The organism is Acinetobacter sp. ANC 3813 (genome assembly GCF_002135435.1).
Taxonomy (GTDB): Bacteria; Pseudomonadota; Gammaproteobacteria; order Pseudomonadales; family Moraxellaceae; genus Acinetobacter.
Window position 1 is genome coordinate 1 of the sequence record NZ_NEGK01000016.1, and the last position, 57,671, is coordinate 57,671.

Annotated in this window: 54 protein-coding genes and 1 rRNA gene (1 of these 55 running past the window's edge); 29 read left to right on the top strand and 26 right to left on the bottom strand. The window is 42.9% G+C overall.

Going from position 1 to position 57,671, the window contains the following annotated elements; all coding sequences use genetic code 11:
• Window positions 1–91: ribosomal RNA gene (locus B9T34_RS18960) — 16S ribosomal RNA — on the bottom strand; the annotation flags it as partial.
• A gap of 421 nt (window positions 92–512) precedes the next feature.
• Complete coding sequence (locus tag B9T34_RS17575) at window positions 513–1,088, bottom strand: peptidylprolyl isomerase (protein WP_086214425.1); 576 nt, start codon at window positions 1,086–1,088, stop codon at window positions 513–515.
• A gap of 102 nt (window positions 1,089–1,190) precedes the next feature.
• On the opposite strand from B9T34_RS17575, the gene B9T34_RS17580 reads away from it, so the two are divergent.
• Window positions 1,191–1,871 (top strand): acetoacetate decarboxylase family protein, encoded by a 681-nt coding sequence (locus B9T34_RS17580; RefSeq protein ID WP_086214426.1) that lies wholly within the window; start codon window positions 1,191–1,193, stop codon window positions 1,869–1,871.
• A 32-nt stretch (window positions 1,872–1,903) separates the two neighbouring features.
• Here B9T34_RS17580 and B9T34_RS17585 read toward each other — a convergent pair whose 3' ends face one another.
• Window positions 1,904–2,977, bottom strand: coding sequence for an alpha/beta hydrolase (locus tag B9T34_RS17585; protein WP_086214427.1), 1,074 nt, complete (start codon window positions 2,975–2,977; stop codon window positions 1,904–1,906).
• Window positions 2,978–3,173: 196 nt separating this feature from the next.
• Between B9T34_RS17585 and B9T34_RS17590 the strand changes: the two genes are divergently transcribed.
• Complete coding sequence (locus tag B9T34_RS17590; RefSeq protein ID WP_086214428.1) at window positions 3,174–3,725, top strand: hypothetical protein; 552 nt, start codon at window positions 3,174–3,176, stop codon at window positions 3,723–3,725.
• Window positions 3,726–4,310: 585 nt separating this feature from the next.
• Here B9T34_RS17590 and B9T34_RS17595 read toward each other — a convergent pair.
• Window positions 4,311–4,547, bottom strand: coding sequence for a hypothetical protein (locus B9T34_RS17595; RefSeq protein WP_228147480.1), 237 nt, complete (start codon window positions 4,545–4,547; stop codon window positions 4,311–4,313).
• Between the two features lie 968 nt (window positions 4,548–5,515).
• Between B9T34_RS17595 and grpE the strand changes: the two genes are divergently transcribed.
• From grpE to B9T34_RS17620, 4 genes are all read left to right on the top strand, one after another.
• Window positions 5,516–6,055 carry a nucleotide exchange factor GrpE gene (gene grpE / locus B9T34_RS17605; RefSeq protein ID WP_086214431.1) on the top strand — a complete coding sequence of 180 codons (540 nt, stop codon included), beginning with the start codon at window positions 5,516–5,518 and terminating at the stop codon, window positions 6,053–6,055.
• Between the two features lie 122 nt (window positions 6,056–6,177).
• Complete coding sequence (dnaK, locus tag B9T34_RS17610; RefSeq protein ID WP_086214432.1) at window positions 6,178–8,118, top strand: molecular chaperone DnaK; 1,941 nt, start codon at window positions 6,178–6,180, stop codon at window positions 8,116–8,118.
• Between the two features lie 117 nt (window positions 8,119–8,235).
• Entirely contained in the window at window positions 8,236–9,147 is a 912-nt protein-coding gene (locus B9T34_RS17615; RefSeq protein ID WP_086214433.1) for a matrixin family metalloprotease, read from the top strand.
• A gap of 109 nt (window positions 9,148–9,256) precedes the next feature.
• A complete protein-coding gene (locus B9T34_RS17620) occupies window positions 9,257–9,640 on the top strand; it encodes a hypothetical protein (RefSeq protein WP_171265240.1) in 384 nt (127 codons plus the stop codon).
• A gap of 75 nt (window positions 9,641–9,715) precedes the next feature.
• Here B9T34_RS17620 and erpA read toward each other — a convergent pair whose 3' ends face one another.
• The 4 genes from erpA to B9T34_RS17645 form a co-directional block, all read right to left on the bottom strand.
• Entirely contained in the window at window positions 9,716–10,051 is a 336-nt protein-coding gene (gene erpA / locus B9T34_RS17625; RefSeq protein WP_086214435.1) for an iron-sulfur cluster insertion protein ErpA, read from the bottom strand.
• Between the two features lie 111 nt (window positions 10,052–10,162).
• Complete coding sequence (locus B9T34_RS17630) at window positions 10,163–11,179, bottom strand: putative solute-binding protein (RefSeq protein ID WP_086214436.1); 1,017 nt, start codon at window positions 11,177–11,179, stop codon at window positions 10,163–10,165.
• Window positions 11,180–11,407: 228 nt separating this feature from the next.
• A complete protein-coding gene (locus B9T34_RS17640; RefSeq protein ID WP_086214438.1) occupies window positions 11,408–12,418 on the bottom strand; it encodes a putative solute-binding protein in 1,011 nt (336 codons plus the stop codon).
• A gap of 247 nt (window positions 12,419–12,665) precedes the next feature.
• Window positions 12,666–13,673 carry a putative solute-binding protein gene (locus B9T34_RS17645; RefSeq protein ID WP_086214439.1) on the bottom strand — a complete coding sequence of 336 codons (1,008 nt, stop codon included), beginning with the start codon at window positions 13,671–13,673 and terminating at the stop codon, window positions 12,666–12,668.
• Between the two features lie 229 nt (window positions 13,674–13,902).
• On the opposite strand from B9T34_RS17645, the gene B9T34_RS17650 reads away from it, so the two are divergent.
• Window positions 13,903–15,837, top strand: a complete 1,935-nt coding sequence (locus B9T34_RS17650; RefSeq protein WP_086214440.1) for an ATP-binding cassette domain-containing protein — start codon at window positions 13,903–13,905, stop codon at window positions 15,835–15,837.
• Between the two features lie 677 nt (window positions 15,838–16,514).
• Here the strand turns inward: B9T34_RS17650 and B9T34_RS17655 are convergent.
• The 5 genes from B9T34_RS17655 to dnaA all read right to left on the bottom strand — a co-directional run bounded on the left by B9T34_RS17655 (window position 16,515) and on the right by dnaA (window position 23,313).
• Window positions 16,515–16,880, bottom strand: coding sequence for a hypothetical protein (locus tag B9T34_RS17655; RefSeq protein WP_086214441.1), 366 nt, complete (start codon window positions 16,878–16,880; stop codon window positions 16,515–16,517).
• Between the two features lie 168 nt (window positions 16,881–17,048).
• On the bottom strand, window positions 17,049–19,520 hold the full coding sequence (gyrB, locus tag B9T34_RS17660) for a DNA topoisomerase (ATP-hydrolyzing) subunit B (protein WP_086214442.1): 2,472 nt from the start codon (window positions 19,518–19,520) through the stop codon (window positions 17,049–17,051).
• A 52-nt stretch (window positions 19,521–19,572) separates the two neighbouring features.
• Entirely contained in the window at window positions 19,573–20,655 is a 1,083-nt protein-coding gene (gene recF / locus B9T34_RS17665; RefSeq protein WP_086214443.1) for a DNA replication/repair protein RecF, read from the bottom strand.
• A 16-nt stretch (window positions 20,656–20,671) separates the two neighbouring features.
• Window positions 20,672–21,820 (bottom strand): DNA polymerase III subunit beta, encoded by a 1,149-nt coding sequence (gene dnaN, locus B9T34_RS17670; protein ID WP_086214444.1) that lies wholly within the window; start codon window positions 21,818–21,820, stop codon window positions 20,672–20,674.
• A 110-nt stretch (window positions 21,821–21,930) separates the two neighbouring features.
• Window positions 21,931–23,313, bottom strand: a complete 1,383-nt coding sequence (gene dnaA, locus B9T34_RS17675) for a chromosomal replication initiator protein DnaA (protein ID WP_086214445.1) — start codon at window positions 23,311–23,313, stop codon at window positions 21,931–21,933.
• Window positions 23,314–23,975: 662 nt separating this feature from the next.
• On the opposite strand from dnaA, the gene rpmH reads away from it, so the two are divergent.
• The 9 genes from rpmH to B9T34_RS17720 all read left to right on the top strand — a co-directional run bounded on the left by rpmH (window position 23,976) and on the right by B9T34_RS17720 (window position 33,151).
• Window positions 23,976–24,110, top strand: a complete 135-nt coding sequence (rpmH, locus tag B9T34_RS17680) for a 50S ribosomal protein L34 (RefSeq protein ID WP_000831329.1) — start codon at window positions 23,976–23,978, stop codon at window positions 24,108–24,110.
• 32 nt (window positions 24,111–24,142) lie between these two features.
• Window positions 24,143–24,535 (top strand): ribonuclease P protein component, encoded by a 393-nt coding sequence (gene rnpA, locus B9T34_RS17685; RefSeq protein WP_086214446.1) that lies wholly within the window; start codon window positions 24,143–24,145, stop codon window positions 24,533–24,535.
• A gap of 9 nt (window positions 24,536–24,544) precedes the next feature.
• Complete coding sequence (gene yidD, locus B9T34_RS17690; RefSeq protein ID WP_086214447.1) at window positions 24,545–24,865, top strand: membrane protein insertion efficiency factor YidD; 321 nt, start codon at window positions 24,545–24,547, stop codon at window positions 24,863–24,865.
• 5 nt (window positions 24,866–24,870) lie between these two features.
• On the top strand, window positions 24,871–26,631 hold the full coding sequence (yidC, locus tag B9T34_RS17695) for a membrane protein insertase YidC (RefSeq protein ID WP_086214448.1): 1,761 nt from the start codon (window positions 24,871–24,873) through the stop codon (window positions 26,629–26,631).
• A gap of 103 nt (window positions 26,632–26,734) precedes the next feature.
• Window positions 26,735–28,090 (top strand): tRNA uridine-5-carboxymethylaminomethyl(34) synthesis GTPase MnmE, encoded by a 1,356-nt coding sequence (gene mnmE / locus B9T34_RS17700; RefSeq protein WP_086214449.1) that lies wholly within the window; start codon window positions 26,735–26,737, stop codon window positions 28,088–28,090.
• A 204-nt stretch (window positions 28,091–28,294) separates the two neighbouring features.
• Window positions 28,295–29,530, top strand: coding sequence for a tyrosine-type recombinase/integrase (locus tag B9T34_RS17705; protein ID WP_171265237.1), 1,236 nt, complete (start codon window positions 28,295–28,297; stop codon window positions 29,528–29,530).
• Window positions 29,531–30,038: 508 nt separating this feature from the next.
• Window positions 30,039–30,281, top strand: a complete 243-nt coding sequence (locus tag B9T34_RS17710) for a helix-turn-helix transcriptional regulator (RefSeq protein ID WP_086214451.1) — start codon at window positions 30,039–30,041, stop codon at window positions 30,279–30,281.
• On the top strand, window positions 30,278–30,487 hold the full coding sequence (locus tag B9T34_RS17715) for a helix-turn-helix domain-containing protein (RefSeq protein ID WP_086214452.1): 210 nt from the start codon (window positions 30,278–30,280) through the stop codon (window positions 30,485–30,487). The genes B9T34_RS17710 and B9T34_RS17715 overlap by 4 nt, the downstream gene beginning before the upstream one ends.
• Before the next feature lie 210 nt (window positions 30,488–30,697).
• The gene (locus B9T34_RS17720; protein WP_171265238.1) at window positions 30,698–33,151 is read left to right on the top strand and encodes a DUF927 domain-containing protein; all 2,454 of its coding nucleotides are present in this window, start codon (window positions 30,698–30,700) and stop codon (window positions 33,149–33,151) included.
• Between the two features lie 576 nt (window positions 33,152–33,727).
• Here the strand turns inward: B9T34_RS17720 and B9T34_RS17725 are convergent.
• Window positions 33,728–33,949, bottom strand: a complete 222-nt coding sequence (locus B9T34_RS17725; protein WP_086214453.1) for a TA system antitoxin ParD family protein — start codon at window positions 33,947–33,949, stop codon at window positions 33,728–33,730.
• 853 nt (window positions 33,950–34,802) lie between these two features.
• Window positions 34,803–35,003, bottom strand: coding sequence for a hypothetical protein (locus B9T34_RS17730; RefSeq protein ID WP_086214454.1), 201 nt, complete (start codon window positions 35,001–35,003; stop codon window positions 34,803–34,805).
• A gap of 836 nt (window positions 35,004–35,839) precedes the next feature.
• Here B9T34_RS17730 and B9T34_RS17735 point away from each other — a divergent pair.
• The 3 genes from B9T34_RS17735 to B9T34_RS17745 all read left to right on the top strand — a co-directional run bounded on the left by B9T34_RS17735 (window position 35,840) and on the right by B9T34_RS17745 (window position 39,186).
• Complete coding sequence (locus tag B9T34_RS17735; protein ID WP_086214455.1) at window positions 35,840–37,000, top strand: Fic family protein; 1,161 nt, start codon at window positions 35,840–35,842, stop codon at window positions 36,998–37,000.
• A gap of 114 nt (window positions 37,001–37,114) precedes the next feature.
• Window positions 37,115–37,783 (top strand): hypothetical protein, encoded by a 669-nt coding sequence (locus B9T34_RS19080; RefSeq protein ID WP_228147482.1) that lies wholly within the window; start codon window positions 37,115–37,117, stop codon window positions 37,781–37,783.
• A gap of 467 nt (window positions 37,784–38,250) precedes the next feature.
• On the top strand, window positions 38,251–39,186 hold the full coding sequence (locus B9T34_RS17745; RefSeq protein WP_086214456.1) for an FRG domain-containing protein: 936 nt from the start codon (window positions 38,251–38,253) through the stop codon (window positions 39,184–39,186).
• A 146-nt stretch (window positions 39,187–39,332) separates the two neighbouring features.
• Here B9T34_RS17745 and B9T34_RS17750 read toward each other — a convergent pair whose 3' ends face one another.
• Both B9T34_RS17750 and B9T34_RS17755 read right to left on the bottom strand, forming a co-directional pair.
• A complete protein-coding gene (locus B9T34_RS17750; protein WP_086214457.1) occupies window positions 39,333–40,517 on the bottom strand; it encodes an MFS transporter in 1,185 nt (394 codons plus the stop codon).
• A 121-nt stretch (window positions 40,518–40,638) separates the two neighbouring features.
• Window positions 40,639–40,905, bottom strand: a complete 267-nt coding sequence (locus B9T34_RS17755) for a metal/formaldehyde-sensitive transcriptional repressor (protein ID WP_086214458.1) — start codon at window positions 40,903–40,905, stop codon at window positions 40,639–40,641.
• Between the two features lie 54 nt (window positions 40,906–40,959).
• On the opposite strand from B9T34_RS17755, the gene dmeF reads away from it, so the two are divergent.
• A complete protein-coding gene (gene dmeF, locus B9T34_RS17760; RefSeq protein ID WP_086214459.1) occupies window positions 40,960–41,934 on the top strand; it encodes a CDF family Co(II)/Ni(II) efflux transporter DmeF in 975 nt (324 codons plus the stop codon).
• A 104-nt stretch (window positions 41,935–42,038) separates the two neighbouring features.
• Window positions 42,039–42,743 carry a DsbC family protein gene (locus tag B9T34_RS17765; RefSeq protein WP_416202724.1) on the top strand — a complete coding sequence of 235 codons (705 nt, stop codon included), beginning with the start codon at window positions 42,039–42,041 and terminating at the stop codon, window positions 42,741–42,743.
• A 62-nt stretch (window positions 42,744–42,805) separates the two neighbouring features.
• Here B9T34_RS17765 and B9T34_RS17770 read toward each other — a convergent pair whose 3' ends face one another.
• The 4 genes from B9T34_RS17770 to guaD form a co-directional block, all read right to left on the bottom strand.
• Window positions 42,806–43,063 (bottom strand): GlsB/YeaQ/YmgE family stress response membrane protein, encoded by a 258-nt coding sequence (locus B9T34_RS17770; RefSeq protein WP_086214460.1) that lies wholly within the window; start codon window positions 43,061–43,063, stop codon window positions 42,806–42,808.
• A 177-nt stretch (window positions 43,064–43,240) separates the two neighbouring features.
• A complete protein-coding gene (hpt, locus tag B9T34_RS17775) occupies window positions 43,241–43,768 on the bottom strand; it encodes a hypoxanthine phosphoribosyltransferase (RefSeq protein WP_086214461.1) in 528 nt (175 codons plus the stop codon).
• Window positions 43,769–43,863: 95 nt separating this feature from the next.
• Complete coding sequence (locus B9T34_RS18910) at window positions 43,864–44,001, bottom strand: hypothetical protein (protein ID WP_171265239.1); 138 nt, start codon at window positions 43,999–44,001, stop codon at window positions 43,864–43,866.
• Window positions 43,979–45,304, bottom strand: a complete 1,326-nt coding sequence (guaD, locus tag B9T34_RS17780) for a guanine deaminase (RefSeq protein WP_086214462.1) — start codon at window positions 45,302–45,304, stop codon at window positions 43,979–43,981. Before guaD ends, B9T34_RS18910 begins: the two co-directional genes overlap by 23 nt.
• Window positions 45,305–45,416: 112 nt before the next feature.
• Here guaD and B9T34_RS17785 point away from each other — a divergent pair, with 112 nt between their 5' ends.
• Window positions 45,417–46,010 carry a nucleotidyltransferase family protein gene (locus tag B9T34_RS17785; RefSeq protein WP_086214463.1) on the top strand — a complete coding sequence of 198 codons (594 nt, stop codon included), beginning with the start codon at window positions 45,417–45,419 and terminating at the stop codon, window positions 46,008–46,010.
• Window positions 46,011–46,077: 67 nt separating this feature from the next.
• Here B9T34_RS17785 and B9T34_RS17790 read toward each other — a convergent pair whose 3' ends face one another.
• On the bottom strand, window positions 46,078–47,046 hold the full coding sequence (locus B9T34_RS17790; RefSeq protein ID WP_086214464.1) for a TerC family protein: 969 nt from the start codon (window positions 47,044–47,046) through the stop codon (window positions 46,078–46,080).
• Between the two features lie 307 nt (window positions 47,047–47,353).
• A complete protein-coding gene (locus B9T34_RS17795) occupies window positions 47,354–48,547 on the bottom strand; it encodes a sugar transporter (RefSeq protein WP_416202725.1) in 1,194 nt (397 codons plus the stop codon).
• 134 nt (window positions 48,548–48,681) lie between these two features.
• Here B9T34_RS17795 and B9T34_RS17800 point away from each other — a divergent pair, with 134 nt between their 5' ends.
• Window positions 48,682–48,963, top strand: coding sequence for a GNAT family N-acetyltransferase (locus tag B9T34_RS17800; protein WP_086214466.1), 282 nt, complete (start codon window positions 48,682–48,684; stop codon window positions 48,961–48,963).
• Window positions 48,964–49,294: 331 nt separating this feature from the next.
• The gene (locus tag B9T34_RS17805; RefSeq protein ID WP_416202726.1) at window positions 49,295–49,591 is read left to right on the top strand and encodes a GNAT family N-acetyltransferase; all 297 of its coding nucleotides are present in this window, start codon (window positions 49,295–49,297) and stop codon (window positions 49,589–49,591) included.
• 83 nt (window positions 49,592–49,674) lie between these two features.
• Here B9T34_RS17805 and mpl read toward each other — a convergent pair whose 3' ends face one another.
• Both mpl and B9T34_RS17815 read right to left on the bottom strand, forming a co-directional pair.
• Window positions 49,675–51,039, bottom strand: coding sequence for a UDP-N-acetylmuramate:L-alanyl-gamma-D-glutamyl-meso-diaminopimelate ligase (gene mpl, locus B9T34_RS17810; protein WP_086214468.1), 1,365 nt, complete (start codon window positions 51,037–51,039; stop codon window positions 49,675–49,677).
• A 143-nt stretch (window positions 51,040–51,182) separates the two neighbouring features.
• Window positions 51,183–51,689, bottom strand: coding sequence for a hypothetical protein (locus tag B9T34_RS17815; RefSeq protein ID WP_086214469.1), 507 nt, complete (start codon window positions 51,687–51,689; stop codon window positions 51,183–51,185).
• A 135-nt stretch (window positions 51,690–51,824) separates the two neighbouring features.
• Here B9T34_RS17815 and B9T34_RS17820 point away from each other — a divergent pair, with 135 nt between their 5' ends.
• The 4 genes from B9T34_RS17820 to B9T34_RS17835 all read left to right on the top strand — a co-directional run bounded on the left by B9T34_RS17820 (window position 51,825) and on the right by B9T34_RS17835 (window position 56,012).
• Window positions 51,825–52,172 (top strand): DMT family protein, encoded by a 348-nt coding sequence (locus B9T34_RS17820; RefSeq protein WP_086214470.1) that lies wholly within the window; start codon window positions 51,825–51,827, stop codon window positions 52,170–52,172.
• Window positions 52,173–52,418: 246 nt separating this feature from the next.
• Window positions 52,419–52,931 (top strand): 5-(carboxyamino)imidazole ribonucleotide mutase, encoded by a 513-nt coding sequence (gene purE, locus B9T34_RS17825; protein WP_086214477.1) that lies wholly within the window; start codon window positions 52,419–52,421, stop codon window positions 52,929–52,931.
• Window positions 52,932–52,946: 15 nt separating this feature from the next.
• On the top strand, window positions 52,947–54,068 hold the full coding sequence (locus tag B9T34_RS17830) for a 5-(carboxyamino)imidazole ribonucleotide synthase (protein WP_086214471.1): 1,122 nt from the start codon (window positions 52,947–52,949) through the stop codon (window positions 54,066–54,068).
• Between the two features lie 651 nt (window positions 54,069–54,719).
• A complete protein-coding gene (locus B9T34_RS17835) occupies window positions 54,720–56,012 on the top strand; it encodes a lytic murein transglycosylase (RefSeq protein ID WP_086214478.1) in 1,293 nt (430 codons plus the stop codon).
• Between the two features lie 72 nt (window positions 56,013–56,084).
• On the opposite strand, the gene B9T34_RS17840 is transcribed toward B9T34_RS17835, so the two are convergent.
• Window positions 56,085–57,212 carry an anhydro-N-acetylmuramic acid kinase gene (locus tag B9T34_RS17840; RefSeq protein WP_086214472.1) on the bottom strand — a complete coding sequence of 376 codons (1,128 nt, stop codon included), beginning with the start codon at window positions 57,210–57,212 and terminating at the stop codon, window positions 56,085–56,087.
• Between the two features lie 63 nt (window positions 57,213–57,275).
• Between B9T34_RS17840 and tyrS the strand changes: the two genes are divergently transcribed.
• On the top strand, window positions 57,276–57,671 hold the start of the coding sequence (gene tyrS / locus B9T34_RS17845) for a tyrosine--tRNA ligase (protein ID WP_086214473.1). The gene runs 837 nt beyond the window's last position; only the first 396 of its 1,233 coding nucleotides appear in the window; its start codon is at window positions 57,276–57,278; its stop codon lies off the right edge, out of view.

Consider the following 57,671-nt stretch of genomic DNA (forward strand, 5'->3'; position numbering starts at 1 on the left):
TAATGTAGCAAGCTACATCACCCCGCTCGACTTGCATGTGTTAAGCCTGCCGCCAGCGTTCAATCTGAGCCATGATCAAACTCTTCAGTTTAAAATCAGTAGTACCTTTAAAGGGCACCAATCTTGGCTCATCAATTTTCTGACAAATATTTCTCAAATAAACTTCGAGTAATTTCTACCATCAATCAATGAAAATAATTTCGATCGATCAACCAGTAAAAATCCACACAAGTTGTTCTTCATAATCTCTTAATGATCTTCTTAATACCTCGTCAGTATTAAGGGCTGGACTTCGATATACTCAACAACTCAGCGCTTCGCGCTTCGTTCGTTTCCGTCTATCTCGTCGGTATGGGGTGCATTCTAGACCATTTCTATATCTTTGCAAGGGCTTTTAACAGCCTGTTTTATCGTGTGTTTCTTTTTTATGCGCCATTTTGGCGCATAAAAAAGCATTTTCAACAATAAGGCATTGTTTTATAAATTAAAAATTAAATTATAAACAATTTTCTTTATTTCTCACTTTTCTGTGCTGCCGGTGCTTTTATCTTCACACTTTGAATGAGTATGGGGCTTTGCGGTACATCCTGATGCATACCGCGATTAGAAGTTGGCACTTTTTCAATCTTATCGACCACATCCATGCCTTTAATGACTTTACCGAATACGGAGTATCCAGCATTCATTGCGCTTTTATTTAAAAAGTCATTATCAACGGTATTAATGAAGAACTGGCTTTTGGCTGAATTCGGATCGTTGGTACGCGCCATTGCTAAAGTGCCGCGTGAATTTTTCAAACCGTTAGAAGATTCGTTCTTAATTGGTGCAAGCGTATCCTTCTCTGTCATTTGCGCATCCATTCCGCCGCCTTGAATCATAAAGCCAGGAATAACGCGGTGGAAGACCGTACCTTTATAGAAATCAGCTTTAACGTAATTTTCAAAGTTCTTGGCAGAAATTGGCGCTTTATCATTAAAGAGCTCGATTTCGATTGTACCTTGGCTGGTTTTCATTTCCACAATGGTGTTATCTGCCCAAACATTGAAGCTAACCGCCGCAGCTGCTGCCAAAAGAACTTGTTTTAACATATGTATATCCGTCGTTTTAAAATTGCATTTGATGCTGACTATATTTTAGTCTTGTATAAGAAATAAAGCAGTTTTTTTGATTGCTGCTGAATGAGAAAAACAATGAATGAAAATAATGCTGCCCTTAAAGCTATACAGCATCCACCTCCATGGATATTGCAAGGTGATGCTTTTTTGCTCAACTATTGGCTTTCTTCAGCTTTTATAGAACAAAGCACACCATTTAAGCTAAGCGCTTCTCGTTTTGGCAGAATGATCCAAGTCATGCTGGTTCGCTATCGGCATAGTCCTATCGGGGCTTATGATGAATTGCTGCTTTTAGACCATCCCCTTTTTACAGACAGCAAACTTCATACCATTCCTAAAATATACGTTTCGACGCAAATTTCTGTGAATCATGGACAGCAGTACTGGGGCATTCCAAAAGAACTTGCCTGTTTTGAATGGCGGGAACATGGCAATGAAGTGCAATGCACTATTCGCCTGCCCCATGATCTTCATAACTCTATGGTGATCCAATTAAATAAAGCTCCAAACCCACGCTTATGGCCAGCGTCCAGCAAATTATTGCCCGCCTCATTTTTAAAAATTCAGCAAATCTATAATCATCAGCTATTTCAGTTTTCACCTTCTTTTAAAGGCACACTATCAAAACTGCAGTCTGTAACATGGATGAATACCAGCGGTTTATTTCCTGAATTTTCACAAGCCCGCTATTTTCCTAGCTTCTATGCGCCAAATTTTGAATTGGTGTTTCCTGAAGCAGACATTTATGCATTATAAAAAAGGTGTTTCACGTGAAACACCTTTTAAATTTAACAGCCCTTTTTATCCCAGAATTTTCGGAAATTTTTACTAATTTCGATGAGATATTTTTTTGAGCGTGAGGACACTGGCGTTAAATTGATAAAACCATGGGTTTGATCTGTATATTCTTGATAATGCACTGTCACCCCATGCTGACGCAATTTGTGTGAATAAATTTCAGCTTCATCATGCAAAACATCAAAGCCAGCCGTAACAATATAAGCAGGCGCTAATTTCTCCAGTTTGCCGTAAGTCGGTGAAATAAGCGGATCATCGAGTGCAACATTATGCTGAGCAGAATAATATTCAGTAACATGGTCGATATCATTGCCTGTTAGCACAAGCCCGTCCTTATAAGCATAAAAAGACGGATGACGGCTCTTAAAGTCCACTACGGGGTATAACAGCAACTGTGCATGCGGCGCATAGGCTTTGTTTGCAGTACGCTGTGCAACAGCCGTCGCAATATTGCCGCCTGCACTGTCGCCGGCCACCGCAATACGGCCTTTCAAAATTTTTAATTGGCGGCTGTTTTGAAATACCCAAGCCAGCGCATCTTCACAGCATTGAACTAACTGCTTAGGGCTCGCCTCAGGCGCAAGCGGATAATCTATACTAAGCACCTGCGCTTTAGCATGCACTGCCAGTAAACGGCACGCTTCGTCATGTGTATCTAAGTTGCCGACGACAAAGCCGCCGCCATGATAGAACACAATCATCGGTAATTTTTTGGTAGGTGCAGGATGATAATGGCGTGCAAATACCGTTCCGCTCTGCAAAGGCAGACGTAGATCTTCAACCTGCTTGACTGCCGTAGGCTTCGCTATAATCGATTGCATCTGCAAATCAAAGGCTTTGCGGGAACGCTGCACATCTGCACCGATAAAACCCGTTTTTCCTTGCTTGATCTGCGCCGCCATCATGCATTTAATCAGCGGATCCAGTTCTGGGAAAACATAGGGATAGCCTAACGCTTTTGCTAAGCGCTCTTGTACAAAACTCGGCAGCTTATCCAGCGCACGTCCAGCAGCGCCCTGCCCTTTTTCCATCAATCCTTGCATTTTTTGATTAAACGCAGTCATCTCATGTCCTTTTTATCCATTCTTCATATTTTCTACATGATCCGCCTTTGCGTGACCATATTCTTATACAAGTCCAAACAAGCAAATACACAGCTGCAAATTACATAAGCTAAGCTTCTTTTAAATACATGTCATTGACAATTTTCAATCAATTGATGGAGTTTTTTGCTGCTCCTTCAGACAAAGGATACAGACTATGGCTAAAAAAGTAATCTTGCTGTCGATAGCAACTGCATTTATGGCTGTTGGCTGCGTTGCTTTCCCTGATGATGGCTATCATGATGGGCGTTATGACAGCGGCCGGAATTATGGCTATGGCTATAACCGCGGCGCTGATGAGCGATATGATCGTGAGCGTGACCGCCAGCGCTGGGAATACCAGCAGCAGCGCAACAGGCTGGAACAGGAACGGCGCAGACAAGAAATTGAACGGCGGAATTGGGATCAGAACCGTAAAAACCAGCAGGACTGGGAACGGCGCAAGAATGACGCTGAGCGGCAGCGTTTGGATCAGCAGCGCCAAAAAATGCAGCAGGACCGTCAGCGCTTGGATCAGCAGCGGCAAAAAGCACAAAATGACCGAACTAAACGTGCCGAGTACGAACAGAAAAAACGAGAGCAAAATCGTAATCAGGCAAACAGAAATGCTGAACAGCGTAAACAGTGGGATAACCGCCGCCAGGAAAACAATAAAAGGATGAATGAAAACCGCCGTGACCAAAATCAGCGTGAACAGCGTAAAGATTAAAACAATTTGCGCCTTTCATTGCTGCTGTACTCTTTAAGCCATTCAACCCTAAAGCTGATCAGTTAAGAAGTTTCAAAGACTCTTCTTAACTTTTTCGCGGTTCACCGCAGAAACTGCTTTTTTGAACGTACGGACATCTATTTATAGTTTTCCCAATGTGAAGTTCTGTTCCACGTGGACAATCTTACTCATTGCTCGAATCTGTTCAACCGCTTTAATTAGACGATTTAAAAAACCCTCCGCTTTATATGCTGTCAAATGAAGGAGCGCGTTGCTATAAAGCTAAAGTCTAAAATCAAAATAAACAGCCATTCAATTCATTGACTGATAGGCCAGCATGATCTGCAAAAGCATGTTTGCATATTTCAGCTTGTGCAGTTTTATGCATATCTAAAATTTAGCCTGCCTAGGTTCTTCTGCACCATCTGTTTATTTCCGCTATCTTTTAATTCAGCTTTACATTTTTTTCATCAGATCAATAGGCGATTAAAAGTGTTTGAATGCATAAAAATGGCATCTACTTTTATGCATTCAAATATGATTACTTTAGGCCAATTGTCCTGAAGTAATCTGCTGTTAAAGCCATTATTGCTGTACCGCCGGCTCTTGTAGCGCTGGCGCGCTTTGAACCTCGACCGATCCCTGAGCTGCTGCTTCAGGCTGTGCAATCGCGCCGGTCTGATCTGCTGATGCATTTACATCTGCCCCAGCCGTCACTTGCGCTGTTTCAGTTGGCTGTGTGGTTTCACTTGAAGTACAGCCCACTGCTGCCGCGCCAAAACCAGTTAAAGCTAAAAATAATAAAGCTGTTTTTTTCATCATCACTCATTCCTATGTGGAGTTAATTCACTGCAAAGTCACGCTTTGCGGAAGCCATCATGAAAAAAATTGCTGTGCACTGCGCGCATTCTAAGTAGCAGTTTTACTTTGCATAGGTAAGCTTTTTAAAGCTTTTGTTTAATTCAGTCCTATTGATGTATCTCAAAACTGGCTTTGGGCGAGCCGCAGCCTTTTGGCTGGAATACCGTGCCATGCCTATCAAACGCTGGGGATTGGCCCGCGTTATAAACGGAGTCATCAGCGGCTGGCTGACATTAAACTGGCCGCAGAATATTACATTTCGCATTGAAAACCCTACGTTTCCATGCAGAGCACATACAGTCATAAAATTTAAGGCAAAAAAAATGCCTATCCAGTAGATGGATAGGCCATGAAAAACACAAACTCAAAATAAGAAGAATCTACAGCGATAGAATCTGGAAACAATCATACGAATTTGATCACTTTTTGTGAAATATTTAATTGCGCTGACAATAAGAGCTTTTTTGTCTAATTATTAAACAGATTATTTAAGCAAAAAAAAAACTGAGCCATGGCGGCTCAGTATAAAAACAGCGACTTCAAATTAGGCGGCAGTCACCATATCCCTCTCTCCAAAGATATGGTCACTTCCTGTTCCTGCATTATGCAAAAGATACAGGGCATTGTGAAACAGATAAAAATCATCACATAAATCTAATTTAACGATTAAAAAATCAATATTTATCCAAAACAATAATTTATGTTTTAATAAACTGAGTGTTCAGTGCTGTACATCACTCTATTTTCATCTGAATTTTAAATAAAAAGCTGCAATTAATAAGCCAGTTCGCTTGAATTTTTGCATCCAGCCCCGATTTCTCTATTAATCATGACATTTAGCAAATCATGGCAGTTCAGAATTAACGCAGTTAGACCTGACGCCAAAAGGACTGTACATGTTTAAGAACCCATTTAAACGGAGTAAATCTATGGCAGCTGAGCAGAACCAAGACGCTCAAGATCTAGAGCAGGCAGAACAAGAAGTGCAAACTCAAGCTGAAAATGAGCAAACTGAAGTTTCAGTTGAAGATTTACAGGCGCAAATCAGTGGCTTAGAAGACAGCTTGAAACTTGAAAAAGCGCGTACAGCAAATGCGGTTTATGAAGCGCAAAAAAGCGTGGAGCGCATTCAGCGTGAAGCTGAAAAGCATAAAGATACTGTGCTGGAAAAATTCGCTAAACAATTGCTGGATTCTGTCGACAATCTTGAACGCGCAATCGCTGCTGGCGGTGAAGAAGAAACACCTGTGCTTGAAGGTGTAAAGCTGACGTTGAAATCACTGCTGTCTACCTTGGAAAAATTTGGCGTAGTCGAAGCTGATACGGCGAATGGCTTCAATGCGGACTTGCATCAGGCGGTAGGCATCGACCCAAATGCAAAAGCAAACGAAATTGGCACAGTGCTGCAAAAAGGCTACACCCTAAATGGCCGCCTGCTTCGCCCTGCCATGGTTATGGTTGGCGCATAAGCCTTTAAATTCGGGAGTTTGTGAAAAATATTTCAGATTAAAGCTTGAAAAATTTTGAACGGCTCTCATATCGGATAACAAGCAAAAACATTGCAAAAAAGAATTTTTGAGGAAATCATCTAATGGCTAAAATCATTGGTATTGACTTAGGTACTACGAACTCTTGCGTAGCAGTACTTGAAGGCGACAAAGTTAAAGTAATCGAGAACGCTGAAGGCGCTCGCACAACTCCATCTATTATCGCGTATAAAGATGGCGAAATTCTGGTTGGCCAATCTGCTAAGCGTCAAGCGGTAACCAACCCGAAAAATACATTATTCGCAATCAAGCGTTTAATCGGTCGTAAGTATCAAGACCAAGCGGTTCAAAAAGACATTGGCCTTGTACCGTACAAAATCATCAAAGCAGACAATGGCGATGCTTGGGTTGAAGTAAACGATAAAAAACTTGCGCCACAGCAAATTTCTGCTGAAATCTTGAAAAAGATGAAAAAAACAGCTGAAGATTACCTAGGCGAAACAGTAACTGAAGCAGTTATTACAGTTCCTGCTTACTTCAACGATGCACAGCGTCAAGCAACGAAAGATGCAGGTAAAATTGCCGGTCTAGAAGTAAAACGCATCATCAACGAACCAACTGCTGCTGCACTTGCGTTCGGTATGGACAAAAAAGAAGGCGACCGTAAAATCGCGGTATATGACTTGGGCGGCGGTACTTTCGACGTTTCAATCATTGAAATTGCTGACCTTGACGGCGACCAGCAAATTGAAGTGTTATCTACAAACGGTGATACATTCCTAGGCGGTGAAGACTTCGATAACGCAATCATCGAATTCTTGGTTGAAGAGTTCAAGAAAGAGCAAAGCGTTAACTTGAAACAAGATCCGCTTGCGTTGCAGCGTTTAAAAGAAGCTGCAGAAAAAGCGAAAATCGAGCTTTCTTCTTCTAATGCAACTGAAATTAACCTTCCATACATCACTGCTGATGCGACTGGTCCTAAACACTTAGTGATCAACGTAACACGTGCAAAATTAGAAGGTCTTGTTGCTGACTTAGTTGCCCGTACAATTGAGCCTTGCCGTATTGCGCTTAAAGATGCCGGTCTTTCAACTTCTGACATCTCTGACGTAATTTTGGTTGGCGGTCAATCACGCATGCCAATGGTTCAGCAGCAAGTTCAAGACTTCTTCGGCAAAGAACCGCGTAAAGACGTGAACCCAGACGAAGCAGTTGCAATTGGCGCAGCGATTCAAGGCGCGGTACTTTCAGGTGACAAAACTGACGTACTTCTTCTTGACGTGACTCCGCTGACTCTTGGTATTGAAACCATGGGCGGCGTGTTAACAGCGATCATCGAGAAAAACACCACGATTCCTGCGAAGAAATCTCAAGTGTTCTCAACTGCTGCTGACAACCAGCCTGCTGTAGACATTTCTGTGTTCCAAGGTGAACGTAAAATGGCGCAGCAAAACAAATTGTTGGGTAACTTCCAATTGGGCGATATCCCGCCTGCTCCACGCGGTGTGCCGCAAATTGAAGTATCTTTCGACATCAACGCTGATGGTATCTTGAAAGTATCTGCAAAAGACAAGAGCACTGGTAAAGAGCAATCAATTCAAATTAAAGCAAACTCTGGTTTGAGCGATGCTGAAATTGAAGCGATGATCAAAGATGCTGAAGCGAATGCTGAAGAAGACCGTAAATTTGAAGAGCTTGCAAAAGCGCGTAACGAAGCTGATGCTTTAGTTTCATCTTCACAAAAAGCGGTGAAAGATCTTGGCGAACAAGTATCTGCTGACGAAAAAACTGCGGTTGAAACTGCTGTAGCTGAATTAGAAGCTGCAACAAAAGAAAACGACGTAGAAGACATCAAAGCAAAAACTGAAGCGCTTCAAAACATTATTATGCCTATTACTCAAAAGGCATATGAAGCTGCTCAAGGTCAAGGCGGCGCTCAAGGCTTTGATCCAAACGCTTTCCAAGGCGCTGAAGGTCAACAGCAAAAAGCGGACGATGGCGTTGTAGATGCTGAGTTCACTGAAGTGAAAGATGACAAAAAATAATTTGTCAGCTTAACTGAAAAAGACCGCGCGAAAGCGCGGTTTTTTTATGCTCAAATGTATTTTAAAAGCGATTATTTTCAGTTAAATTAATTTAAATACTAAAATTTATAATGACTTATGCGCATTGCTTTAATTGCTTTCTTGACATTGATCGCGCTGTTTTTCTATATGCAGACGAAAAATAATATCCAGCTGCGTTACAACTCATGGTCAGACCGCCTGATGCACCCGCTGGATACCCGCCTGCGCTACCGTATTGCCGATGTTGATTCGCGCTTTGGCTTAAGCCAGGATCAAGTCATTCAATTGAGCAAAGAAGCGATTCAAATATGGCACGACGGTATGCAAAAACAGCTATTCGTATACGATGAGCATGCCAAACTGCAAATTAAACTCATTTATGATGCACGGCAGGACGATTACAATGCCTTCAAAAAGACCCAGCAAAATTTAGATACAGAAAAAAATAATAATCAGCGCGCTTCTGATAATTTAAATGTGTCAAAAAGCAGCTTGGAACAAATGCAGCGCTCTTTGCGTCAGGAACAAATCCAGCTGCAGGCAGATGCTGAAATCCTCAACCGCCAGCGTATGAGCTGGAGCCGTATTGAAGATGCTCAAGGCGAGAACCGCCAGCGCATAGAAACACAGTATCAAGCTTTGAAGGATAGATCACGGCGCTTAGAAAATAATATTGCCTATTACAATCAAATGAATTCTCAATACAATCACCAGATTAATCAGCACAACAACAATATTGACCGCTATAACCATAATGTGATGCAGGCGCAAAACCGATTTCCCCCGCGCGAATTCCATAAGGGCGTCTTTATGGGTGACCAAATTCAGATTTACCAATTTGATGCCGCGGATGATCTGCGCCTCACCATTGCCCATGAGCTAGGGCATGCACTGGGCATCAAGCACAATGCTGACCCTCAAGCCCTAATGTATCCTGTACTGGGTGATCAGGATTTAGAACATTTCAAATTAAAGCCTGCAGATCAAAGTTTGCTGTATACCCGCTGAGCAATATGATTAATTCCTTATTTTTAATAAGGCTTTATCACGGAATTCAGCAACAAAGTGCAAAATTCATGCTATTGTGAACAGCTGAACCCAATCTGAATAACTTTGACTGGAGAGCAATGTGAGTTACTACCATATCTTGATTGAAGTGAATGACCACATCAGCACAATTGAGCAAACCCGTGATATCGAAATCTTTGATATTATTGAGATTCAGCCTTATCTCCATGCAATTTTGCTCCCCTATTTCAATGAGCAGCTGATTGAGCTGGAAGATGAAAATCTGGATTTTAAAGATATTTTGCATCTGCAAGTCAAGCAAACGCTGCTGCCCATTCACGATCTAATCGTAGAAGAACAAAAACTGCTGCCAAGCGATACAGATGTGACCATCAGCGCTTATGAAATCTTTAATAACCGCGATTTAAGCCAAGATGTGACCACAATTATTTTTGACCTGCTGGAAGCCATTAAACTGGCGCCTGAGGACTGAATACCTACGCTAAAAAAACAGTGCAATAAAAAAAGCCCTCATCGGAGGGCTTTTTTGATGAACCGCTGCAACATCTTAAATAGAAAAAGATGATCCGCAGCCACAGGTTGTGGTCGCATTCGGGTTTTGCACCACAAAACGCGAACCTTCTAAACCTTCTAAATAATCCACTACTGAGCCGACCAAATATTGGTAGCTGAGCGAATCCACCAGCATTTTTACATCGCCATTGGCAAATTCTGCATCGTCTTCATTTTGGCTTTCTGCAAAGTTAAAGCCATAAGAAAAACCTGAACAGCCACCACCCGTCACATATACGCGCAACATTAGGTCTTGGTTACCTTCACTGTCACGCAGTTGGCGTACTTTATTAGCAGCATTGTCGCTGAGCTCAAGCGCTTGGGCATTCATGATCGGTTCCTCTGTTCGGTTCACATCTTTCAAAAAAGACTATTTATCGAGTATAGCATACTCGATATAGGGCCAATCTTGCAGATTAAAAGTCAAATCAGAGTAATTTTATCAAGATTGTTTGTAGTTCTCATCCTGCAATGCGCACTCAAAGTTTTTCGGGTCTTGCTTGCAGCGGAACTGCCACAGCAGCTTCATCATGCGTTTGTCATATACACCGCGCTTGGTTAAATCAATCCGCGCTTCCCGCATCATTTTTTGATATCCAGGCTTATCTGCTGCCGGCACATCCATCCAATATTTGCTTGGAATGTCCGATTTCATTTTGCCGATGATATTAAATGCGCGCGGTAATTGGCCCTTTACCCAATCACGCGACTTTTGACCATAACCTGCAGGAAATTTATCCGGACGGATAATAATATTGCCTGTCACTTGCAGAATTGGATAATTCACTATCGCGCCCTTCGCACCCAAACCTTTATGCAGCTCTAGAGGTTTAAATACTGCAGCGGGCGCACCGATAATATCAACTTGGCCATTATTGAATTTCGCGCCAAAGTTGGTGACATCTGCACTCACCGCCTGTGCGCCCACTTGCTGCACCATAATTTTTTGCGCTTCGTCATAATCCAGAACTGCAATTTTTTTACCTGCCGCTTTCGCCACGGTATTAATACTTCGGTCATTCACCAGCAAATAAGCATCACCGACAGGAATAACTCCAGCAACCTCATACTTGCCATGCACCATATTCTTTGCAAAAGTCGGATTAGCGAGACCTTGCATCACTTTAACAGCCAGCTTTAAATCTGGAATCGCGCCAATGGCATCCAAAGTACCGGTAAATTCATTGAATTGACGACCGCGCATGCCAGTCACACTGATGCCATCACATTTTCCCGCTTTAAAATCTTCAGCAATCACTGCTTCATTTTGACCGACGCGCAATTCAATATCCGCGCCCCAGTTTTTAGCCGCCAATTGATAATCTTTCATTAAGGTAAATACGTCTCCATTTTTACCCACCAAGTCAAATACACATACCACTTGTTTAGCCTGAACTGCACCTGCAGCTGCCATTAAGCCTGCGCTTAAAAGAGAGGCCTTGATCCATTGCTTCGCCATGTTTTCTTTCCTTTGGGATACGACTATTTTTGCTTTTATTGTTGGGATTATTATTTTGCCCAATATTGCTTTAGATCTTCCATGCCTAGACCAGTTTTGCATTTCAGCTAAAAAATCCGCTGCGCTTACATCATTGCGCGCTTCAATCTTAAGCTCAATGGCGGAACTGACAAATCAGCATGTAAAAAAAAGCCTAGAATATTCTAGGCTTTTTTCTTAAAAATCAAATTACTCACCGCCAAGTGAACATTCAAAGTTTGCTTTATCGACAGAACAGCGCGCTTTTTTCAGCACAGACATCATGCCTGCATCATAAATGCCGCGCTTCGTCATATCCATACGGCCGTCACGCAGCAGTTTTTGATATTTGGTTTTTTCTTCAGCAGATAAGTTCATTTTGAATTTTGCTGGAATGCCCGCTTCCAAACGGTTGATCATGGCAAAGCTCTTCGGCAGATTCTTCACAAACCAATCACGGGATTTCTGACCAAAATCTGCCGGGAACTGGTCTGGACGAATCACCAAGTCTACAGTCACTTGCAATACAGGGAAATTAAACATTGCACCGTTGCTGCCCAAACCTTTATAGATTTCCAGCGGCTTGTAGGCATAAGCAGGCGCACCCACCATATCAACCTGACCATTGTTGAACTTAGCGACAAAATTGGAAACATCAGAAATCACTGCTTGCGCGCCGACACGCTGCACCATAATTTTCTGCGCATCGTCATAGCCTAACACCGCAAATTTTTTGCCTGCAGCTTTTTCAATAGAATCGATTTTTTTATCACGCACGAAAATAAAAGCTGAACCTAAAGGCGCAATACCGGCAACTTCATATTTTTTGCCGCCTAAGTTGCTGGTCATTTTGCTTTCATTACGCTTATCGAGTGCAAAAGTAATCGCGCGTTTAGCAATCTCATTGCTTGGCGCCCCGCCCAAAGCATCGATAGAGCCTGCAAATTTATTGTATTGGCGCGCGCGCATAGCAGTCATCATAACGGCATCACATTTGCCCGCTTTAAAATCATTATCCGCTACAGCTTCATCCTGACGCGGGATTAAATTGATTTCAGCACCCCAGCCTTTAGCTGCCAATGCCCATTCTTGCGCCATCTGGAAAGATTCGCCAGATTTACCCAGCAAATCAAATACGCAGACATCAACTTTTGCTGCTTGTGCAGTGCCTGCAAATCCAATTGCTGAAACTGCCGCCAATGAGAGGAGTGTTTTTTTCATTGTATTTATCCTTTTGGAATCTTTTTTGTTTCGAGGGTGTCCCTACACATTGCAAATATTAAGCAAGTTATTTTTAAAAAAATAGAGCATTTACTCCATTTATTTTTGTCAGTTTTGCCTATTCAAACCCATTTTCTACAGTTAATTTTCACTATTCTAATATTTATTCAATACTTATCATTTATTTAATAAAACGTGAAAAAATACATTTTTCGCTGTTTTTTTACAAAGTTATAAAAAATATTCATTACTCTCCGCCCAAAGAGCATTCAAAGTTCGTCCTTTCTACGGTGCAGCGCGCCTTTTTCAGCACCGTCATCATGGTTGAGTCATAAATGCCTTGGTCTGTTAAATCCATGCGCCCTTCACGCAGCAATTTCTGGTAATCGGTCTTTTCTTCTTTGCTCAGCGGAATTCTGTATTTAGATGGAATCTCCGCCTCCATGCGCTTTACCATCGCAAAGCTTTTGGGAAGCTGCTTCACAAACCAGGAGCGTGATTTGGCTGCGTAGCCTGCTGGAAATTGGTCCTGACGCAGCACCAAATCCGCCGTGACATTCACGACTGGGAAATCAATCATTCCGCCTTTTGCGCCTAGTCCCTTATAAATTTCCAGCGGTTTAAAGGCATAGGCTGGCGCAGCCACGATATCCACTTCATTGCTATTGAATTTACGGATAAAGTTGGAAATATCCGCCATGACAGGTATTGCGCCAATCCGCTCCACCATCTGCTTTTGCGCGCGGTCATAATGCAATATGGCAAATTTTTTGCCTTTGACTTTTTCCACAGTATTCACACTGCGGTCTTTCACAAAAATATAGGCCGAACCAATTTGCCCAATCCCCGCCACCTCATATGTTTCACTGGCCACTTTAGTGATTAAGCGTTTATTGTTCCTGCTGTCCAATACATAGGCTATCGCTTTTTGCGCAATTGCATTGCTGGGCACACCGCCTAAGGCATCAATCGATCCGGCAAATTTATTGTAAGCGCGGGCGCGCATAGACGTCATATAAAAGGCGTCACAGACACCCTCTTTGAAATCTTTTTCAACTTTGGCTTCATCTTGATACGGCAATAAGTTAACGTCTGCGCCCCACGTTTTACTCATCAGGGCCCACTCTTCCATCATTTTGAAAGACTCACCTGCCTTGCCCAGCAAATCAAATACACAGACATTCACTTTGGCCTGTGCTGGCATTGCCCACGCAAAACCGCCCAGTACAGATAAAATTAAAATTCCTTTTTTCATTTTTTCCGACCCTTGCACTGTTTATCATTTTTGATTTTATTCTTTGAATATATGCAGATTTATTTACAACGCATAGCATATATATCACATTTCCGATAAATGAGATTTCAATCACATTCATTTTTCATTGTTTAAACAAGCCGCACGAAAATAAAACAGCTGCTTTTGCCTTTTTTAAGCCAGCTTCCTTTAGAATGAGCGCATCTTTTCGGTGTGTTTTGACAGTTTCATGATTCAGTTAGATCAACTTTCTATACGTCGCGGTGGGCGTGTTTTATTTCAAAAAGCGTCCATGCAGCTGCATCCAGGCTGGAAAATTGGCTTAACTGGCGTAAACGGTGCAGGCAAGTCCACCCTGTTTTCAGCGCTATTGGGCGGCATGGAGTCAGACAGCGGCTCACTGACCCGGCCCGCCGTATGGACAGTTGCGCATATGGCGCAGGAAATCAAAGCTCTCGATATGAAAGCGATTGATTTTGTATTATCAGGCGATGAAGAGTTCTGGGAAATCCAGCATAAATTGGATCATCCCGACAATTTAAGCGATGAAGAACTTGCGCACCTGTATGGCCGCTTTGATGAAATCAACGGCTATTCTGCGCCATCAAAAGCCTCCCAGCTCATGGCGGGTTTAGGCTTTTTTGAGCATCAGTCGCAATTGGATGTGGCCAGTTTTTCTGGCGGCTGGCGCATGCGCCTGAACCTTGCCCGCACTCTAATGAGCCGCTCTGACCTGCTGCTGCTGGATGAGCCGACCAACCATTTGGATTTAGACGCGATTTTATGGCTGGAAGACTGGCTGAAAGCCTATGAGGGCACATTGGTGTTGATTTCGCATGACCGTGACTTCTTAGATGCCATTACCGATCACATCCTGCATATCGAAAATCAAGAATTGATTATGTATACAGGAAACTATTCAACCTTTGAACGCACCCGCAGTGAACGTCTGGCACAGCAGCAGCAAGCATATGAAAAGCAATTAGAAACTCGTGCGCATCTGCAAAAATATATTGACCGTTTTAAAGCACAAGCAACCAAAGCAAAACAAGCGCAAAGCCGTATTAAGCAATTGGAACGCATGCAGGAGCTGTCTGCCGCGCATGTTGATACGCCTTTCACCTTTAGCTTCCGTGAACCAACGAAAATGAGTTCACCATTGCTTGAGCTTGAAAATGCAGATATCGGTTATGGCGACAAACTCATTGTCACCAATGTAAATCTGCAAATCACGCCAAATAGCCGCATTGGCTTGCTGGGTATGAATGGCGCAGGTAAATCGACCTTGATTAAATCATTGGTCGGTGACTTACCATTAATGCAAGGTACGCGCAAAGATTCCGAACTTCTGAATATTGGCTATTTTGCCCAGCATCAAATGGATGCCTTGGATGGCAATGCCAGCCCAATGCTGCAGCTGGCGCGGATTGCTGATAAAAAAATCAGTGAAGCAGCCTTACGCTCATTTCTGGGCAGTTTTGGCTTTAGCGGCGAACGTATGGATACGCCAAGCGAAAGCTTTTCCGGCGGTGAACGCGCACGTTTAGCCTTGGCGCTAATCGTTTGGCAGCGTCCAAACGTACTGATTCTAGACGAACCGACCAACCATTTAGATTTAGATATGCGTCACGCCTTAACCATGGCGCTACAGGATTTTGAAGGCGCTGTGGTATTGGTATCGCATGAGCGTCAATTGGTGGCCAGTGTCTGTGATGAATTAATCTTGGTACATGGCGGTGAAAGTCGTGAATTTGATGGTGACTTGGTTGCTTATGCAGATTGGTTACGTCAAGCCCGCATCGATATGATGAAAAATGGTCAAAAACCAGCTGCACCAGTACAGTCACAAGTTGTGGCAAAGCCAGTTGCATCAAAAGGTGATAAAGAAGCGCAACGTAAAGAAGCAGCACGCCGACGCGAAGCAAGCCGCCCAATTCGAAAAAACATTGAAAAATGTGAAGCTCAAATTGGGAAATTACAGCCACGTTTGACAGAAATTGAAATACAGCTTGGTGATTCAGCCCTATACGAAGTAAACCGTAAAGATGATTTACTGAAGCTGATGAATGAACAAACTGAATTAAAAGCTCAGTTGGCAGCTGCAGAAGAAAAAATGCTGGAATTAATGATGGAACTTGAAGAGCTTGAATCTTCTTTTGATTAATCCAGCCATCTGAATTCGCCCTAGCACTTAAAGGCCCTGTATTACAGGGCCTTTTTTTTGCTCTACATTCCATCAAACATCCATAAAGGTTACTTGTGCGAACACGGTCTAATAAATTACTGAATATATAAATAAAAAGAAAATTTAGCAGATACACCATCAATTTACCGCAGCTGCACAGCGATCGGCTAAAAAACAATTATTAAAAAAATAAAATAAATCAACAACTTAATACCAAAAAACCAGATTATTAAGTTTTACTTTAAAAGCCAAGTTAAGCATTATTAAGGTATTCTTAATTAAGTGATTATTCATGTAATTTAAATATAAAGAGCCGCATCGACTGAGCGCGCAGAAAAGCAGCTGACCCAAGACCCAAAAGAAAAAACACCCTCCTTCCAAATCCAATAAAAACTTGAGCTACAGCGATTTATAGATATTTAAATTCAAACCATGTGTATAAAAATAATTTCAAACCGAGTGACTGCTTTTAAATTCAAAAGCGCTGCATTTTTTTAAATTCATTATTCTTATGTACACACCTGTGGATAAAACCCTATGATGCAGGCAGCTTATCTTGTAGTTTAAATTTAAAATTTACCCACAGAAAACGCTTATTCAAGCAAAAAATCGCTTCGTTTTGCAGCAATTTCTATTCATTCCAGCCTGTGGGTAAGTTAATGCGCAGCGGTCCTTTTAGCCTTTAAAAACCGTAATTCCCTAATTTTCCACGTACCGTCAAATTGCCAGATTTCTTGGATCTGCTGCTGTTTTTCCTCCAATCCTATCCGTACATGACATTCGGTTTGATCATGATTAAACTCATATTCCTCATACTCCACATCGGGTTTTTTAGGCTTCCAAACGCCATTTTTCACCGCATGCGCAATGCGGTCATAACGGGTATAACTGCTTTCAACACGGCCATCCTGCTCATACACCGCTTTAAAATGCTCATCTTCATACTGCGCCAGCACATCATAATTACCCGTAAAAAAAGCATTGACCCAAATATCACGGATTTTTTCCAATTGATTATCCATCGTCACGACCTCGCATTTAGCGCATAAGAACACTTGTTTTAAGCATCATGACACGCCTATAAGTCAGTTTAATAACAATCAAGTTGATTATAATTCAATCGATTTATTTACCATAGCACAAAAAAATCGCCCCGAAGGGCGATTTTTTTTGATTAATCTGTAAACAAATTAGGCATCAATATCCGCATTTAAAGCATTTTCTTCAATGAATGCACGGCGCGGTTCCACATCATCACCCATTAAGCAGGCAAACATACGGTCTGCTTCAATTGCATCCTGTACCGTCACTTGCAGCATGTTGCGGTTTTCAGGATCCATGGTGGTTTCCCACAATTGCTCAGCGTTCATCTCGCCCAAGCCTTTATAGCGCTGGATCATCATGCCGCGGCGTGAATCCTGCAAAATGTGCTGCCACACTTGATGGAAAGTATTGACTGGAATTTTACGCTCGCCTTTTTGCAAGAACGCGCCTTCTTCCAATAGACTGAACCAGCTCTTAGAATTTTTCAGCAAACGCGCATATTCACCTGAACCCAGTAAGCCAGCATCCAATAGATAGCTATGCGGCAAATTGTGCACGTAAATGGTAATGCGCGGCAGATAAGTCTGAATTTTCTGACCGTCCGCTGTTTCTTTATCTAAAATTTCCAAAGACAGCTCAGGACGCAAGCTTGGCTGAGATGTAGCAATCGCTGCGCACACCTGTTCGCCCCATTGCTGCACATAAGCCCGATCCGCAATCTGATCCAGCTTAAAGCCTTCCAATGAAATCAGCGCATCCAGCAAGCTGGCAGGGTAGCGCAAAGTTAAACGATGCAGGCTCTTTTGAGATGTTTGATAATCTGCAATCACTTTTGCTAAAGCTTCACCGCGAATAGCAGGCGCTTCAGCGCTGACATGCAGTTCCAGCTCATCAATCGCATTTGAAATCAGGAAGCTTTCCAGCGCATCATTATCTTTGATGTACTGTTCCTGCTTGCCTTTTTTCAGCTTATACAATGGCGGCTGTGCAATATAGATATAGCCGCGCTCTACCAATTCCGGCATTTGACGGAAGAAGAAGGTCAGCAGCAGTGTACGGATATGCGATCCATCCACGTCCGCATCGGTCATGATGATGATTTTGTGATAACGCAGTTTGTCTGGATTATATTCTTCACGCCCGATACCGCAGCCCAAAGCGGTAATTAAGGTGCCCACTTCCTGTGAAGAAATCATCTTGTCAAAACGCGCGCGCTCCACGTTCAGAATCTTACCTTTCAGCGGTAAAATCGCCTGCATTTTACGGTTACGGCCCTGTTTTGCAGATCCGCCCGCAGAGTCACCTTCGACTAAGTACAATTCAGACAGCGCTGGATCTTTTTCTTGGCAATCGGCCAATTTACCTGGAAGACCTGCAATATCAAGCGCACTCTTACGGCGTGTCATTTCACGCGCTTTACGCGCAGCATCGCGCGCGCGCGCGGCATCAATAATTTTGCCTGCAATCGATTTTGCTGCTTGCGGGTTTTCCAATAAGTATTCAGAGAATGACTTATTCATGGCTTGTTCAACCGCAGACTTCACTTCACTTGAAACCAGCTTTTCTTTGGTTTGCGAAGAGAATTTCGGATCTGGCACTTTCACAGACACAATCGCAGTCAAACCTTCACGCGCATCATCACCGGAAACGGCCACTTTCTCTTTTTTGAGCAGATTTTCGCTTTCCATGTAGCTGTTTAAACCGCGGGTCAATGCCGCACGGAAACCCGCCAAATGCGTTCCGCCATCTTTTTGAGGAATATTGTTGGTAAAGCAACGGACATTTTCCTGATAGGTATCATTCCATTGCAGCGCCACTTCTACACCAATGCCGTTATCCGCCTGTACAGTAAAATGGAAGATGTCGTTTAAATGCGTTTTGCCTTGGTTAATATATTTAACAAACTCAGACAAGCCGCCTTCATAATCAAAAACATGTTCAGCATTGATGCGCTCATCGCGCAAAACAATGCGCACCCCCGCATTTAAAAATGACAGTTCACGCAAACGGCGCGCTAAAATATCCACGTTGAAAATGGTTTGGCTGAATGTTTCAGCGCTTGGCCAGAAACGCACAGTTGTGCCTGTTTCTTCTGCATCGCCTACAATTTTCAAAGGATAGACAGGATCGCCGTGTTTATATTCCTGCTGGTGAATATGGCCTGCGCGCTGAATGGTTAATTCCAGCTTACTGGAAAGCGCATTGACCACGGACACGCCTACACCATGCAATCCGCCAGAGACTTTATAGCTATTGTCATCAAACTTGCCGCCGGCATGCAAAATAGTCAGAATCACTTCCGCAGCTGAAACACCTTCTTCCGGGTGAATATCAGTTGGGATACCGCGGCCATTGTCCGATACGCTGACTGATTCATCTTCGTGAATTGTCACTAAAATTTCATCACAGTGGCCTGCAAGCGCCTCATCAATGGCGTTATCCACCACCTCAAACACCATATGATGCAAGCCTGAACCATCATCCGTATCGCCGATATACATGCCTGGACGTTTACGAACAGCGTCCAAACCACGCAATACTTTGATACTAGAGGAATCATAAGCTTTTTCTGTGGTTTGTTCTGTGTGAGAAGCAGCTTGTTGATCTTCTGAACTCATGGTTTCTCCCTAGTGGAAAATAGGTCTATCCCAAGACGGGTAAAATCTAAAATCATTGTGCGACAGCCTGAACGCAACCGTTTTCGACTTTGAATAATTGATAGGAAATAGACAGATCATGCATATGATTTTTTACAGATTCATGGTCTAAAGTGGTTATAAAAACCTGGCTGCCAAGCTGGCTCAAACGATCAATTAAACGTTGTTGTGCGGTTAAATCTAATTCTGCTGTCAGATCATCTAATAATACCACAGTTTCCCTATTGCACGCATGCAGCATTGCAATCTGTGACAGTTTCAGCGCCATGATCAGCAGCTTTTTCTGACCGCGTGAAAGCACAGCGTCCGCGTCTCCCATAGCAGTTTTTAAACGCAGATCGGCACGGTGCGGGCCGCATTCAGTATAGCGCCGCTCCAGATCTTTATAATGTGAATTGGTCAGGTCATTCAACAGGCCTGTATCACTATGAAAGCCTGGGCTGTATTCCAATTCAATTTCTAAATCCGGCAGCAGGTGCTTTAAATCATTAGCAAAAAATATCTTCCATTGCTCTACTGCGCTGGCGCGCTGCACATGCAGCATTTCACCATAATCACTGAGCATTTTGTTCCATGGTTCTAAATCCGACAGGCTCAGCCGATGCTGGGTTTTCAGCAGGCTATTGCGCTGCTTGAGCGCCCGCGAATAATACTGCCATGCATGATAAAACTCAGGTTCCACGTGAAACATCATCCAGTCCAGCATTTGCCGTCTGGGTTTGGCGCCATGGTCAATAATGTCCGTGCTCTGAGGATCAATCAGCTGCAGCGGCAGGATTTTGGCCAATTGCCCCTGCGTAGCCACCAAATCGCCGTTCACTTTAATCAGCTGTTCGCCCGACTGCATTTTCTGCATGCCGATTTTATCGGTTGCGGACTGGGCAAAGACTATTGCATCTGCGGCTTCATTTTGAATGTAGTGTTTAGGAATATGCGTGCGAAAGGAACGGCCGGTTGCCAGCAAATGTACAGCCTCTAAAATTGAGGTCTTGCCTGAACCATTTTGCCCGTAAAAGACATTAAACGGCTGCAGCTCAGAGAGTGCAACCGTTTTTAAATTACGAACACGTTCTACATGTAAACGCGTGATGTGCATAATAGGTCAGAGAGACTTAAACACGCATCGGCATGACAACATACGTTTGATCTTGCTGCGTTGGATCCTGCACCAATACCGACTGATTGGCTTCTGTCATGGTCATGGACACATCATCACCATCCAATACACTGAGCACATCCAGCAAGTATTGCGCATTAAATGACATTTCCATTGGTGTATCCGCATATTGGATTGCCAGATCTTCACTCGCCTCATCCTGCTCTGGATTATTCGCGCGAAGCTGCAAAGTATCCGCATCGAAATTCAGGAATACGCCGCGCAATTTTTCATTACTTAAAATCGCGACACGCTGCAGTGACTGCTTAAATACATCATGCGCGATCACCACATTTTTGTCGCCGCCGCGCGGAATGACACGGCGGTAATCCGGGAACTTGCCGTCAATCAATTTTGTTGTGAAACGGACGGTAATATCACCTTGCTCTTTATCACGGTTTGGAATCGTAATCGTTACATTCAGCAGCTCACGGCCAATCAGCAAAGATAATTGCTCATCTTCAACGCTCAGCAGGCGCTGCAGCTCACCAACTGCTTTACGCGGCGCAATCGCTTGCACCAGTTGCGAAGAATTTGATGTAGCTGACGTTTCGCACAGCGCCAGACGGTGGCCATCCGTTGTCACAGCGCGCAATTGATTCTGATCAATTTCAAGCAAAGTACCAGTTAAATAAAAACGCACATCCTGAACGGCCATGGCGAATGACGTTTTCTCAAATAGGCGCTTCAGTTCCCGCTGCGTTACAGTGACTTGCGTGCCTTGAGTATTTTCAGTATTCAGCAAAGGATAATCTTCTGCAGGCAATGTGCCCAGCACAAAACGGCTGTTGCCAGACTTCAAAATACAGCGCTGATCTTCAGTAATCTGCAGATCAATTAGGGCAGCGGACGGTAAAGATTTACAAATATCCATCATCTTACGCGCAGGTACCGTAGTATCCCCCGCCTGCAGGCATGCACCATCCGCAAGCTGCGTGCTGGCAACCAATTCCACTTCTAAATCAGAACCGGTAATGGTCAGCGCCTGCTCTGTCACCTGAACCTTCACATTAGACAAAATATTTAAGGTATGGCGACGTTCAACCGCTCCTACGACATGTGATAGAACATTCAGTAAGCTTTCTTTCGCGATTTTTAAACGCACGATACTTTCCTCTAATAATGAAGATGCAAATAGATAAAATTAATTTTTTAGCAGTGTACTATGCGGCAGAATATGCCGCATTGCAAGAACAGAATATAGGCAAAAACAGCTTAACTTTGCAGTAAACGGAGCAAGTTTTTATAGTCTTCGTTAAAGATCGGATCTTCCTCACGCAAGCTCTGCACTTTTTCACAAGCATGCATCACTGTGCTGTGATCTCGACCGCCAAACGCCATGCCGATTTCAGGAAAACTATCACCTGTCAGCTCACGGGCTAAGCCCATGGCCAGCTGGCGCGGACGCGCATAAATACGGGTACGTTTCGGGCCAATCAGTTCTTTTAACGGAATGCGGAAGTATTCACTCACCACACGCTGAATATTTTCTGTACTGATCGTGCGCGCGCGGATCGCTAAAACATCTTTCAATGACTCCCGCACCACTTCCAAATCAATTGGCGTGCCCTTAAAGCGGGAAATAGCCACCACCTTATTCAGCGCACCTTCCAATTCACGCACATTGGCCACAACTTGCTGCGCAATAAACAGCGCGCAGTTGCGCGGCAGCTCAACATTATTGCTTTCCGCTTTTTTCAGCAAAATTTCAATCCGGGTTTCAATGTCCGGCGGTTCAACACCGACTGACAAGCCCCAAGAAAACCGTGAAACCAGGCGCGGATCCAATTCCGTCAATTCTTTCGGATATCGGTCTGACGTTAAAATAATCTGCTTTGATTCATCCAAAAGCGCATTAAAAGTGTAGAAAAACTCCACCAAGCTGGCTTCTTTACCTGCAAGCAGGTGAATATCATCGACTAAAAGCAAATCTAAAGAACGGCAATTTTTCTTAAATTCTTCCACTTTGCCTTGCTGCAGAGAACTCACAAAATCCTGAACAAAACTTTCTGCAGTCATATACATCACGCGGGCATTCGGCTTCGCCTGAAGCAATGCATTGCCGACAGCCTGCATTAAATGCGTTTTACCCAAACCCGTTGGGCCATATAAAAATAACGGGTTATGCTGCGATGCACCGAGCTGAGTCAGCACTTTTCGGCAAGTTTCAGCCGCCATTTGGTTAGAACGGCCTTCGACAAAGAGAGAAAAAGTGAATAAAGGATTTAATTGACGCTTACGGCTGTTTTTAGCGCTGGGTTCGTCTTTTTCTTTTTTCGGTTTTGGCGCTGCAGGCGCCGGTGCTGATTCTAAGGCAGCAGTCGTCGTTGCAGGCTGTTCATTGGCTGAAAGAATTGCGCCAGGACGCGAATCAACCAAAATTTCAACATTCCGGACACGCCCTTCAGACAGCTGCTCAGCCAAAATGGTAATCAGCTCTAAGTGGTGCTCTTGTATATAGCGAGTCCAATAAGGATTTGGCGCGAATAAACGTAACGTATCACCAGCTTCGTCAGCAACCAAAGGCCGAATCCACATTGTAAAGACATTGCCGGATAACTCTTGGCGCAAACGAGTTAAGCAATCTGTCCAAAGCATGTGAAACCCCTATATCAGTCCATTGTGCATAAAAAATATATTCATTGCCCGCCAAAGCGGGTCGCCATTCTAACCAAGTTATCCACATCTGTCATGGCTAATTCAGCGCTTTTTGGCTAAAAAATCGCAATTTGATCTAAATTTAAATTTAAAAGCCGCATGTGGATAACCAAACCAACAGCTTGTGGATAAAATATATCACAAAGTTATCCACAAAGTATCAAAATCATAAAAACAGACTTATTCACAAGATAAACCGTTGTTAATAAAAAATTAAAATGGCATTTCCACAGAAAAATGCGTCCCTAATAGTAATAAATTTAAATTTTAAAATTTGAATTTACTTATAAGAGGCAAGCTTTTTGCGGATAACTCAAAGAAAGATTTAAATTCAAATTTAAAAGTTGGTTTGAATTTAATTATCAGTAAAGCTTGTGGATAACCTTGTAGGTAAATATGTGGGTAATTTATTAGTTTATTATAAACAGCATCTTATGATGTGTGTAACTATTTTTATTCTATTTAGAGGAAATATATCTTTGTTAGCGTGAAATTAAATTGAGCAGACAATTTTGAAAGAAAACTTGTTTTTCATTGACAGCTCAAGCAATGAGCACTAAAATCGCGAACCTTTATAGAAAGATCACTTTTGGAGTTTCAACATGAAACGTACTTTCCAGCCTTCTGAACTGAAACGTAAACGTGTTCACGGTTTCCGTGCTCGCATGGCTACAAAAGCTGGCCGTCAAGTATTGGCTCGCCGCCGTGCTAAAGGCCGTCATAGCTTAACTGTTTAATTTAATCAGTTGGCTATAACGACTTGGGCGTTATGACAGCACTTTATGGCTTCAGCACAGATGTACGCATACACTGTGCTGCCGATTATAAAAGTGTCTTCGATGGTGCGCTTTTTAAAGTGCATCAGCCCCACTTCTTATTTCTTGCAAAACGTTCCGAACTGCCAAATAGCCGTTTGGGTATTGTTGTTGCTAAGAAAAAAGTGCGCCGTGCGCATGAACGAAATCGAGTAAAACGTCTTGCTCGCGAAAGTTTTCGCCTGCATCAGCAGCAATTAGATGATTTGGATATTGTCGTTATGCCTAAAGCAGGTATAGATGCAGTACCAAATGCTGAATTGCATCAGCAATTACAATTTGCTTGGCAAAAGCTGAACAGACTTGCCAAAAAGCATACAAAAATAGCTTCCTCCCTGCAAAAGTAGAGATGGCCAATGGTACATTTGCTGCATTGGTTGATCCGTTTTTATCAGATTGCGATTAGTCCGCTTTTAGGGCCGCGCTGCCGTTATATTCCTACGTGTTCTCAATACTCATTGGAAGCAGTCCATTTACATGGCGCTGCACGTGGAACTTGGCTGTCTGTTAAGCGCATTTGCCGCTGCCATCCTTGGGGCGGTTCGGGCTATGATCCTGTGCCTTGCAAAGCAGTTCGTTTTATTTCATTTCAGCAAATAGATTCTCAAACGCTTCACGTTGCTGTACCCTTTCGTGATCGTTTAATGAACCAAAAACACTCTAACCACTTGGGGTAATAGAAATGCAACAATGGGCCAGGATTGCTATTCTCGGGGCCATGTTTGTTATCGCTTATTTGCTCATTTTGGCTTGGCAAAAAGATTACGGCAATGCTGAAAGCAAGCCGCAGCAAAAAACTGCTGTGGTGTCGCATGAAGTATCTGCTGACTTGCCAAATAGCCAAACTGCCGCAGCATCTTCGGATGTGCCGCAGGCGAATATTGCCGCGCAGCAAACAGCAGACGCCTCTGCACCTGTAAGTCAACAGCTTGTTTCAGTGAAAACTGACCTTTACCACTTTTGGATCAATCCAAAAGGCGGTGATATTGTTCGTGTTGAATTACTCAATCATGACAAAAATAAAGACAGCGATGAACCTTTTGTCATGCTGGAAAGCGATGCCAAACGCACTTATGTGGCTCAATCAGGCTTAATCGGTCTGAATGGCCCTGACAGCGCGCGTGCAGGCCGCCCATCATATGAAGTTGAAAAAACTGCTTATAGTTTGGCTGATGCAAAAGCTGTTCAAAAAGATGGAAAAGCTGAAAAAGTTTTAACTGTGCCAATGGTGCTGAAAACTGCAGACGGCGTGGAAATTATTAAGACCTTCAGCTTTACGCAAGGCGAATATCCAGTTGTCGTCAGCTACAAGATTGTTAACCGCAGCAGCCAGAACTGGCAAGGCCAAATGTTTGGCCAACTGAAACGTGACAACTCTGAAGATCCAGGCAAGTCTGACCAAGGTATTTTCACTTTAGGTACATTCTTGGGCGGCGCTTGGGGCTCACCGGAAGAACATTACAACAAGCTGAAATTTGCCAACTTCAATGAAGAAAAATTGAGTGTTGAAGCCAAAGGCGGCTGGGTTGCAATGGTGCAGCACTATTTCGTCAGCGCTTGGGTGCCGGGCGAGTTGAAATTAACGCAGGCGAATGGCCAGCCTTATGCAGCGAAATTGGAGTCGCGTAAATCTTCAGATGATATGAATATCATCCAATTTACTTCGCCTTCATTTAACGTTCCTGCAGGTACAGCGGCTGAAGTAGACGCAACATTCTACTCTGGTCCAAAAATTCAGTCTGAATTGAAAGACTTAGCTGAAGGCTTAAACCAAACTGTCGATTATGGCTGGTTATGGCCAATTGCTAAGCTGCTGTTCTTAGGCTTGCAATTTTTCCATGGCTTGGTAGGCAACTGGGGCTGGTCAATTATTCTATTGACGATTCTGGTGAAACTGATTCTTTGGCCGCTGTCGTCTAAGAGCTACCGCTCTATGGCGAAAATGCGTGTGATTGCGCCAGAAATGCAGCGCATGAAAGAAGAATTCGGTGAAGACCGCATGCGTTTCTCGCAAGAAATGATGGCGCTGTATAAGCGTGAACAAGTGAACCCGCTGTCGGGCTGCTTGCCGTTATTGCTGCAAATGCCGATCTTCCTTGCCTTGTACTGGGTATTGATGGAATCCGTTGAACTGCGCCATGCGCCGTGGTTAGGCTGGATTCAGGATTTATCTGCGATGGATCCATGGTTTATCTTGCCGCTGCTGATGGGCGTAACCATGTTCATTCAGCAAAGTTTGAATCCTCAGCCAGCAGATCCAATGCAGGCGAAAGTATTCAAAATTATGCCGATTATTTTCACGGTGTTCATGCTGTTCTTCCCTGCAGGCTTAGTGCTGTACTGGATTGTCAACAACAGTATTACCATCTTGCAGCAGGGCCTGATTAACAAAGGCGTTGCGAAAGAGCGTGAAAAGCGAGACGGAGCGAACCCAGCAAACTAAGAAGTGCTGATTAGCTGAATAAATCCGCTTAAGATGGTAATCTTAGGCGGATTTTTCTTTGCCTGTCATTTTAGATTTTGAGGTAGATATTTAGGTGAGTACCATGCAAAACCGAACCACGATTGCTGCAATTGCAACTCCGCCAGGACGCGGCGGCGTCGGGGTGATTCGCCTGTCTGGGCCAAAATCTTATGCAATTGCAGAAGCGCTGAGCCAAACCGCTTTGCCGAAAGCGCGCTATGCCGGTTTCCGCAAGTTTTTGGATGCCCAAGGCGAGGTCATGGATGAAGGCTTAACCATTTGCTTCCCGAATCCGCACTCCTTTACGGGGGAGGATGTGGTGGAGCTGCAGGGCCATGGCGGCCCTGTGATTCAAAATGCTTTGCTGGCGCGTTTATTGGAATTAGGTGCTGTGGCAGCCAAAGCAGGCGAATTTTCAATGCGCGCATTTGAAAACGGCAAGATGGATTTGGTGCAGGCGGAAGCGATCGCCGATTTAATTGATGCGACCTCCCAGGCTGCAGCTCGCTCTGCAGTACGTTCGCTGCAGGGTGCCTTTTCCAGCAAAGTGAATACGGTGCTGGAAAACCTGATCCACTTGCGCCTGCATGTGGAAGCTGCCATTGATTTTCCAGAAGAAGAAATTGATTTTCTGGCGGACGGGAAAATATTGAGATTGCTGGATGAGGTGAGCGCATCAGTTAGTGCTGTGCAGCAATCCGCGCGTCAAGGTCAGCTGCTGCGCGAAGGCCTACAGGTGGTGATTGCCGGCAAACCCAATGCAGGAAAATCTTCGCTGCTGAATTCGCTGGCTGGTGTTGAACGTGCGATTGTGACCGACATCGCCGGTACTACACGTGATGTTTTGCATGAAAAAATTACCCTGAATGGCTTGCCGATTACATTGACGGATACGGCTGGCCTGCGTGAAACAGGTGATGTGGTTGAGAAAGAAGGCATCCGCCGTGCAATTCAGGAAATTGAACAGGCGGATTTGCTGCTGCTGGTGTATGACCTGAGTCAAGGGGAAAACCCGCTTGAACTGGCGAAAAACTATTTTGCAGAACACATTGAGCCGAAACGCTTAATGCTGATTGGCAATAAATGCGATTTAACAGGGGCTGTGCCAGCGCTTGGTGATTTGCATGGCTTCCGGCATGTGACTGTATCCGCGAAGCAGGAAACAGGCGTACAGGCGCTTATAGATGCCGTGACAGCGCATGCAGGCTTTCAGCCTGAAGAAGATACCTTTATTGCGCGTACACGCCATTTAGACGCAATGACGCGTACTCAGCGCTATTTGGCAGAAGCGCGTGAACAGCTGACCGTTTTCCATGCAGGTGAGCTGGTCGCAGAATCACTGCGCTTAGCGCAAAATGCGCTGGGGGAAATTACGGGTGATTTCAGTGCAGATGACTTGCTGGGCAAGATATTTGGATCATTCTGTATTGGAAAGTAATTTCAATTTTTGATATTGTTTAATAAGTTCCAAAGAGTTCCAGTTAGTTTAATAAAGCATTAAGTAATAACAGCTTAGTGCTTTATTTTTGCCTTTTCATCATTCCAATATGTTCAATGCATTCAACTAATGCTATGATTTTTTTAGTCACCAATAAGTCACAATCTTAAAAGTGGCTTATATTTTTTTAATGGTGACTTAATTATGGCGCAAGCAGAAAAGATACTTTTTTCTACTGACAGAGAAATTAAAAATCTAAAAGCTGGTGAGAAGAGATATACGGCAAAGGATGTAGCTGCTAACGGTTTGTTTTTGGATATAACAACAACTGGCGTAAAGTCGTGGTGGTATCGCTATTCTTTAAATGGAAAACAGGAACGATTGGTTATAGGCCGTTATCCTGATATGTCATTAAAGGACGCCAGACAGGTTCGGGATGAATCGGCCTCTATGGTCGCTAAGGGTATTTCACCAAAACAGAATAAAAATAAAGTCACCAGTACTTTATTTCGTGACTACGGTGAACGCTATTTGAATGACGTCATCAAAAAATACCGAGCGAATCCATACAATATGATTTTATGCTTGAACAATGATATTTATCCATTGCTAGGGCATATTGCTGTAGATCAAATCGATATGGATGATGTGCGCCGCGTTATATGGCGCAAGAAAGATCAAGGCTATGATGCTGCCGCTAATCAAGTGCGTGGGCTATTAAAGCGTATGTTTGATTACGCTATAACTTTAGGTTTAGTGTCATTTAATCCAGTTCTATCCATTCCTACTCGGCATGTTTATAAGGCTGTGCCTAGAGAACGTTATTTAAAAACGGATGAGATACGCAAGTTTTACACTACCCTTTTAAATTCACGCATTTATCGGCCTAGAAAACTTGGCCTTTTGCTGTCCTTGCTGACACTGGTTCGAAAGTCAGAGCTATTAAGGGCGCAGTGGCAAGACATAGATTTTGAAAAACGCTTATGGCTTATTCCTGAAACAAAGGCAGATAGTGCAACTGGCCATAGCCGTGAAATGGTTGTTTATATGTCAGATCAAGTGATTGAGATTTTCAAAGAGTTGAAAACAATTGCTGGTGATGAGCCTTTTGTATTTGTAGGTAGAAAGACTGGTACGCATATCAGTCATAACGCATTCAACACGGCGCAAAAATCGGCATTGTCTTTAACAGATATACCTGATTTCACTGTCCACGATTTACGCCGTACAGCAAGCACACACTTAAATGAGCAAGGTTTTAATAGTGATGCCATTGAAGCTTGTTTGAATCACACAATGCGAGGCGTTAGGGGTGTTTATAACAAGGCTAAGTATAAGAAAGAACGCACAGAGATGATGAGTAAATGGAGCGATTATATTTTTAGTCTGATTTATGAGCCTAACCTGATCTTTTTTAATCAAGTTAGAAAAATTAGTTAATTTGCTGAAAAGAGGTTATGCGGGGGGATTGTTTGTTCAATTACTAACCATTTTACCTTTTTTAGCCGTGTTAATGTTCCAAAAATTGGAAAGCAGTGCAATGTGTTCAATGGAATACAGTGACTTTTTATACAAAAAAAGGCCAGCATTGCTAACCTTTCTCTGTGATGAGAAGTGACGCCAATCACGAATCATCATTTTTTATAACCTCGCCGTAACGGGCACAACCTAGGAGAACCTAGAATGTAAAGCAAAGATTATAGGCAGACCTAAAGATTTATTATATTTCTATAGGTACGGTTCTAATATTATAGGTTTTATCGGTTTACGGCAAATAGCGGCCATCTGCTTTCATTTCTTATTGGGATAGAGGCGTAGCTAAGCTTGTTTTGCTGTAACTGCTGTTTCCTGTTTATTCAATTTAGTGCCGTGGCTCCTCCCTAATTTTTGCTGCATTCTCCCCTCCTTTGTTTGTGTTTAGGCATTTCCATATTTGGAGCATGTTTAGATGAAAACATCTGACAATCATAAAAATACAACTCAGCGTTTAATCCGCCGCAAAGAAGTTCAAGCCAAAACAGGCCTTGGAGCTTCCTCTATTTACGCATTGATGGCGGAAGGATTATTTCCGAAATGCATCAATTTGTCTGAACGCCGTGTCGCTTGGGTTGAATCTGAGATAGATGAATGGGTTTCTAAATGTATTGCGCATCATAGAGAAGTAAATTCAACAAAAGGTGGTTCTCTATGAATCAGGACATGTTGATTTTAAATTACCTGAAGCAAGGCAATTCGATTACCCAGAAGGAGGCAATCCAATTATTTCATTGCTACAGGTTAAGTGCAGCCATTTATAGATTGCGCAATTCCGGCTATGAAATTGAAACTCATAAACAGCAGAAAGCAATGGGGAGTGGCACATTTGCACGTTATATCATGAAAGGTGTGTCCAGATGAGAAGCAGACATATCAACATATTTAAACCGTTCTTTATTTTGACATTACTATTTCTAGTTTTGGTTAGCTGTGGGCGCACTGCTCATGGGGAAGTAAATTTAGATTGGTATACCTCATGTAACCGTTGCTTTGATATCGAAATTAGTCAGTACATTTCCTACTTTTCAATCAGCAATTTTGATCGAGATTTAAAACAATTTGAGGGTGGATATGCTTAATAAAGATTTTGGCATGACAAGGCCAGCAGACATATTATTCTCTTGTACGGTTTTAAATCCAGCCGATGAAGAGTACTTGAAGCACCCTATTATCCAGCGTTTTGGCAGTCCAGCACAGCCGATTCATGTTGATCAGTGCAAAGTAGTCATAGGTCGTATTGAGTATGACAGACCTTTAATTCTGCCTATCGTTAATACGGAGCTTGAGCTTGTTCAATGCGCCGTATTACAGGATGGCCTACGAGTGCAAGTTATGCCGGATGGACTGGCCAAAGGCTTTGCCTTATATGGGAATTTAGACCATACGCAGCCGGTTATTATTACTTATTGCTTAGAGGCATTCTATAAGGTTGCGCAGACAGGCTACACCGTTGTATTGGTCGTATTGCCAGCGCTTTGCAATGCCAATAAAACTGAGCTAAAGCCTTTTGACTATGAGCAAATGGCTTTCGTCATTCACCAATTGGCAGAGGCTGGATATACCCATCTTTATATGCCGGTACGCCCTGAATATATCCAACTGGATGCATTCCAAAGCCTTGAGGAAAATACTGCAGTCAGATTATTGAACCAATATACAGAATCCGACGGAAACTCATTTCTAACTGAACTGTATAAGGAAGATGAAGCAGATGAAGTGGAAGCTTTTATCCAGCGGGCTATTGAGCAATTAAATGTAATTCAGCCACTGGCAAAAGGCCATTTGGCCGAGCCTTTCAGAATGGATGATGGCGCATTTCTGCATATCTTAGATACAGGCCTATACCTGATTAAGGAAAAGCGAGATGAAGATGGAGAACTTAAACAGACTCGTACTTTTATCTGCCATCCAGTCATTATCTTAGGCGAAGCGCGCAGTTCGAATAATGATAACTGGAAGCGCGTTATCCAGTTCCAAGATAAGGACAATACGCTACATCGCTTACTCATCCCTTATGAGCATTTCATGGGGGAAGCGCAGGAAGCTTTAAAGATTATTGCCAATCATGGCTTAATGCCGCCACGTCAGACCTACAGGAAAAGTGCATTCATCAGTTACATTCAGGACTACCCGAACGAGCAGCGTTTCCGCTGCGTAGACCGTGCTGGATGGCATGGACATTGTTTTGCTACACCTAATAAAACCTATGGCAACATTGGAGATGAAAAACTACTTTTTCACAGTGACAATAAAAGCCCTTATGCTGTATCCGGGAGCTTTGAAGAATGGCAGGAACTTAGCCGGTTAATTGAACCCCATACTTTGGCAGTCTTGGCATTCTCATGTGCCTTTTCCGGGCAATTGGTTTTACCCTTAGGTGCTGAAAGTGGCGGTTTTCATATATATGGCTCATCCACAGACGGAAAGAGCACTATCACCAAAGCATCATGCAGTGTTTGGGGTAATCCTAAGCATATATCGAAGTCATGGCGCACCACTGACAATGCATTGGAAAATGAAGCTGAATTGAGAAATGACAGCTTTTTAAATCTGGATGAACTACGTCAAGCTGTACCTAAAGCTGTGTCTGATATTGTCTATATGCTGACTGGCGGCCAAGGCAAGGCCCGAAGCAGAAAAGCTGGGAAAAACCGCGATGCCAAGCAATTCAGTCTCATGTATACCTCTACTGGTGAAGTTACTCTTGAGGAACATTTGCGCCGTGGCAGTATTGAACTGGATGCAGGGTTGTTGCTTCGCTTTGCACATATACCTAGCGATGCAGGCAAAGGATACGGCGTATTCGATTGCATTAACTACGGCACCGCACCACAGGACATTGGCAACCGCATTAATGAACTGGCAGCACAGCATTATGGCCATGCAGGGATTAAATGGCTGGAATATTTGACCCAAGATAAAGATGCCGTCATACAGAAAGCACAAGCGCTCATGGATAGTTTTATCGAACAACATAGCCGCATTAAGGGCGGCCAAGCTAACCGCGTAATGCGCCGTTTTGCACTTGTGGCCACTGCTGGAGAGCTGGCCACACAAGCAGGCATTACAGGATGGCAGAAAGAGCGAGCATTTGAGGCTGTAGCGCAATGTTTGGACACTTGGCTAGGTAATCTAGGCAGTGGCGAAAACATGGAGGAAACAAAGAATCTGGAGCACATTCAGGCATTCTTTGAAGCTAATGGTACAAGCCGTTTTGAAGACTTAACAGTAATCAGGCAGGCAGATGGTGAGATGGTACGCCCGCGCATTCATAACCGTGTCGGTTACTACGATCCTGAAAGTAAAGTTTACCTAGTGTCTACAATCATGTTTAAAAAGGAAATGTGTATTGGCATGAATGAAGCCAGTGTCAAAAAGACATTGATCAAACATGGCTGGATTAAGGAGTTTATTGAGGGTGGTAAAAAAATGTATGTGAAGAAGTCCAGCAATGCGCTACCTGATGGCACAAGGCCCCGCATGATGCATTTCAATGTAGAGGCTATGCAAAACGTTGATGGTTGAATATGAAAACATAATTTATTAGGTGAATGTAGTGGGCAAAGTGGACATTGGAATATTCATGGTAACTAAGACGCTGTTATATAAGATTATTGTTATGTCCACTTTGTATAAATATATATATTTTAATAGGTGGACATTGGGTGGACATTACTTGGAGTATTTCTATAGTACAGCACTGTTTAAGACGCCGTATTGTAGACACTGATCATAATGAAAATTAACCATTATCGAATGGTTAAAACGCTTAGAAATAGTGTTCTAAATTAGCATGTTAAAAATGCCGCTTCAGTGCTTATTTATTTTATAATCTGAATGCTTTTTATTTAATTTTTAATATAATAAACAATATGTTAAGTTAATTTTTAATACGTTTTTTGAGCGGCAAGCGGCACACTATATATTACTTTTATTACTCTGAAAAAACCTACCTATAGAATTAGAAAATTATGATTTATAGAGCATTAAAATAGTGAATTAAAAAGATAAAGAATTTTTAGAAAAAATATAATTGTGGAGATATTTTTGAAAAGGTTTTTATTGTTGGGTTAAGCGTAAAGTCATTTAACTTTCATTAAATTAACCAAATTTATAAGGAGTCGTTGCTCCAGCCTTGACTTGAGCAATACTATTTAAAATATCTGATATGTCAGAAAAATTGAGGTCTGGATTATCTTGTGCAATTTTCCCTATATGTATCCAGTACTGGATTTGTTGTTCCGTATTTCGGTTCTGAGCTTCGCCGTATATATGGGCTTGTACTAATACTTCGTTATCTATCTCTAGTGTAGTCAAAGTCATTTTTATCCTCTTGATCAACTATGAATTAAACATGATTTACAGCAATTGTTAAGATTTAGACATAAAAAACGCCCTGCAGCCCGGGTTAAGCCGGTCATACAAGGCGTCTATGATTAAAAATTAACTCCAATCCTATAGTTTGTCAATTTTTCTGTCGTTCATAAGATTAAAAAATGTATTGTGCAATACATTTTTTAGAGTTTCATTTTGCTTTTGTTTTGTTGAATAAATAATGGCTTTCTAGTGCCTGTAATTTGCACTTTTATCAACTATTGAAAGTGGTTTTTGATAGCTGAATCTTATGTACTTTAAATGCCGCTTCAACACCTATTTATTTTTACAATCCCAATGCTGGTTTGTATTTTTTAATGATATTAAACAATGTCTTATGAAAGTATTTAATGTATTTTTTGAGCGGCAAACGGCATACTGGATTTCACTTTTTATTGCTCTGAAAAACCTACCTATAAAATTAGAGCATTATGCTTTATAGAGCATTTAGAAAAAATGGTTATTCGGAGTACCGTGTGTAATTCGTTATCAATTTTTAGACATAAAAAACGCCTTGTGGGCTGGGAAAGTTGCGCCAACCGCTCAAGGCGTCTTTGATTGAAAATTAACTCTATTTTTATAGTGTGTCAATCGTGCGGTTAATAAATTCAGGGCAAAAAAAAAAGCAATTCCGAGTGGGAAAGGCCCTCTATGTGGAATTGCTGATTTTATAAAAAACGCCTTGTGGATCGGGTAAGCCAATCGCCTAATGCGTCTTAGGTTAAAAATTAACTCCAATCCTATAGTTTGTCAATTTTTCTGCCGTTCATAAGATTAAAAAATAGAGCTTTAACTTTTGCCCCTAAGTGTACAAAGTGCGCATACCTAAGCCGCCAGTAATTGCATGTGCAATATCGCGGTCTGCTGGTAATTGTGAAATATTATTCAAGTTTGCGCTGGCCGTCATCACTTGCTGCTCAGATTTGGAATTGATACGGCGCAATGGGCTGGCCTTTTCAATTTCTACATTCTTCACTGCCTTTGGATAATCAGACACAAACATCTGTTTGTTTTCCTTCCGGGCTGGCTGTGCGCTCACAGTGACAAGCTTTGCAGGCTTTCTAGACAGGCTAGCACTTGGCTGGCCAAGATGCTCTACTTTTTTCTTAACCGTATTTAAATGGCCGCGGCGCCGTACATCGTGTGATCTCCATGCGAATGAGGACCCGCTTTTTAATTTGTCTTGTCCATACGCCCAGCCGATATAGTTTTGACCTAGGGTCTTAGAATATTGTTCTGGGTCTGCATTTGGGTTGGCCGCAAATATTTCCTTAGTCTCTTAGCATAGGCTGGATTAGCATCAATCTCCATTGTAAATGCAATAAGTATTAGTAGGCAGAATATGAGCCTTTATATTGGTTCCAGTTTTTAGATATGGAGCAAAGTGTTGATATAGCCTAAGTTGAATGCAGTCCGTACCCAATTACCCTCGGTTAGCACATGGTTCACAGGTTATTTCTGTGGAAATAGCTTATTTTTTATTGTATGTCCACCTTGTTTATTTTTATGTCCACACTTTTATTATGCGGTTTTACATATGAGTAGATGTTATTAATTTTTTAAAATCATATGGATAGGTTGTTAAGTCCACCATGTCCACTTAAAAAGATGCACATATACTAGCAAGTAGGGCTAAAGAATTACATTTATGCCTACTTTGATGAGCTTTTATTTAACTTACTATTGTGTGATTTTTAACTTCTAGTGTTTACTAAATTAAACTTATCGTTTAACGTGCTTTTAACTTAATTTTTTAGGTGTGAATGGAAAAATGTATATACGACAATCACATAAAATTAATTTTTAAACTTATTAAAATATAGGATTTAACTTACTACTATGTCTAATTCTACTTTTACACATCATGATTTGAAGTTATTGAATCCATCTTTTGATTCAAGTTTAGTAGATATCTTAACTGAATTAGAACATCTAAGACGCTATCGTTTAGATGATGGTAGTACGCCTACTTATATCTTCAATGAGTTACGAGATATTTTCCATATTTTAGAAAGTCTTTCATCCGCTCGAATCGAAGGGAACCACACGACTTTAGCAGACTATGTAGAAAGTAAACTGGAGGATCAACCTCAACCAAGTGATCAAATAGCCGAGATTGCAAATATTGAAAGAGCTATGAAATTCATTGAGGAAATTATTAAGCCTGGTGATCCAATTACCGAATATCTTATCCGAGAATTGCATGCAATTACTGTTAATAGTTTAATTAGAGAGGGAGATAAAACTCCAGGAGCTTATCGCTTAGGGCCTGTACGTATATCAGGTGCAGATCATTTACCCCCCTTAGCTCATGATGTTCCTCTATATATGGAGGAGTTAGTTAACTTTGTTAATCAAGATAACCCATCTAAATATGACTTAATGAAAGTTGCATTAGCTCACCATAGATTTGGGTGGATTCATCCATTTGGCAATGGTAATGGGCGTGTAGTTCGTCTCTTCACATATACTCTTTTAATCAAATATGGATTTAACGTTACAACAGGGGGAGGGATTTTGAATCCTACTGCTGTATTTTGTAATGATAGAAATAAGTATTATGAAATGCTTTCAATAGCAGATAAAGGCGATGCTGAAAGCTTAGAACTATGGTGTACTTATGTTCTAGAAGGCATTTTGACAGAATTGAAAAAAATTGATCAATTAAATGAATATGATTGGTTAAAGAAAAAAATTCTCTCCCCTGCTCTTCAAATTGCTATTGAAAGACAACGCGTTACGGATTTTGAAGCACAAATAATTAGATATGGTATTGATCATCCAGAATTTAAAGCAGCTGATCTTGATAATATTTTTAAAGATTCAACAAGAACACAAAGAACGTATCAGATTAGAAAGTTAAATGAAGCAAAACTTATTCAGCCCATAACTCAAGGGTCTAGAAGTTATTATGTCTGCTTTTTACACAACAGCTTGTTTAGGGGCGTTATTGAATGTCTCAGAAAAGAGGGTTTTATTTCTAAACCCCTTGAGGGTTGATAAATTTAAAAAGTCTCCTTAATTGGGGGCTTTTTTATTGGCTGGTACCAATATTCTTAGCTAGCATCTTAAAATGGTATTTTATTAAATTTTTTTATGCATTTAGTGAGCTTTATGAAAAAGAAAACTTTAGAAGAAAAGATAAGGCAAGTCGGATTTTGGACTTTTGGTGGAGTGTTCTGGTATCTGATTATAGCTTTCTTTCTGAAAAGTAGTCACCCAATTTATGAATATAACTTAGATAGAACTGCTGCCTACGATGTCATAAAAGACGCTCTAACCTTAGCTGCGGCCTTCCTTGCACCAGTTGCAGCTTTTGTTCTTTTCACTGACTGGAGAGACCAACACAAAGCTGTAAAGAATGAGAAAATTAGTGAAGAAATTTTAAGAATACTTAATGGTGATTTATTAGTTTTCTATAATTTGATTCCTATAGATTTGAGAAGCACAGATAAATTCAAAGAGAAAAATATATTATTTCATAGACTAGTTGCTGAATTGGCCAATAAAGCCAATGAAATTCAAATTGTTGATGATGAATCTTTAAATTTTAAAAATACTATTCTTTCATTTGAAGAAGATCTTTATGGGTTGTGGGATAGTCTATCGAGGCAAGTACATGCAGCACAGCAACATGAGTCAATAGCTGAGTTTCTTGATACGGTTTCTTGTAATAAGAAAATATTACTATCCGAGATGTGGGAGCAGTCAGCTGAAGAAAATCAAGCTCATTTCGAGAGAATTCAGAGTAAGCTCAGGCTATTAAAACCTCTATGTATTTAATTTTTAGATTCAGCCTACCTAAGTAGGCTTTTTTATGTGTAAATGCCTTTAACATTTCTACTGACAAAATTTCTATATATCTTTGCTTTACAAGGTGTTCATAAGAAAGACCTCTCATGCCACCAATAGCAAGGCATATATACCGATCTGTGTTGCGCCGTGCTCATTTCCTTGATGGACTTGAATTTCATCAAGGTAAATAGATTATTTTATATACCTGGACTATGTTACTACATCAAAACCTGTATATGCCCTTTTCTGTTACCACATATAATGGTGAACGCTTTTTAGTCTAAATAGTTGTCCCTCCATGGTCTATATTTCAATAAATTTTGGATTTCTAATCTAGTGTTAATGCTATAGCTGAAATATAGAATCCCTCTTTATGAGAGAAATACTTATAGTTAATAATAAGTAAATTTGCTATTTTTTATCACATTTAATATCTAAAGTTTCATGGCAAAAGAATGGAAAGATTGGATCACCCTGAAAAGGGATATTTTGAAATTAATATTGATAATATTGATAATTTTATAGAGTTAATTAGGCCTGATAAAGAAAACTTGAAAGAATATTTAAATTATACAAATAAAAATTTGATATTCAGGGGGCAAGAAAACTCTAATTGGGAATTGACTCCCAACTTCTTTAGATCCATTCCTAATTTCTTAGCGCGAAAATTTGATGGCCTTGCTTTTTTAGAGTGGACTTATTTACATTCGTTTGTGAAAGCATGCGATTTAAATGGTGTCCAAATACCTTATGACTCAATGTTCTTTAGAAATGAATTTTTAAATGAATTCCCAAATAGTTGTGCACTAGCTCCATCTAAATGGCCTTTAAAAGAATATTACGAATTATTAAGTTTTGCTCAGCATTATGGTGTTTCTACTCAACTTTTAGATTGGACCCATCAGCCTCTAGTAGCATGTTATTTTGCGGCATCAAATGTTATTAAAAATAGTGATATTTCAGGTTCCTTTTCGATTTGGTGTTTGGATATAGAGAGAATTAATTTATTAAATGATTTTCAAAAGAAAAATATAGAAATAATTAATGTACCTAAATCATTGAATCAAAATATTTCCTCTCAACAAGGATGCTTTACCTTAGTTCGACAAGAAGTGACAAGAGAGTCAAATTGTACCTTTTGTGAAGAAAAGAATAGGATTAAAGAGGTCATGTTAGTGAATGATTTAATAGCTAAAAAAAGACAGCATACAATGATGGCAAAAATTAACTTGCCAAATAAATATGCAAATGACGTACTAAAGTTTTGTGATTCTTATTCGATTAATGCCACTACAATTTTCCGAGGCGTGTTGGGCGCAGCTCAACATGTTCGGGATGGAGTTAATAAAAATCGATTTAAAGAGAATTTAATAGAAAACAAAAAAGCTTAATTAGTCACTTATTAGTCACTGTGATTTGTTTTTTTATTTAAGTTATTAATAATATTAATTTATTTTTTATAAATAACATTCTGTATTGGTAAATAATTTAGTGTCAAAAAAAGCCCTCAGTTTGAGGGCTTTTTTATACTTGAAACTTAATGCTGCAAGGCTGTATGCATCTTGCGCTGAACAAATAGCAGTACTGCGCAAAGCAGGCCTAAAGCGGCGCAAAAACTTAAAATGCCCACAGAGAAGCCATAATAATCAGATAGAAAGCCCACGGCGATAATCGGCAAAATGGTGCCTAAATAGCCTACAAACAGATAGGTAGACATCACTGCCGCGCGGTTGTCTAAATTGGTCATGCCATGAATCATGCCGAATGCGCCCAGCAGCCCTAAACCGTGTCCTAAGCCTGCACCAAACACGCTGACAAAAAACAGCAAGCTCCACTCTGCGCCAATGCAAACCGCCAATAGGCTAAAACTGGCGATAAATGCGATTAATCCCGCATTTAAGGCTTTGCGCGGCGGTATTTTTTTGGCAAAAAACTGCGTCAGCGCAGACACCATTAAAATGCTGGAAATAGTCATACCGCTGATCAGCGGGCCATGCCAAGGAATAATATCTTTGATAAATGACGGCGCAAGAGAAGCAAACAAGCTAAAGGCGGCAAAAGCGCTGAATGCTGTCCATCCGGCAATATGAAACAGGCCGTGATATTGGGGTATCGGGAGCTGTAAATGCGGCGCAGCGGAAAAGGGCTGTTTTTGCGCAGGTTTGGATGGAATACTGAATAAACCCAGCAAACACAAAAGCGCGCCGGCAATAATCGGCAAATACGGCGTAAACAGCGGTTTTTCAGAAAATTGCGCGATGATGCCGCCGGTTAATGGCCCCAGCCCAAAACCGACCACAGTAATGATGGAGCTGAGCTGCGGCGCATTCTGCTTATGGCTGTCTGGAATAGTGTAAATGAGGCCAAGCATGGCAGACGTGCTGATCAGGCCTGATGCTATGCCAACCAAAAAACGGGCCATAGACAGCATCATCGCATTTTGAGACACAGCAGACAGCGCTAAGCCCAGAATTACAAACAGCATGCCGGCTTGCAAGGTTCTTAAAAAACCGAAACTGTTGCTGGCGCGTCCAAAAAACAGCAAAGTCGCCAAGCAGCCAAACATATAGGCCACAAAAATATATGTGATTTGGCTGGGCAGCAGATTCCACAGTTCTTGATAAATCGGGTACAGCGGGCTGGCAAGCGCCGTGCCGACGGTTCCCATAATCAGAGCAAGGCTGACCATAATGAATGGGCGCCAAGATTGAGAATTTGTCATGATGAAGATCACAAAAATATGCTCAAATTCCTGATTAAAATGCAAGAAATGAGAAAATAAAGGGTATTTGAATAGTGTAATCGCGATGCAATCACAGGGTCAAATACTCTTATGTTAAATCTCAGGCATAGCGTTTTAACAGCTTCATAAATTCCGCCAGCTCCGCTTCATTGACAGCTTGCTCCGAACCGATGACGTGGTGGCGTAAATGCGCTTCGATCAGCTCATTCATTAAGCCATTGACTGCGCCTTTAATCGCTGCCGCCTGCTGCAGCACCGCAATGCATTCCGCATCCGGCTGCAGCAGCGACTGTTCAACCGCATTCAGCTGGCCTTGCAGGCGCTTAACACGGTTTAAAATTTTTTTATCTTGATGCAAATGGCTCACACAATGCTCCAAAAATAAATATACTATAGGGGAGTATATTTAAAACTTAAGATAATGCAAAACACTCCTTCTCTACGTGCGCATAGCCATCAATTTGATGAAGGCAATCCGCTTGCTCAGAAACGTATTTTACTGGCCACTATATTAACTGCAGTCATGATGCTGTTAGAAGTGATTGGCGGCTGGATTTACAATTCGATGGCGCTGCTGGCGGATGGCTGGCATATGAGTTCTCACATGCTGGCGCTGGGATTGGCTTATATGGCTTACCGTGCAGCGCGCCATTATGCGCATGATGGGCGCTTCAGCTTCGGCACATGGAAAATTGAAGTGCTGGCAGGTTACAGCAGCGCGATTTTACTGTCTGTGGCGGCTGTATTTATGGCTTTCCATTCCATTGAGCGGCTGCTGTCTCCAGTGCAGATTCATTACAATGAAGCGATCCCGATTGCAGTTTTAGGCCTGCTGGTGAATCTGCTCTGCGCTTGGCTGCTGCATGATGATCCTTCACACCATCCTCATGGGCACAGCCATAGTCTTCATGCGCATCATCATAACGAGCATGATCATGAGGCAGGACATCACCATCATCATGATTTAAATCAGAAAGCTGCATTTTTGCATGTGGTGGCAGATGCTGTAACTTCGGTCTTGGCAATCATTGCGCTGATTGCGGGCAAGTACTTGGGCTGGAGTTTTCTTGATGCTGTTTTGGGGATTGTCGGCTCTATTTTAGTGGCGCGCTGGGCATGGGGCTTAATCAAAGAGTCGGGTAAAACGCTGCTGGATGCAGAAATGGATCATCCTGTTGTGGATGAAATCCGTGAAGTGATTGAAGAATTGCCTGTCTCTGCGTCTATTAGCGATTTGCATGTTTGGAAAGTGGCCAAAGGCAAATTTTCATGCATTTTGGCTTTGGAAACCGAAGACAGTCTGACTGCAGATCAGGTGCGCCGTGCCTTGTCGATTCATGAGGAGATTGTGCATGTTTCGGTGGAAATTAACCAGCCGCCGCTGAGTTCCACGTGAAACCAAGTGTGGCGACTGCTGCATTTCAGTAAGGCTTTGCAAAAAGGATGTCTGAAGCTGCAGAATCCCAGTACACTTTGGACATAAAATTTTGCAGGGTATACATGAAAATGAAAAGAATTGGCGCGATGCTTTTGGCGGCTGCCGTCTCACAATGGGCGATGGCGGATGCCGCTTCTGTACAAAGCCAGCTGCAGAAAAAATATCCGGCTTTAAAAATTGAAAATATTAAAGCCACTGAAATGCCGGGAATGTACAGCGGTTCGGTGGGTGATCAGATTATTTATACAGGCGAAGATGCTGAATATATTCTGGTTGGCTCAATGATCCGCTTAAAAGATCAGAAAAACCTGACCAATGCGCTGATGCTGACACAGAATCAGGCCGATTGGAAAAAATTGCCGCTTAAAGATGCCATTAAAACAGTTCGGGGGAATGGGAAGCGCCAGCTGGCGATCTTTTCTGACCCAAATTGCCCGTATTGCAAACAGCTTGAAGTAGAGCTGAATAGGCTGAATGATGTCACTATCTATACTTTTGTACTGGCGCTGAAGCCGCAATCTGTTGCACCGTCAAAACAGCTGTTTTGTGAAACAGATCCTGCTTTAGCTTGGAGTAATTTGATTTCTAAGGGGATTCATCCAGGCAGTAAGAAAAACTGCGCGAATCCGATTGAGCGCAATCTGCAGTTAGCTAAAAGTTTAGGCGTGAGCGGTACTCCGGCCATTATTTTCTCGAACGGCACAAAATTAATGGGCGCCTACCCTGCTGCTGAAATTGAAAAAATCTGGAAAGAACTGAACTTGTAAGCAAGTTTCAGCATAAAAAATCCCCGCAATAGCGGGGATTTTTTTGAGAAGAATTTATACAGTTAAGCTGAGGTTTTTTTAGAAATCATGTTGTAAATAAACAGAATAATCAGCGCGCCAATGACTGATGCGATAAAGCCTGCTGCGGAGTTTTCACCATATAGACCGAGTAAACGTCCGCCATATGTGGCCAGCAATGAACCTGCAATACCAAGCAAGGTGGTGACGATAAATCCAGCTTTATCCTCTCCAGGATGGATTGCGCGGGCAATTAAGCCTGCAATGAAGCCGACGACAATTGCAACAATAAGTGACCACATGAGTGTTCTCCTTTTTTTATCATGTCTTTGTTTTTACATCATGTTCATTGCTTTATCTTGTTCTAGAAGCCGAGTGAGAAAAAGCGGATTTCAGCTAAGAACTGTTGTTTTTTTGTTCGGGATGTTTCAGGCATAAAAAAAGTGGCGCAAGGCCACTTTTAAGTATCTGCCAGAATCTTAAAGACCGATTTCACCAATAAATGGAATATGGCGGTATTTTTGATCGAAATCTAAGCCGTAGCCGACAATAAATTTGTCTTCAACTTCAAAGCCAAGAAAGCGTACGTTTAAGTCAATTTCACGGCGTGAAGGCTTGCTGACCAGCGTGCATAATTCAATTGAATTTGGGCCGCGGGTTTGCAGAATTTCCAATACTTTGCTCAGCGTATTGCCTGAGTCAATAATATCTTCAACCACTAAAACGTCTTTGCCGCGGATGTCGCCGTCTAAATCTTTTAGAATTTTAACATCACGGCTAGAAACGGTGCCGCCGCCATAGCTGGAAACTGTCATGAAATCGAGTTCATGCGGTTTAGCAATCGCGCGGCATAAGTCTGCCATGAAAATAACAGAGCCGCGAAGCAGGCCAATTAAAACCAGTTCTTTGCCGCTGTTGGCATAATGTGCATCAATGATCGCGCCAAGTTCTTTAACTTTTGCTTGAATTTCTTCAGTAGAAATCAATACGCTCATTTGAACAGTCATGGGTAGATACCTAAAAAGCAAAAAATAAAAAAGGTGTTGACGAGCAACACCTATAAAGATGACTCTAATTTTAATACAAGTTCAGCAAGCTTGCATTATTTTTTCCGCTGAAAATGTAAGCGCTGCGGTTTAGAACCGCTATCACGCCTCAGAATAAGAGCAAGACCCAGCAGCAGGAATAGACTGCTGAGCACTTTCTTCTTTTGCGGTTCAGGCTGCATGGTCTTTGACATAAGCGCATTGCCCATAAATATAGGTGCTGTGAATGTTGCGCTCATCCCCCATCATCATTAAGGCAAATAAGCTGTCTTCCAGCCCTTTGGCGCGGGATTGGCGCAGCTGCTGCAAAGCAGTCGGCTGCAGGTCCAGTACCACAAAATCCGCTTCTTTGCCCAGATTGAAGTTGCCCAGTTTATCTGCTAACTCTAGCGCTTTCGCGCCGCCAAGAGTCGCATGATACAGCGCTTCAAAGGCAGACAGCTTGTCACCCTGCAGCTGCTGCACTTTATAGGCCTCATTGATGGTTTGCAGCTGGCTGAATGAGGTGCCTGCGCCAATATCTGTGCCTAAGCCCACTTTTACCTGCTTTTCCCAAGTTTTCTTTAATGGAAATAAACCACTGCCAAGGAACAAGTTTGAAGTTGGACAAAATGCAATGGCAGAGTCTGTTTCATGCATGCAGTTCCATTCGTGCTCTTCCAGATGCACGCAATGGGCAAAAACCGACTTCGCCCCAGTCAGCCCATAGTGATGATAAACATCTAAATAGCCGTTCTGTTCGGGGAACAGTTCTTTAACCCAAGCGATTTCATTTTTATTTTCACTGAGATGGGTGTGTACATAAACATCCGGGTATTCAGCTTTCAGCTGCCCTGCCCGAGCTAACTGTTCTGGCGTAGAGGTCGGTGCAAAACGCGGCGTAATGGCATATAAATTGCGGCCTTTGCCATGCCATTTTTCAATCAGCTGCTTGGAGTCCTGATAAGCGCTTTCTGCGCTGTCACACAGATCTTCTGGCGCATGGCGGTCCATCATCACTTTACCGGCAATCAGGCGCATCTGCATCTGCTGCGCCGCTTCAAACAGCGCATCGACCGATTGCGGATGAACCGTACAGAACACCAGCGCCGTAGTGGTGCCATTTTTGAGCAGCTCCTGTACAAAAAAAGCAGCCATTTTTTGGGCGTAGGCAGGATCTGCAAATTGCATTTCAGTGGGGAATGTATAGGTATCCAGCCATTCCAGCAGCTGTTCTCCGTATGCGCCGATCATTTCGGTTTGCGGAAAATGAATGTGGGTATCGATAAAACCGGGAACAATCAGCTGGTCTGGATAATGCTGGACTTGAAGATCAGGCGGCAACTGTGCCTGCCCATCTTGCCAAGGGCCAAACCATTTGATTTTGCCGTTTTCACTCAGCAGTAAACCATCTTCTACATATCGCACTTGGTCGTGAAGATCACGCGCTTGGGCAACCGTATTCTGAATATCGAGGAAGCGACCGCGAACCGCCGTCGTTGCAATTACAGAAGACATTGATAACCTGTATGTTTGAATTTTTTCGGTTGATTGTACCGTAAAATGACCAGAGAAGCGCCCATATTGCAGCGCAAAACGATTCTATAGAAACTGTTTGGTGAGCTTTGTTATGCAATCATCTACCTCTGCTTTGTATCATGCTGAGCTGCAAGCGTTTATTCAAGTGCATGCGGAGTTGATGCGCATACTTCATGTCCTGCGTGACGTTGAACCTCAGGCTTTTATTGCCGCTGGCGTCATCCGCAACAGTATTTGGGCGCATCTGCATGGACAGGCGTATCTGATGCATCAGACTGAAATTGATGTGGTGTATTTTGATGTGCAGGATGATGGAACAGGCGAACAAAAGATCCGTGAACAGCTAGAGGCGCGCTTTCCTCAGATGGTTTGGGATGTTGTGAATCAGGCGCGGGTGCATCATTGGTACCGCTTGGAGCATGGCGGCTGCATTGCGCCGTATTGTTCATTGACTGAAGCTTTGGCGGCATGGCCTGAAACTGCCACAGCTGTAGCGGTTCAGTTAGATGCACAGGGGCAATGCCAGATTGTAGCGCCATTCGGGCTGCAGGATTTATTTGAGCTGAATTTAAGGTGGAATCCTGCAATGGTCAGCTATGCAGTGTTTCAGCAGAGGTTTGAAAGCAAGGCTTTTTTAAGCACATGGCCAAAGTTAAAAATGATTTCTGCTGAACCTGGAATATAAAAAAGCCCTCCATGCGAAAGGCTTAGTTTGATTTGTTTTCAGCGTATTTTTAAATCATCGCTAAAGCTTAAATCGTCGTCTCATTGTGCTTCTTGCTGTGGCGGATCGACAGCCAAGCAGTAATTGCCAAGACCAATACAATAAAGCCCAGTGAGATCCAAATTGGCATGTGGAATACATCCAGCATCAGCATCTTGAAGCCAATAAACAGCAGGATAATGCCTAAGCCATACGGCAAGTAATGCATTTTAGTGGCGGCGCCTGAAAGCAGGAAGAACATTGCGCGCAGGCCTAAAATTGCCATCAGGTTAGCTGTTAAGACAATGAACGGATCTGAGGTCACTGCAAAAATTGCGGGAATGGAATCTACAGCAAAAATGACATCTGAAGCTTCGACCAATATCAGCACTAAAAACAACGGTGTCGCCCACAAAACGCCGTTTTGACGGACAAAGAATTTGTCTTCATGCATTTGCGGCGTGATGCGCATGTGCTTGCGCAGCCACTTCAGAATCGCCATATCTTCAATGTTTTTGTCTTCATCGTCATCTTGGCCTTTTAAGAACTTAAAGCCTGTGTAGACAAGGAATGCGCCGAAGATGTACAGCACCCATGAGAATTCCTGAACAAACCATGCGCCAATGAAAATAAAGATGGTACGCAAGACAATTGCGCCAAGTACGCCGTATAACAGCAATTTACGCTGCAGCGCAGGAGGAATGGCAAAAGCGGCAAAGATCATCAGCCAGACGAAAACGTTATCGACCGCCAGTGATTTTTCTAAGAGATAGCCGGCAAAGTATTCCATGACCTTGGTATTGGCAATGGCTACACCAGCGGTTTGCTGTAAATAGAGCCAGAGTCCGCCGCCAAACAGGGCTGCAACTGAAACCCAGGCTATACTCCAATAGGCTGCAGTTTTAAGTTTGACTTCTTGACCTTTGTTTTGCTTAAAGCCTAAAAAGTCCACAATAAGCATGACGGTGACTAAGCCGAAAAATGCCAGATAGAGCCACAAAGAGCCAATTGTTTCCATGTAAATCCTCCACATTTGACAATCGGCCATAAAAAAACCTTGACCAGTTGCCAAATGAATAAAACATCTGTAACAACATGATCAAGGTCTTGCCTACATTGTCATCGGGTAGATGGGCAATGCTCAGATACCGACTTTTTGCAAAGTGTAATGACGATATTCTGACACGCAGGCAGGGTTAACCGTACCGCGTTTGGAGGAGGCTACTCCCCTTGTTCAACTAAATTTTGTTTTGGACACTGTCCAAATATGCGTCAAGCATGGCAGATTTAAGTCCAATACGCAAATTTTTGATTCAAGATCAGCCTCAATGCTTATCTGGCATAAAATCACGGCGCTGCACCAGTACTGCCGCCAGCACAACTCCCAGTACTGCCAATACTCCGCCAGCTAAGCCAATATTGGCTAAGCTCGAATGCGCTGTGACGATGCCGCCCAGCAAAGCCCCGGCCCCTATGCCAACATTGTACAGTCCAGAATAAATTGCCATAGCGACGTCGGTTGCGTCCGAAGCCAAATTTAAGGTTTTGGCTTGCAAGGCCAGACTGAAGCCGATAATGCCGATGCCCCAAAATATGCACAGGATGCTGAAGCTGCCAAAATGCGGTGAAAGCGGCAGCATCAGCAACATGGAAGCCGCTAAGAAAGCTGTAAATAATGGAATTGCCAATTTGGGAAACTTGGCGCCAAATTTGCCAAACAGATACGATCCGATAAACCCTGCTCCGCCAAAGATCAGCAGCAGCGCGGTTGTCGCTGCTGATGAAAAACCGGCAATATTCAAAGCAAAAGGTTCAATGTAGCTGTAAGCGGTAAATTGCGCCGTAATCACAATGACGGTAAGGGCAAAAATCATCATCAGGCTTGGGCGCTTGGCAAAGTCTTTTAAATTGTTCAGTGAGCCTGAGTTCTGGCTTGGCAGCTGAGGCAAGGTTTTGGCTAAGGTCAGGCAGATCGCCAGCGCGCCGATGGCGATTAAAGCGAAGGTGTTGCGCCAGCCATAAATTTCTCCAATCATGCGCCCAAAAGGAATTCCCAGCACCATGGCCAAAGCCGTGCCCGTCGCCAATAAGCCCAGCGCCTGAAACTCTTTGCCCTGCGGCGCTACCCGTACGGCCAATGAGGCGGTAATCGACCAAAACAGCGCATGTGAAATGGCAATGCCAACGCGGCTCAGCAGCAGCGCATTAAAGCTCCACGCCAGATAAGACAGCACATGGCTGGCAATAAATACAGCAAATAAGCTCAACAGCAGAAAGCGCCGTTCAATATTCTTGGTCAGCAGCATCATGGGCAAAGAAATCGGTGCAACAATCCACGCATACAAGGTAATCATGATGCCCGTTTCAGCAGCAGTCATATCAAAGCTGCCGCCGATATCACTGAGTAAGGCCACGGGTATAAATTCGGTGGTATTAAAAATAAAAGCAGCAAAAGCCAGTGTGATGACACTGGCCCATTGTCGCCGTTCACTGGGAGCAGAATGGGGAGATGTGGACAATGACATAGGTCATACAGATAAAAAAATAGAGCGCTATTTTAGGGACTTGGTATTGAATTGTTAAGCGCTATTGAATTGCATTGCAGAATTCCATACAAACATAGGCTGAATGATAAAAACTGGAGCATAAAAGCATGATCATACAGCAGGAAGATGACGGTAAAAAAGGCGCATTTTATATTGAGCAGAATAATGAGCGCGCAGCAGAAATGGCCTACGTGTGGGCGGGTTCTGAAAAATTTATTATCGATCATACCGATGTCAGTGATGTGCTTCGCGGTCAAGGCGTAGGCAGGCATTTGCTGGATGCTGTGGTGCAGTTTGCCAGAGAGCGTCAATTGAAAATTATGCCGCTCTGCCCTTTTGCAAAATCCGTTTTTGATAAAGATCCCTCAATACGCGATGTGTTGGCTTAAAACCAAAAAACCTCCAATCCGTACAGGGGGCGGATTGAAGGTTTTTTGAAAACTTTGTAGGCCAAGCTATGCAAACTCAGCATGAAATGTATTGAACTTAGAAGCGAGAGCGGTAAATAGAAATTGCCAGCAGCAATGCAATGACCAATAAAAACAGGACTGCAACCAGATACATGTCCATAAACACGACCCCAAGGAAAATTAAAAATGAATTATCATGTAGTATTAATGTAGGGTGAATCAGTTCTCTTTTCTATCACTGAAAATAGGTATTTTTAAACTTTTTGGTTTGTAAGTGCCTATTTGGTCAACATAATTTTAATATTGGAACATTCATAGGATTTGGAAAATGCAGCACATTGATAATGGCAGGAATGGCAAATTTTTTATCTTAAATGAGGCGGGTCAGCGTATTGCAGAAATCAGTTATGTCTGGCGCGGTGATAAGACGATTGATGCCAATCATACATGGGTGGATGATTCTCTGCGCGGCCAAGGCACAGCGCGTCAGCTTTTAGATGTTTTGGTGAATTTTGCCCGTGAAAAGCATTTAAAAATTATTCCGAGTTGCTCTTATGTGGCCGTCATGTTTAAGCGAGATCAAAGCTTGGGGGATTTGGCGGCTTAAACTGGGCAGCTTAACTTTTGCTGTGCGTTAAAATCATAAAAAAACCCGCAATCTGCGGGTTTTTTTATCTGTACGCTGCTGTATTAGGCTTTCAGTGCCGCAATCAATTTTTGATGCAGGCCGCCAAAACCGCCATTCGACATAATCACCACGGCATCGCCCTCCCCTGCTTCTGCAGCCACAGTTTGAATGATGTCATCCAATGAGCGCGCGACCACAGCATTGTTTGGCGCAGCATCAATCACAGGCTGCAAGTCCCAGTCCAGCCCTTCTGGCTGGTACCAAATCACTTCATCCGCCAGACGTGCAGAATGCGCCAAACCATCTTTGTGGCTGCCCATTCGCATGGTATTGGAGCGCGGTTCAATGATGGCCCAGAGCTTGCGTTCACCCAAACGCTTGCGCGCGCCTTCCAGTGTGGTGTCAATGGCGGTTGGATGGTGCGCAAAGTCATCATAGACTTCAATGCCGCGAACTGTGCCCAACAGCTCCATACGGCGCTTCACGCCGCCAAAGTTAGACAGCGCTTCACAGGCAGCATCAATGGATACACCGACATGTTCAGCAGCAGCAATCGTCGCTAAAGCATTGGCAACACTATGTTGCCCTGTCATATTCCATTTGACTTCACCTTTCACTGCGCCGTGCTGCAGCACTTTGAAATGGGAACCATCGGCAGACAGCTGTTCGGCATACAGTTCAGATTTGTCATTGGCATCTAAAGATGTACGTACCACAGGTGTCCAGCAGCCCATTTCCAGCACTTCATCAATATTCGTCTCAGTGATAGGTGCAATAATGCGGCCTTCACTTGGAATGGTGCGGACTAAGTGATGGAATTGTTTTTGAATCGCCGCCAAATCATCAAAAATGTCGGCATGGTCAAATTCTAGATTATTTAAAATCGCAGTTTTAGGGTGGTAATGCACAAACTTCGAACGCTTATCAAAGAAGGCGGAATCATATTCATCCGCTTCAACACAGAAGTATTTACCGCCGCCCAAACGCGCGCTTTCACTGAAGCCCAAAGGCACGCCGCCAATGAGGAAACCTGGTTCAAGGCCTGCTTGATCTAAAACCCAAGCCAGCATGGTGGTTGTGGTGGTTTTGCCATGCGTACCCGCCACGCCCAAAACATGTTTGCCTTGCAGTACATGATCTGCCAAAAACTGCGGGCCTGAAATATATGGCAGGCCAACATTGAGCATATATTCAACTGCATCAATGCCGCGCTTCATGGCATTGCCGACAATGACTAAATCAGGATGCGGCTGCAAATGGCTGCGGTCATAGCCCTGCATTAAGGTAATGCCTGCATTTTCCAGCTGGGTCGACATTGGCGGATAAACGTTCTGGTCTGAACCTGTCACTTTATGGCCTAAGTCACGCGCCAGCAGCGCCAAAGAGCCCATAAATGTGCCGCAAATACCCAAAATATGCAGATGCATGTGTTTTAACTCCACTGCTTTTTAGACACATCACTTCATTATTGTGGTGTTGTCGTGATTAATTCGATTTGAAAGTTGATTCGATTTGAGAGCAACGATAGCAAGGGTTTTAGGGAAAAGATAGTGGCTTATTTTAGGCCTTTCTAATCGTTATCCACATTCTGCATTTCAGTTTGAAAAGTCAATTGGGTCATTGCAAATGCATATACACTGTCTGCTTCACCATTTTCTAAATTTTTTAATACTTTATTGATTGGAAATGAAAAATGTGTAAAAGAGTCCTCTTTATCCGTTCCGATCATTAGAAAATGAGAGCCTAGAGATTTTGCTTGATATTGAGCAATTTCAGGATGAAATTTTATAGCTTCATCATATTCAACCCATTTCCAGTCAATTTTTTGATCATTTTTTCTGACAGTTTCACCGACATAAGCTCCAGTTCGTATTGCTAATCGGACAACTTCCACATAGGGTTCTAAATGCAGTTCCTTTTTGTCGGCATGGATTAGAAATGCACAAATAGTATGTAAACTTTGCAGGGAATAGTCCAAATATTGAAGCTTTAAGAACTCTTTATTAAAGGTTGGATTTTTATCATCATGAATCAGTTGTTGGGCAAATTCAGCACAAGCGTCATTTGAATTTTCCATAATTATTTTACCTGCAGAACTATTGCTTATTGATAGGACTAAAAAATCTGAAATAATTAATTTTCTCAGTTCACTATTCTTACTGCATAGCATTCATTCTATTATTATTCTATTTCAGAATCGTTAGATCTAAAAATGGCTTTATCCTTTCCCCTTTTATTGCTGATTATTTCCAACTGTTTCATGACTCTGGCATGGTATGGTCATTTAAAGTTTTTACCTCATGATGCCCCACTGTGGAAAGCGGTTCTATTGAGTTGGGTGATTGCTCTGCTGGAATACAGTTTTATGATTCCAGCCACCCGCATGCTGGCGGCACATGGCTGGACATTGGGCCAGATGAAAATCACGCAGGAGGTTGTCACCCTGCTGGTGTTTGTACCTTTTATGATTTTTCTATTTAAACAGCCATTTAAGCTGGACTATCTTTGGGCAGGACTGTGTCTGTTTGGCTGTGTGTATTTTGTCTTTAGAAGTCAATAATGCATAAAATTTGAGTTGAATTGCGGCAGAAGCGCATCAGCACTGCCATTATGGCTATAAAAGATGGCTTTGCGGTTAATCGTCCGAATTTGCAGCTTATTTTCTGAAAAAAATACAAAAAAAAATCTTCCGAAAATGGCTCTGAACTTTGGGCGGGATGAAAATTCAGTCTATAATACGGGGCTCTTATTAAAGCTTGGCTCTAGTCGAGATTTATCTCTCTTAATTATCTCTGGAAACATTGCAATGAATGCGGCCGCTTCACAAGACACTCCTCTCGTTGGAATTATCATGGGTTCTCAATCTGATTGGGCAACTTTAGAAAACACTGCCAATATGCTGAAACAGCTGGGCGTTCCATTTGAAGCGGAGGTTGTGTCAGCGCACCGTACTCCAGACCGTTTATTTGAATATGCAGAAACTGCGCGTGATCGCGGTATTCAAGTCATTATTGCCGGTGCAGGCGGCGCGGCGCATTTGCCTGGTATGTGCGCTGCCAAAACTGATCTTCCTGTATTGGGTGTTCCAGTAAAATCATCTATTTTGAACGGTGTAGACTCATTGCTGTCTATCGTGCAAATGCCTGCAGGCATTGCAGTGGGCACTTTGGCGATTGGCCCTGCTGGCGCAACCAATGCAGCCATCATGGCGGCGCAAATTTTAGGTTTGACGCGCCCTGACATTGCCAAAAATGTTGCAGAATTCCGCGCTGCGCAAACTGAAAAAGTTGCAGGCAATAATATTCCGGGCCAAGCTTAAAACGGGACACAGATCATGGATAAAACCATCGGTATTTTTGGCGGCGGCCAGCTCGGCCGCATGATGGCGCAAGCAGCGCTGCCGCTGAATATTCAATGTACCTTCTTTGAAGCCAATACAGACTGCCCTTCAGCAGCTTTAGGCCCGGTTTTTTCAACCAAAGCGATTGACGGCCTGCAGCAGTTTATCGACAGCGCAGATGTATTCAGCTTAGAGTTTGAAAATACGCCGCTGGCAGATGTCGATGTTTTAACGAAGAATAAAGACATGCATCCGCCGCGCCAAGCTTTAGCGATTGCGCAGCATCGTTTGTCAGAAAAAGCGTTATTTGATGAATTGGCGATTCCTGTTGCGCCGTATAAAGCCGTGACTTCACTTGAGCAGCTGAAAAGCGCTGCCGCTGAATTAGGCTTGCCTTTAGTGTTGAAAACTGCCCGTGGCGGTTACGATGGCAAAGGTCAATTCGTCTTGCGTTCAGCAGACCAAATTGATCAAGCTTGGGCTGAACTCGGTCCTGCTGGCGAACTGATTGCAGAAAGTTTTGTGACTTTTTCGCGTGAAGTGTCGATTATTGCGGTGCGCGGTCAAAATGGTGATGTGAAAACTTGGCCTTTGGCGGAAAATCATCATCACAACGGCATTTTGTCGCATTCAATTGTACCTGCACCCAACAGTGCAGATTTGCAGCCGGTGGCTCAAGACTACATTACCCGTCTGCTCAATCATTTGAATTATGTCGGCGTATTGACGCTTGAACTGTTTGTCACAGACAAAGGCCTATATGCCAATGAGATGGCGCCGCGCGTACACAACTCTGGCCATTGGTCTATTGAAGGCGCTGTCTGCTCTCAATTTGAAAACCACGTCCGCGCAGTGGCTGGCTTGCCTTTAGGCTCAACAGCTGTAGTGCGTCCAACAGTGATGGTTAATATCATTGGACAGCATCCAAAATCTGGAGATGTGCTGGCTTTAGAAGGCGCTCATCTGCATTTGTACAACAAATCAGAACGTGAAGGCCGTAAGATTGGACACATCACGCTGATGCCGAATGACAGTGCAGAATTAACTACATTGTGCCGTCAATTGGCGAAAATTTTGCCTAATCCATTAGCGCTAAGTGAAGATATGAGCATTTAAACCCTCGTTTGAATGTTAAAAAAGCGGTCATTGTTTTGACCGCTTTTTTTATGCCTGCTGTTCGGGCATCATGTCGCCTCTAAAAAAATAACGCCATTTATCGGTCTAATAAATAGCGATATTGCTTGTTTAGTACACGATTACTTATAGTAAAAAAGAATAAATACACTGTTTGGATAGGTTAAATAAGGCGGAATAGCATTGCTTATTCCCTTCAAATAAGCGTTTTTGATGTCGATGCGCTGTGGATAACATGAGGAGTGCAGGTGTTGGTTTTTGAATTTAAATTTAAAAATAGCGAATGAATTTAAAAAATATAAACGAATTTAAAGTGCGCTTTTGAATTTAAAAGGCAGTTTTAAATTCAAATTAAAGACCTTGGTGCAGATTAAATAGAGTAAATGAATTTAAAAAATGGCTTTTGGTGCGCTGTGCTGTGGGTAAGTGTATTTAAATTTAAAAATCAATTTGAATTTAAATACCTTTAAATGAATTTAAAAGCAGTAATGTGGATAAGTTTTAAATTTAAAAGCAAATAATGAATTTATTGTGAAGAGAAATGAATTCAAATTTACAGATCTGTATCTATTATTTCAGCTTGCTAATGTTATGGTGTTAACAGATTTGAATTTAAAAAATAGAAAGGGTGTTATGCGCCAATTAGCCTTATTTTTGGGTTCTGCTGTTTTTGCTCTGACGCAAGCTCAGGCAGAACTGATTATTAATGGTCAGCCTGCTTCAGGTACGGCAAATACGGCTGTGTCTAATTTTCCTGTGTATTCATCACCAAACAGTTTTCAAAATTGTCTGGCCAATTTGCGCGGACAGGCGATCAGTTCTGGCGTGTCCGCCAGCAGCTATGACAGCTATACACAAAATTTAACTCCAGATTTTTCTGTTATTGAAAAATTAAATTACCAGCCTGAGTTTTCGACTCCCATTTGGGATTATCTATCAGGATTAGTTGATGATCAGCGCGTTGAGCAGGGGCAGCAGCAATTGGCTCAGCATCGTGATGTGCTGAATCGGGTTTCCGCAGCTTACGGCGTTCCGCCAGAAACAGTGGTCGCTGTATGGGGTGTTGAAAGCAATTTTGGCAATATCTCCGGCTCTTATCCTTTATTGCAGTCTTTGGGCACTTTAAGCTGTGAAGGCCGCCGTCAAAGCTATTTCCGCGGTGAGTTATTTGCTGCTATGCGTATTTTACAGCGCGGCGATCTCAATGAATCACAATTGAAGGGTTCATGGGCCGGCGCATTTGGCCATACCCAATTTATGCCATCTACTTATGAAGAGTTGGCTGTAGATTTTGACGGTGACGGCCGCCGTGATTTGGTGTCGAGTACATCTGATGCATTGGCTTCGACGGCAAACTTCCTCAAAAAGCGCGGCTGGCAAACTGGTCAGCCGTGGGGTTTTGAAGTCAAAGCGCCGCAAGGTATTTCAACCAGCGGTGAAGGGCGCCGCAACAAAAAAACGCTGTCTTATTGGGCCAGCCAGGGCTTGAGCCGAGCAGACGGCACGCCGCTCATTCAAGGTGCACTTTCAGAAAGCTCGCAAGCTGGCTTAATGTCGCCCGCAGGCGCCAATGGACCGCTGTTTTTAGTGTTTAAAAATTTTGATGCTATATATAGTTATAACGCTGCCGAAAGTTATGCTCTGGCAATTGCGCATTTATCAGACCGTTTGCAGGGTAAAGGAGCTTTTGCTGCCCCGTGGCCAACGGATGATGCAGGGACGTCGCGCGCAGAGCGCCGTGAAATACAGCAATATTTGCTCAATAAAGGCTATGACATTGGTAATGTGGATGGCTTAATTGGTGATAAAACCCGTCAGGCGATTCGCCAAGAACAAATTAAGTTGGGTTTAAGTCCGACTGGTCGTGCTGGGCAGCTGGTTTTGCGCGCATTCCGCAGTGAAAATGCAAAAAATATGATGCGCTGATTTTAAAGCGCCTTTATAAAAAAGCCTGCAAATGCAGGCTTTTTAATGGCTTAAATATTTAAAATTACATATTTAAACAGCAGTAATGGTGCCAAGCACACGGTAGCCTTCAGCGCCTGTGACGGCAGGTAAATTGCCCGCCAGCTGCTTGATGAAACGCATTGCCAGCCAAGCAAAAGCTGTGGCTTCTACCCAAGTTGGGCTCAGACCTAAATCTGCTGTGCTTTGCACGGTCCATTGATGCTTGCGTAAACGCCAGCGCAGCTGTTCCAGCAAATGTGAATTGTAAGCGCCACCGCCGCATACATAGACTTCACCGGTTGGCATGCCTGAGCGGTAAATGGCTTTTTTAATGGCGCGGGTGGTGAGTTTCATTAACGTGGCTTGAATATTCTCAGGGGTATCTTCCAGCTCGTCATATTCTGAGTCGTTATGCCAATCTGAAATCTGTTCATCCAGCCATTCTAAGTTGAAGTCTTCACGGCCTGTGCTTTTAGGCGGTTCTTTCGAGAAAAACTCATGCGACTGCAGGCGGTCCAGCAGGCTGCGGATTGGGGTGCCGTAAGCAGACCAGTTGCCGTTTTCATCATAGGGCTGGCCGGTATAGCGCTGGCACCACGCGTCCATTAAAATATTGGCAGGGCCAGTATCAAAACCGTATACGCCGTCTGGATTGCCTGCCGGCAACAAGCTGACATTGGCAATGCCGCCCAAATTTAAAATGACGCGGTGAATGCTGTCATGCTGAAAAAGCGCTTGGTGAAATGCCGGAACCAGCGGTGCGCCTTGACCGCCAGCCGCCATATCGCGGCGGCGGAAGTCTGAAATCACTGGAATTTTAGTAATTTCTGCAATTAGATTCGGATCGCCAATTTGCAGGGTAAAACCATGTTCAGGACGGTGGCGAATCGTCTGTCCATGTGAACCAATGGCTTTAATTTGACTGCGGTCTAAATGATGCTCTTCAATCAGGCGGTTAATCCCTTCACCGATCATTTTCGCCAGAGCCACATCGGCTTGGCCCATCCGGTCAATTTCATTATCGGCAGGCAAAGTCAGCGCCATCAGTTCAGCGCGCAGATCGGGATCAAATTCGAGAGTGAGTGTGGCATGAAGCTGCAAAGGATCAAAGGAAGCAGCGGCAATATCGACACCGTCCATGCTGGTGCCGGTCATCACTCCAATGTAGATCTCGGTCATGATTATTCTTAAGCCTGCAATGTGCTGAAAAAGTGTTAGTATATCGCACAAATTGAACAACTGATGTATTTGGGTTTTGTGATGTCAAATTTCCTGCCTGCCGAAGAACAGCTTGCCCTCATTCAACGAGGCACTCATGAAATTATTTCTGAAGAAGATCTTCTGAAGAAATTAAAAGAAAACCGCCCTCTGAAAATCAAGGCAGGTTTTGATCCTACAGCGCCTGATTTGCACTTAGGCCACACGGTTCTTATTAATAAACTGAAAGTTTTTCAAGATTTAGGCCATGAAGTTTATTTCTTGATTGGCGACTATACGGCCATGATCGGTGATCCGACAGGTAAAAGCGCAACGCGTCCGCCATTGTCGCGTGAAAAAGTTTTAGAAAATGCTAAAACCTATCAAGAACAAGTATTTAAAATTTTAGATCCTGCAAAAACCAAAGTGGTTTTCAACTCA

Coding starts and splice junctions, on each gene's coding strand:
- B9T34_RS17590 (WP_086214428.1), top strand. CDS start 3,174: ATGGCTAAAAAAGTAATCTTGCTGTCGATAGCAACTGCATTTATGGCT.
- B9T34_RS17835 (WP_086214478.1), top strand. CDS start 54,720: ATGCGCCAATTAGCCTTATTTTTGGGTTCTGCTGTTTTTGCTCTGACG.
- B9T34_RS17800 (WP_086214466.1), top strand. CDS start 48,682: ATGATCATACAGCAGGAAGATGACGGTAAAAAAGGCGCATTTTATATT.
- dmeF (WP_086214459.1), top strand. CDS start 40,960: ATGCAAAACACTCCTTCTCTACGTGCGCATAGCCATCAATTTGATGAA.
- guaD (WP_086214462.1), bottom strand. CDS start 45,304: ATGTCTTCTGTAATTGCAACGACGGCGGTTCGCGGTCGCTTCCTCGAT.
- mnmE (WP_086214449.1), top strand. CDS start 26,735: ATGCAAAACCGAACCACGATTGCTGCAATTGCAACTCCGCCAGGACGC.
- B9T34_RS17815 (WP_086214469.1), bottom strand. CDS start 51,689: ATGGAAAATTCAAATGACGCTTGTGCTGAATTTGCCCAACAACTGATT.
- B9T34_RS17725 (WP_086214453.1), bottom strand. CDS start 33,949: ATGACTTTGACTACACTAGAGATAGATAACGAAGTATTAGTACAAGCC.
- B9T34_RS17655 (WP_086214441.1), bottom strand. CDS start 16,880: ATGGATAATCAATTGGAAAAAATCCGTGATATTTGGGTCAATGCTTTT.
- B9T34_RS17745 (WP_086214456.1), top strand. CDS start 38,251: ATGGAAAGATTGGATCACCCTGAAAAGGGATATTTTGAAATTAATATT.
- B9T34_RS17790 (WP_086214464.1), bottom strand. CDS start 47,046: ATGGAAACAATTGGCTCTTTGTGGCTCTATCTGGCATTTTTCGGCTTA.
- erpA (WP_086214435.1), bottom strand. CDS start 10,051: ATGAATGCCCAAGCGCTTGAGCTCAGCGACAATGCTGCTAATAAAGTA.
- B9T34_RS17730 (WP_086214454.1), bottom strand. CDS start 35,003: ATGTTTGTGTCTGATTATCCAAAGGCAGTGAAGAATGTAGAAATTGAA.
- hpt (WP_086214461.1), bottom strand. CDS start 43,768: ATGACTGTTCAAATGAGCGTATTGATTTCTACTGAAGAAATTCAAGCA.
- recF (WP_086214443.1), bottom strand. CDS start 20,655: ATGCACATCACGCGTTTACATGTAGAACGTGTTCGTAATTTAAAAACG.
- B9T34_RS17785 (WP_086214463.1), top strand. CDS start 45,417: ATGCAATCATCTACCTCTGCTTTGTATCATGCTGAGCTGCAAGCGTTT.
- B9T34_RS17650 (WP_086214440.1), top strand. CDS start 13,903: ATGATTCAGTTAGATCAACTTTCTATACGTCGCGGTGGGCGTGTTTTA.
- dnaA (WP_086214445.1), bottom strand. CDS start 23,313: ATGCTTTGGACAGATTGCTTAACTCGTTTGCGCCAAGAGTTATCCGGC.
- B9T34_RS17735 (WP_086214455.1), top strand. CDS start 35,840: ATGTCTAATTCTACTTTTACACATCATGATTTGAAGTTATTGAATCCA.
- B9T34_RS17830 (WP_086214471.1), top strand. CDS start 52,947: ATGGATAAAACCATCGGTATTTTTGGCGGCGGCCAGCTCGGCCGCATG.
- B9T34_RS17580 (WP_086214426.1), top strand. CDS start 1,191: ATGAATGAAAATAATGCTGCCCTTAAAGCTATACAGCATCCACCTCCA.
- dnaK (WP_086214432.1), top strand. CDS start 6,178: ATGGCTAAAATCATTGGTATTGACTTAGGTACTACGAACTCTTGCGTA.
- B9T34_RS17640 (WP_086214438.1), bottom strand. CDS start 12,418: ATGAAAAAAACACTCCTCTCATTGGCGGCAGTTTCAGCAATTGGATTT.
- B9T34_RS17840 (WP_086214472.1), bottom strand. CDS start 57,212: ATGACCGAGATCTACATTGGAGTGATGACCGGCACCAGCATGGACGGT.
- B9T34_RS17710 (WP_086214451.1), top strand. CDS start 30,039: ATGAAAACATCTGACAATCATAAAAATACAACTCAGCGTTTAATCCGC.
- B9T34_RS17765 (WP_416202724.1), top strand. CDS start 42,039: ATGAAAATGAAAAGAATTGGCGCGATGCTTTTGGCGGCTGCCGTCTCA.
- B9T34_RS17720 (WP_171265238.1), top strand. CDS start 30,698: ATGCTTAATAAAGATTTTGGCATGACAAGGCCAGCAGACATATTATTC.
- B9T34_RS17750 (WP_086214457.1), bottom strand. CDS start 40,517: ATGACAAATTCTCAATCTTGGCGCCCATTCATTATGGTCAGCCTTGCT.
- purE (WP_086214477.1), top strand. CDS start 52,419: ATGAATGCGGCCGCTTCACAAGACACTCCTCTCGTTGGAATTATCATG.
- B9T34_RS19080 (WP_228147482.1), top strand. CDS start 37,115: ATGAAAAAGAAAACTTTAGAAGAAAAGATAAGGCAAGTCGGATTTTGG.
- yidD (WP_086214447.1), top strand. CDS start 24,545: ATGGTACATTTGCTGCATTGGTTGATCCGTTTTTATCAGATTGCGATT.
- B9T34_RS17770 (WP_086214460.1), bottom strand. CDS start 43,063: ATGTGGTCACTTATTGTTGCAATTGTCGTCGGCTTCATTGCAGGCTTA.
- B9T34_RS18910 (WP_171265239.1), bottom strand. CDS start 44,001: ATGTCAAAGACCATGCAGCCTGAACCGCAAAAGAAGAAAGTGCTCAGC.
- B9T34_RS17615 (WP_086214433.1), top strand. CDS start 8,236: ATGCGCATTGCTTTAATTGCTTTCTTGACATTGATCGCGCTGTTTTTC.
- B9T34_RS17585 (WP_086214427.1), bottom strand. CDS start 2,977: ATGACTGCGTTTAATCAAAAAATGCAAGGATTGATGGAAAAAGGGCAG.
- yidC (WP_086214448.1), top strand. CDS start 24,871: ATGCAACAATGGGCCAGGATTGCTATTCTCGGGGCCATGTTTGTTATC.
- B9T34_RS17715 (WP_086214452.1), top strand. CDS start 30,278: ATGAATCAGGACATGTTGATTTTAAATTACCTGAAGCAAGGCAATTCG.
- gyrB (WP_086214442.1), bottom strand. CDS start 19,520: ATGAGTTCAGAAGATCAACAAGCTGCTTCTCACACAGAACAAACCACA.
- B9T34_RS17595 (WP_228147480.1), bottom strand. CDS start 4,547: ATGATGAAAAAAACAGCTTTATTATTTTTAGCTTTAACTGGTTTTGGC.
- mpl (WP_086214468.1), bottom strand. CDS start 51,039: ATGCATCTGCATATTTTGGGTATTTGCGGCACATTTATGGGCTCTTTG.
- B9T34_RS17630 (WP_086214436.1), bottom strand. CDS start 11,179: ATGGCGAAGCAATGGATCAAGGCCTCTCTTTTAAGCGCAGGCTTAATG.
- grpE (WP_086214431.1), top strand. CDS start 5,516: ATGGCAGCTGAGCAGAACCAAGACGCTCAAGATCTAGAGCAGGCAGAA.
- B9T34_RS17705 (WP_171265237.1), top strand. CDS start 28,295: ATGGCGCAAGCAGAAAAGATACTTTTTTCTACTGACAGAGAAATTAAA.
- B9T34_RS17575 (WP_086214425.1), bottom strand. CDS start 1,088: ATGTTAAAACAAGTTCTTTTGGCAGCAGCTGCGGCGGTTAGCTTCAAT.
- rpmH (WP_000831329.1), top strand. CDS start 23,976: ATGAAACGTACTTTCCAGCCTTCTGAACTGAAACGTAAACGTGTTCAC.
- B9T34_RS17645 (WP_086214439.1), bottom strand. CDS start 13,673: ATGAAAAAAGGAATTTTAATTTTATCTGTACTGGGCGGTTTTGCGTGG.
- B9T34_RS17820 (WP_086214470.1), top strand. CDS start 51,825: ATGGCTTTATCCTTTCCCCTTTTATTGCTGATTATTTCCAACTGTTTC.
- rnpA (WP_086214446.1), top strand. CDS start 24,143: ATGACAGCACTTTATGGCTTCAGCACAGATGTACGCATACACTGTGCT.